Below are 54,107 nucleotides of genomic sequence, written 5' to 3'. Positions count from 1 at the left end.
GTCGCGAGCGCGCTCGGCATCGGGACGTTCGGCGTTCAGGTGCTGATCTTCGCGCAGATCTTCGTCGGCGGCATCCTCATCCTGTTCATGGACGAGATCGTGAGCAAGTGGGGCGTCGGCTCCGGCGTCGGGCTGTTCATCATCGCGTCGGTGAGCCAGCAGATCGTCGGCGGCTTCTTCAGCTTCTCCGCACTCGGCGCCTCCGGCTTCTTCGCGAGCTGGTACGGCGTCATCTTCGGCGACGTACCGGTGTCGATGTCGCCGTTCACGGCGGAGGGGCTCCAGAATCTCCTCTTCGATCCGGGGAACATTCTGGCGCTTTTCACCACGGTGTTCATCTTCGGGATCGTCGTGTACGCGGAGTCGGTCCGCGTCGAGATCCCGCTGTCGCACGCCCGCGTGAAGGGCGCCCGTGGACGCTTCCCGGTGAAGCTCATCTACGCGTCCGTCCTCCCGATGATCCTCGTTCGCGCGCTACAGGCGAACATCCAGTTCCTCGGCCAGATCCTCTCCTCGCAGTGGGCGGGGATGCCGGCGATACTCGGGACCTACAGCGAGCAGGGGCAGCCTATCGGCGGGCTGTTCTACTACCTGAACCCGATTCAGAGCCGGGGGCAGTGGATGTGGTTCCTCGGTGAGATACCGGCGTCCGTCGAGCCGTGGATGATCGCGATCCGGCTCGCGATCGACCTCGCGTTCATGATCGTCGGCGGCGCTATCTTCGCGATCTTCTGGGTCGAGACTACCGGCATGGGGCCGGAGGCGACCGCGAAACAGATCCAGAACTCCGGGATGCAGATCCCCGGGTTCCGCCGGAACCCGCAGGTCGTCGAGAAGGTCATGGAGCGGTACATCCCGCAGGTGACCGTCATCGGCGGCGCCCTCGTCGGGCTGCTCGCCGTGATGGCGAACCTGCTCGGCACCATCGGGCAGGTCTCCGGCACCGGGCTACTGCTTGCGGTCTCTATCACGTACAAGCTGTACGAGGAGATCGCCGAAGAGCAGCTCATGGAGATGCACCCGATGATGCGCCAGATGTTCGGCAACGAGTAGCGAACATCCACTCCTTTCCGTTCTTCTTCGTCCCTGAGCGACTGCGTCGTACTCAGCAGTCTCCTACCGGTGGGAGTCGAAGTGACCGACTCGGACGGCTTCTTCGAGCAACTCGACGAGACCGAGGCGATCGCCGACGATTAACCGGAATCTATCGAAACACCGGTCGAACAGACGGAAGCGGACGCCCCCCGCGCGGATGCGGATACAACGGCCGGCTCAACGTTCACCGAGCCACGACGACGTACTGGTACCTCCGGTACATCGCCAGCTGTCGATTCCGTCGGTGTAAATTCAAACGACACAGTATCGCGCCGAGTCGGTTCCTGACGCTTCGCGTCGACAACGGATCGAGAACTCGGCATTAGGGGAGCGACCGGTCGGGTTCGGCCGCTATCGCCCGCGACTTCCGAGGTGTGACCAGATCGGGTTGTTCCGGCTGGTCGCCTTTCGCTCGGAGACGCACCGCTCGGCTCGATACCACCGAGGCCGCCGACCGCGGTCGCCCCGGCTATACGGCGTCGGACCGATCGCTCGCAGCGGCTTCGTCCGCCGCGTCCTCTTCGTCGTCGCTCATCTCCTCGGCAGCTTCTTCGACCTTTTCTTCGACGGTTTTCTCCACCGTCTCTTCGACCTTCTCGCCGACGGTTTCTTCGACGGTTTTCTCCACCGTCTCTTCGACTTTCTCGCCGACGGTCTCCTCGACGGTCTTCTCTACCGTCTCTTCGACTTTCTCGCCGACGGTCTCCTCGACGGTCTTCTCTACCGTCTCGCCCACGGTCTCTTCGACCTTGCCCGAGACCTCCTCGCTGACCGTGTCGCTGACGTCGTCGGCGACCTCGCCGACCTCCTTGTTGACGGTCTCGCCGACGCTCTTCTCGACCTCCTTGCTCACGGTCTCCTCCACCTTCTCGCCGACCGTCTCCTCGACGGTCTTCTCGACCTCCTTGCTCACCGTTTCGCCGACGGTCTTCTCGACCTCCTTGTTGACCGTCTCACCGACGGTCTTCTCGACCTCCTTGTCGACGGTCTCGCCGACGCTCTCTTCGACCTGTCTCCCGACCTGGTCGGCGACCTCGCGCGTCATCCAGTCCGGATCGAAGCGGGCCATCTTCCACACGACGTGGATCACGTACGACGCGAACACCCCGATCCCGAACGCGATCGCGACGTTGTTCACCTGCGTCGTCGCGATCAACACGATCGACAGGACGATCAGCGCGCCGTACGCGATGTCGGTCGCCGCGTCTACCCGCGCCGGGCTTACCATTCCCGGCCCTCCGTCTCCTCGTCGACCGCGCTCGCCCGCCGCGTGGGATATCCGTTCATACGGCTACCTTGCGAGCCCGCGGCGTAAAAGCCTCCCTCGTTGGGCGTCCGCGCCCCGCGCCCGGAGATCCGGAGCGCACCCCCGGACCCGGAGCGCGACCCTTTTAGGCCGGATGGTCGAATCGAGCGTATGGACATCGAAGAGGGCGGACTCACCGTCTCCGTCCCGGAGGCTCGCGACGGCGCCAGCAAGGGCACCGGCGGCGGCGTCTTCTTCAACCCGACACAGGAGCTGAACCGCGACGTGACGGTCGCGACGCTGCGCGCCTACCGCGACCGCGAACCGCGCGTCGCCTCGTACCTCGACGCGATGGCCGCCTCCGGGGTCAGGGGGGTCCGCGCCGCCGCGGAGGGGTATCGGGTCACCTGCGCCGACGTCGACGCGGACGCGGTCGAGCTCGCCGCCACGAACCTCGACGCCAACGGCCTCGACGGCGAGGCGGTCCACCGCGACGTCAACGCCCTCCTGTACGACGAGGGGCCGTTCGACGTCGTCGATCTGGACCCGTACGGCACACCGATCCCCTTCGCGGACGCCGCGTTCGCGAACGGGCGCAACCTGGTCTGCGTCACCGCCACCGACACCGCGCCGCTGTGCGGCGCCCACCTCAACAGCGGGATCCGGAAGTACGGCGCGGTCCCGCGCAACACCGACTATCACCCCGAGATGGGGCTCCGAACGCTGATATCCGCCTTGGTGCGGACTGCCGCGCGCTACGACAAGGCGGCGACGCCGATCCTCTCGCACGTCTCCCGTCACTACGCGCGGACCTACCTCGAACTGGAGTCGGGCGCCCGCGCGGCCGACGACTGCCTCGACGGCGTGGGGTACGTCGACCACTGCGAGGACTGCCTCTGGCGCTCGGCGACGCCGGGGCACGTCGCCGACCCGGTCGACGCCTGCCCGGAGTGCGGGAGCGACCGCGTCCTCACGGCCGGTCCGATCTGGCTCGGCCCGGTCGCGGACGCCGACTTCGCGCGCGCCGTCCGCCGCGAGGTGACGGACGACATGGGCGAGGCGAAGCGTGCGCGCAAGCTGCTCGGGACGGTCGCTCGCGAACTCGACACCCCCACGCACTACGACCAGCACCGGCTGTACAAGGAGTGGGGTGAGCCCGCGATCGGGATGGACGAGTTCGTCGAGCGCGTCCGCGGGGCCGGCCACGAGGCGAGCCGCGCGCACTACCGTGGCACGGCGGTGAAGAGCACGGCGTCGATCCCCGAGATGCGCGAGGCGGTCCTCGGCGACAACGCGGACTGACGGGGCCGCGGCCGCGTTCGCTCCCGCCGCGAATTCCACCCCACGAGCGCCCGCCCGCGCCGCGCCCGGCACCCTCCCGCTTTTGTCGCGGTCGGTCGAAACGCGTGACGTGTCTCGACACTCGCGCACCGCGTTCGGGACGGTTCGACGCGTCGCCGACCTCGCGGTCGACAGGCAGGTGACGTTCCTCGCGGCCGCCATCGCCTACTACGCGTTCGTCTCGCTCGTCCCCGCGCTCCTGCTGCTGGTCGTCGTCGCCACCGCCGTCTTCGGCGAGACCATCGCCGCCGAGCTGGTGGCGTCCACGGGCGAGTTCCTCACGCCGGCCGGCGAGGAGGCGGTCGTCGGGGCCGTCTCCTCGGCCGGCGGGCGGACCGGCGCGAGCCTGCTCGGGGTCGGGCTGCTGATCTGGTCGACGCTGAAGGTGTTCCGCGGGCTCGACACGGCGTTCGTCTCGCTGTACGGCGGCGAGGAGGCGCCCGGCCTCCTCAAGCAGGTCGCCGACGCCGCCTCGGTCGTCGTCGGCGTCGGCGTCGGCCTCGGCGTGATGGTCGCCGTGGGCGCGTTCGTCGCGGCCGCGGACGCGCTTCCCCTGATCGAGGCGGCGAGCGTCCTCGCCCTGCCCGCTCTCCTCGCGGTCGTGTTCCTCCCGATGTACTACCTCCTGCCGCAGCCGGCGATCGCCGTCCGCGAGGCGCTGCCGGGCGCGGCGTTCGCGGCGGTCTGCTGGACGCTGCTTCAGGCCGGGTTTCAGGTGTACGCCGCGGGCGCTGCGCAGTACGAGGTGTACGGCGTCATCGGCGGCATCCTCCTGCTGGTCACGTGGCTGTACCTCGCCGCCGTCGTCGTCGTCCTCGGTGGCGTGGTCAACGTGGTGCTCGCCGGGCGGGGGACTGGCGGCGACGACTTCGGGGAGGCCGGGGCCGGCGGTCCCGCCGCCGCGTTCGACGGCACCGACGACGCCGCGGACCGGCAGTTACAACAGGACCGCGACCGACCCACGGGTATGAACGGCGAGTCGGATCCCGAGGGGGACGACGGCGAACGGCCGCGCGGCGCGCCGGACGTCGCCGCCCTCGAAGCGGAGGTCCGGGAGCTGCGGTCGCAGCTCGACGAGTTCGAGGACGACGTGGAACGCCGGACGGTCGACAAACCGGAGGTCGAGTCGGAGCTGAAGCGGTACGTCCGCTCGCGGATGCGCCGCGGCCACGCCCGCGGCTGGGGCCCGTACCTCGTGCTGCTGTACGGGACCGTGCTGACGCTCGCCGCGTTGACCTCCCTCGACGGGATCTACGCGGTCGGCGCCATCGTCGTCCTCGGACTCTCGACGCTCGGCCTGTACACGATCTTCGTCGTCGTCGGTATCGGCCTCAACCTGATCGAAACGCCGGGGAAGGCGCTCGACTACGCCCGCCGCCGCGGCGATGACTGACCGGACGACGGACGCGTGACGGGACTCGTCGCCGCCGAGCGTGGGATCGGCGAGTTCGCCGTCGTCGACGCCCTCCCGGAGGCCGTTGTCGTGGTCTTCGCGGCAGTCACCCACCTCGCGGACCCGTGGCTGCTCTTCGCCATGCTCGCCGTCGGCTACTGGTTCGCGAGCGAGGGGGTCGCGGGCTCGCCGCGCCGCGCCGGCGCCACGGCCATCGCGGCCGTCACCTGCGCGTACGCCGCGACGGCGCTCGGCAAGGCGTGGTTCGCGGCTCCCCGCCCGCCCGGCGCGATGCCCCCGGCGGACGTGCCGACGTGGCTCCCCGCGCTCCTGTCGGGCTGGTACGAGGCGCAGGTACTCTCGGACGGGTTCGGCTTCCCGAGCGGGCACGCCACCGGCGGCGCGGCGGCGTACCTCGCGCTCGCGCTGCTGTACGACCGGCTCTGGACCGACCGCGCCCGCTACCTCGCGGCCGGGGCGGTCGCCGTCGCCGTCGCGGCCTCGCGGGTCGTCATCGAAGTCCACTACCTCGTCGACGTGCTCGCCGGCCTGCTCGTCGGCGCGGGGACCGTCGCCGTTGCCCTGCGGCTCGCCGGCGACCCGCGGGTCCGCGGCTCGCCCGGCACGGACGCGGCGGCCGGACCGACCGCCGATCTGAACCCCGCACCGGCGTTCGCCCTCGCGGCGGTCGTCTCCGCGGGCGCGCTGGCCGTCGCCGTCGCCGGCGGGCACACGGGGGAAGTCGTCGAGGCGGGGATCGGGATCGCCACCGGTGCCGGGGGCGCGATCGGCTGGCGGTTCGTCGACGGCGAGGAGCCGTCGGTCCCGCCCCGCGTCGCCGTCCCCGCGCTCGCGGTCACCGGCGGCCTCTGGGTCGGCGCGTACGCCCTCGCGGGGACGCTGCCGGTGACGCTGGTCGCGACGACCGCCGCCGTGGTCGCCGTCGTCGCGCTCCCGGCGCTGTCCGGGCGGATCGAGCGGTCGCTCGCCGAGTGACGCGGCGTCGGAAAAAGTCCCGTCGCGGACCGCGGTCAGGGGCTACTCGACTCGGACCGGGCTCAGAACGTCTCCAGGTAGCGGTCCTCCTCCCACTGCGACACCTGGGTGAGGTACTCGCTGAACTCCTGAGACTTCGCCTCGGCGAACTTCTCGGAGGTGTGCGGGCCGAGCGCCTCCTGGAGCACCTCGTCGGTCTCCAGCTCCTCGACCGCGGCGCCGAGGTTCGGGGGCAGCGTCTCGATGCCGTACTCCTCGCGCTTCGCGTCGTCGAACTCGTAGATGTCCTCGCGGACCGGGTCGCCCGGGTCGGCGCCGGTCTTGATCCCGTCGAGGCCGGCGGCGATGAGCGACGCCATGCCGAGGTAGGGGTTACAGGACGGGTCGGGGCTGCGGACCTCGAAGCGCGCGGAGACGCCCGCGGCGTCCGGGACGCGGACGAGCGCCGAGCGGTTCGTGTCGGACCACGCGACGTAGATCGGGGCCTCGTAGCCGGGCACCAGCCGCTTGTAGGAGTTCACGGTCGGGTTCGTGACCGCCGTGAACCCGGGGGCGTGGTTCAGGATGCCGCCCATGAACTGGTAGGCCGTCTCGCTCAGGTTGAACTCGTCGGAGTCGTCGGCGAAGGCGTTGCCGTCCTCGTCGAACAGCGAGATGTGGCTGTGCATGCCCGAGCCGTTGATGTCGGCGATGGGCTTGGGCATGAACGTCGCGTGGAGGTCGTGCTGCTCGGCGACCGCGCGAACGACGGCGCGGAACGTCGCGATGTTGTCCGCGGTCGTGAGCGCGTCGGCGTACTTGAAGTTGATCTCGTGTTGGCCCTCCGCGACCTCGTGGTGGGAGGCCTCGATCTCGAAGCCCATCTCCTCTAAGGTGAAGATGATCTCCTTGCGCACGTCGGACGCGAGGTCCTTCGGGGCGAGATCGAAGTAGCCGCCGTTGTCGTGCGGGATGGTCGTCGCGTTGCCGTCGTCGTCCTTCTCGAACAGGAAGAACTCCGGCTCCGGCCCGATCGAGACGGAGTAGCCCATCTCCTCGGCCTCGGCGAGGACCGACTTCAGGACCTGCCGCGGCCCGCCGACGAACGGCTCGCCGTCGGTGTCGACGATGTCACAGATGAGCCGCGCCGCGCCCGAGTCGCCGTCGTTGCGCCACGGGAGCACCGCGAACGTGTCGGGGTCGGGGACGAGCCGCATGTCCGACTCCTGGATGCGCACGAACCCCTCGATTGAGGAGCCGTCGAAGTAGATGCCTTCGGTGAACGCCTTCTCCGCCTGGTGGGCGGGGACGGAGACGTTCTTCACGACGCCGAGGATGTCAGTGAACTGAAGCCGCAGGAAATCGACGTTCTGCTCCTCGATCTCGTCGAGTACCGCCTGTTCCTCGGCCGTGAGGCCGCCGTCCGGTTTCGCGTGTTCGTCCGTCATGTTCTGGACGTTTGATTCGTTATCTGCCAGTATAAAGGCCTTATCGCTTGGCGCATGAACCGCCGGACAGGCAAAACTGCTGGACGTTCGTAAAATTCTAAACCCCCGAAAGCGTGGTTAGGTGTGATGACGTACGAAAACCTCGACGCGAAGCTCATCAACTCGCTGCTCAGCAACGGCCGCGCGAGTCTCCGGAGCTTGGGCGACGAACTCGACGTATCGGTGACGACCGTTTCGAACCACCTGCGCGACCTCGAAGAGGAAGGCGTCATTCGGGGGTACACGCCCGTCGTCGACTACGACAAGCTCGGCTACGACGTGACCGCCGTGCTCCAGCTCAAGGTCGAAGGGAGCGCGCTGCCGGACGTGACCGAGAAGCTGCGGCAGGAGAAACAGATGGTGAGCGTCTACGAGGTCACCGGGGATTACGACGTGATCGCCATCGGGAAGTTTACCGACACGGACGGGATGAACGACCAGATCAAGTCGATCCTCACGGACGCGGACATCAGGGAGTCGAACACGAGCGTCGTCCTCAACGCGGTCACGGAGAACGAGCAGTTCGACCTCGACGTCAAGGAGTAGTTCGGCCGCCGCCGGGGCCCTCTCCGCGCCGCCGACACCTCTCTTCGTACCGGCGCGAGCCGTCCCCGCGCTGCCCGCTGCCGGCTCAGTCTCTCCGCCGCTCCGCCGCCGCCTCCAGCGTCTCCACCGCCGGGAGCGGCTCGCCCGTCAGCGCGCGGATGTACGCGCCGCCCGCGATGGAGACGTGCGAGAAGTCCGCCTCGCTCAGCCCGTACATCTCGATGGCCCGCGAGGTGTCGCCCCCGCCGACGACCGAGAAGCAGTCCGTCTCCGCGATGGCGTCGAGGACGCCCACGGTGCCGTCGGCGAACCGCTCGTCCTCGAAGACGCCGAGCGCGCCCTTCACGAAGACCGCGTCGGACTCGCGGATCGCCGGCTCGTAGTCGGCGACCGTCGTCGCCCCCACGTCGAGGTACCCCGTCTCCTTCTCGCCGATGTCGTCGACGGGGACCTCAGCGCGCTCGCCGTCGGGACCCTCGTACGCAAGGTCGCTCGCGAGGCCGATCGCGTCGCCGCGCTCGTCGAGGACCGACTCGATCAGCTCGCGGTTCCGCTCCCACTGCTCGTCGAAGAGGTCCATCTCGCCCACGTCGCGGCCGACGGGGTGACCCGCGGCGCGGAGGAATAGCTCGCCGGCGACGCCGCCGAGGAGGAAGCGGTCGACGCGGTCGTCGAGGGCGTCCATTACGCCGATCACGTCGGTCGCCTTCGTCCCCCCGACGACCATCGTGACCGGGCCGTCGAACTCGCGGGTCGCGATCGCGGTGTTCGCCTCGTACTCCGTCTCCATCACGCGGCCCGCGTACGCGGGGAGGACGAGCGGGAAGCCGACGAGCGAGGCGTGCTTCCGGTGGGCCGCCGAGTAGGCGTCGTTGACGTACGCGTCGAACAGCGGCGCGAGCGTCCGGACGAACTCCGTCTCGGCCTTCTCTTCGGGCGACGCCTCCGGAAGCTCGTCGTCGCACATCCGCGTGTTCTCCAGCAGGAGGATCTCTCCCGCGTCGAGCGCGTCGATCGCCTCCAGCGCCTCGTCGCCGTACGTGTCGGCCACGAACCCAACGTCGCGGCCGACGCGGTCGGCGAGGATCTCGGCGTGGCCGCCGAGGGACGTGAAGTCGTCGCGACCGGGTCGGCCCTGATGAGCCAGCAGGACGACGCGGTGTCCCGCCTCGGCCAGCTCGCGGACGGTCTCCGCGTGGCGCTCGAAGCGGCGGTTGTCCTGCGGTGTTCCGTCCTCGATAGGCGAGTTGAGGTCCAGTCGGACGAGGACGCGCGAGTCTGCCGAGAGGTCGTCGAGGGTGTTGAACGCGGGCATGGGTGAGGAGTCGTCGATGAGCTCGTTAAGCGGTTGCGCTCCGGGGGAACGTTGCCGTCCGAAGGTCCGTCCCGTCGAACGGGCGGTGCGTGTCGAGCGCGTCGGTCGCGACGCGCCAGACGAACCGGCCGTCTACGCCTCGTCGTGGACGTACGCGGCCATGTCGAGCAGCCGGTTCGAGAAGCCGTACTCGTTGTCGTACCAGGTGAGGATCTTCAGCAGCTTCCCGCCGGCGATGACGTTCGTCGACTGGAGGTCGACGTAGCTGGAGAACGGGAGGCCGACGATGTCGGAGGAGACGACCTCGTCGTCGGTGTAGCCGAGAACGCCCGCGAGCGGACCGGAGTCGGCGGCTTCGCGGAAGGCGGCGTTGACCTCCTCCTCGGTGACGGTCTCGTCGAGGCTGACGACGAACTCGGTGAGGGAGCCGGTCGGGACCGGGACGCGCATCGCCATGCCGTCGATCTTCCCCTCCAGCTGCGGGAGGACCTTCTGCGCCGCGCCCGCGGCGCCCGTCGAGGTGGGAACGATGTTCTCGGCAGCCGCACGGCCGCGGCGACGCTTGCTCATCGGGCCGTCGATGAGGCTCTGCGAGCCCGTGTAGGCGTGGACGGTGGTGAGGGTACCGGCGTCGATGCCGAACTCCGCGTCGAGCACCTTCGCGACCGGCGTGATGGAGTTCGTCGTACAGGAGGCGTTCGAGATCACGTCGTCGCCCTCGTACTCGTCGTGGTTGACGCCGTAGACGAGCTGTTTGACCGGCTTGTCGCCCTTCGGAGGCGCCGAGATGATCACGGTGTCGGCGCCGCCGTCGAGGTGCGCGCTCGCGTCGTCGCGGGTGCGGAAGACGCCCGTACACTCTAGGGCGACGTCGACGTCGAGCTCGTCCCACGGGAGGTCGGCGGGGTCCTGAACGTTGAACAGCGGGACGGCCGTGTCGCCGACCGTCAGCTCATCGCCGTCGCGTTCGACGCCGTCGAGACGACCCATGACGGTGTCGTACTTCGCGAGATACCCCATGTCGTCGAAGTCCATCACGTCGTTGATCCCGACGAGTTCGATCCGCGGGCTCTCTAACACCGCGCGGAACACGTTGCGCCCGATGCGACCGAAGCCGTTGAGCCCCACCCGCACGACCTCGTCGTCGCTCACGTCGTCACCGGCCGCCAGATTCGATTTACTCATATTCGAAAAAGCCGAGCCGCAACTACTTAAATCCGGCCCAGTCGCGGCGAGACCGTCATAATCGTTGGAATTTGTTACGGCCGGTGTCGCGTCTCGCGGCCGAGGGCCGGCGACGGCGGTCGCTCGTCGTCCGCCGGATCGCTGCTTTCCCGCGGCGGATAGCGGCCGATACGGCGACCGACAGAAGGCTTATCGGGGTCACCGACCTCACGGAAGGTATGGACAGAGACGACCGCGACGATCCGTTCGGAGACTTCTTCGAGGAGATCGAGCGGATGATGAACGAGATGGCCACCGGCGACGCTCCGTCGGCCGACGACGCCGGGTTCGGCTCCGACACCCACGTCGACGCGTACACCACCGAGGAGTCGGTGCGTCTCGTCGCCGACCTCCCCGCCGTCTCGAAGGAGGACCTCTCGCTCCGCTGCGACGGCGACGCGCTCACCATCTCCGCGGTCTCCGACCGGCGCGAGTACGACGAGACGGTCGACCTCCCCGCGCCCGTCGACGAGCACTCCGCCGACGCGACGTTCAACAACGGCGTCCTCGAGGTCTCGTTCGACCGCGACGAGGACAGCGCGTCGATCGACCTCGTCTGAGCCGGCCCGCCTCCCGGGGCTCGCTCGCTCTCCTCACTCCTCCTCGGCGGTCCGCCGGACGAGCGCCGCGAACCGGTCGTAGAAGCCGTCCTCGTACTTCGTCGCGGCGTCGACCGTCGGCCGCGCGTTCGTCTCGTTGACGACGAGCCGGTCGTCGGTCGCGAGCAGGTCGACGCCGAGGTAGTCGATCCCCAGCGCCGCGGCCGCGCGCTCCGCGAGGTCGCGCGCTCGCGGATCGAGGTCGACGCCGCGAGCGGTCGCACCGCGGTGGACGTTGTGTTTCCACCGGCCGGCCGCGAGCGCGTCGGCGTCGAGTTCGCGTTCCACCGCCCCGGCGTACGCGCCGTCGACGACCATCGCGCGGTAGTCGCGCGCGTCGGGAAGGTACTCCTGAAGCAGGAACGACTTGTCGCCGGTCGCGCGGTAGTCGTGGATCAGGTTCAGGTAGTCGACGACGCCCAGCAGCGAGTCGAGGTCGGTCGCGGTCGCGACGCCCACCCCGCGGGTCGCGGAGTTCGGCTTCACGACGACCGGGTAGGAGAACTCGCTCGCGGCGTCGACGACGACCGACTCGTCGACGGGGTTCGACACGAGCGTCGTCTTCGGCGTCGGGAGGCCGGCGGCGGAGAGCGTCGCCAGCACGCCGGCCTTGTTGCGCGAAGTCACGACCGCGTCGCGGCCGTTCACCCACGGCACGCCCAGCCGCTCGTCGACGACCGCGCCCTCCATGAGCCGGGTGGGGTAGACGAGGCCGACGTCGAAGTCGGCGAACTCGTCGGGGTCGCCCGCGCCGTCTCGCGCCGCCGCGCCGCCCGAGACGCGCAGCGCTCGCTCTTTCGCTCGGACGTGACCGACGTCGATGCCGCGGTCCGCGAGGGGCCCGCGCACGCGCTCGAACGTCTCCGCGTCGGTGGTCATCGCGAGCCGGAGCATAACCGTGTTGGGGGCCGTTCGGACTTAAAAACGGCGCGAGCGGAACGACGGCAGCGACGCGTTCCGACGGCCGGTAGCGCGTGCCTCGCGGCCGGGGACTCGGATGCGTTCACCGTCGATTCGCAGTCTGATACGTACGAATAAGCGGTCGAGGTGTCGGCGAGGTCTCCCGTCGATACGCGCGAAGCGACCTATTGGAGGTGGCCTTCTTCGCGGAGCTGTTCGGCCTCGCTCTTCTCGTAGCGCCACGAGATGTCGGCCTTCTCGTCCTGCCAGTCCCACGGCTCGACGAGGACGATGTCGTCTTCGCGGATCCACACGCGCTTTTGCATCCGGCCGGGGATGCGCGCGGTCCGCTGTTTCCCGTCCGCGCAGCGCACCTTGACGCGGTTCGCGCCGAGCATCTCGACGACCTCCGCGAACACCTCGTCGTCGTCGGGCATCCGGAGGTCGTTCCGACCGCCGCCGTCTCCGTTGCTCATGCGTACGCGGTGATACGCGCTCGCGGAAATAAAAGGGCCGCTCTCCGCCGGGACCGAAACGGCCCTTTTACCTCTGGGGACCGCCGAGGCGACGACATGCGTGACACGCTCGGACTCGAAGGCATCGCCGGCGTCCTCGTCGTCCTCGTCGGTATCGGTATCCTGACCCTCCGCGATCCGGTCGTCGCCGGCGCCCTGATGGTCGTGCTCGCCGGTCTCGCGCTGATCGCGAAGGGGCTCGTCGACACCGCCATGCGATCGTTCGGGCTGAAGTGAACCCTCGGCGGCGGTCCGACCGACTCCGGACGAGCGGCCGTCCGCGCGACGCGGCGTTCACCGTGGTCCCGAAAGAGTCATAATCGCCGACCGTCCCTCACCGGGTATGGTCGAAGTACCTGCCGTCGCGGTCGAACTCGTCGAACTCCTCGCCGCTGCCGTCGGCGCCGGCGCGGCCGCCGCGGTCGGCGTCGTGCTCGAACAGTTCGGGCTCTCCGCCGTCTCCGGCGGCGATCTCGTCCTCGGCGCGTGGGCCGTCGGCATGGGACTGATCGCGCTGTACGTCGGCCTCGTCGGTCTCGGCTACGAGCAGGCGCTCCCGCGGCTGCGCCGCCTCGCGAGCGGCGAGTAACTCACAGGTCCCCGTCCGCGGCGAGTTCGCGCACTCGGTCGGCGCGCTCGCGGATCGCCGCCCACTCCTCGTCGTCCTTCTTGTCGACGTGCGAGTACATCAGCCCCATTCGCCCGGTGCCGCGGAGCGTCTCCTCGTTCTCCTTCAGGAAGTCCCAGTAGAGCGCGTTGAACGGGCAGGCCCCGTCGCCCGTGGTCCGCGAGACGGCGTACGGGCAGTCGGCGCAGTGGTCGCTCATCCGGTTGACGTAGCTCCCCGAGGAGGCGTACGGCTTCGAGGAGAGCACGTCCGTGCCGAACGACCCCATCGCGACGACGTTCGGCGTCGTCACCCAGTGGTAGGCGTCGACGAAGCCGAGGTGGAACCACTCGTTCACGTCGGCGGGGTCGGCGCCGTACACGAGCGCGAAGTTCGACAGCACCATCAGCCGCTCGATGTGGTGGGCGTAGCCGAACTCGCGGACGTGCCCGACCGCCTCCGAGAGACACCGCATGTCCGTCTCGCCGTCCCAGTAGGCGGGGGGAAGCTCCCGGTCCTGTTCCAACTGATTCGCCTCCGCGAGCTCCGGCATCGCCTCGCGGTAGACGTGGCGTATGAACTCCCGCCAGCCGATCACCTGCCTCACGAACCCTTCTACGGCGTTGAGCGGGACGGGGGCGGGCTCGTTGCCCCCGGCCGCTCTGCCCCCGGTCGCTCCGTCCTCGCCGTCCGCCGCGTCCCCGCCGAACTCGCTGAGCGAGGTCGCCGTCCCGCCCGCGTCGCCGTGGTCGTCTGGGTCGTACGCGCCGGGCTCGACCCCCCGCTCCTCGTAGGCGCGCTCGACCGCCCGCACCGGCTCGCGCGGGTCGAGCAGCCCGAGGTTGATCGCCGGCGACAGCAGCGAGTGCGAGAGGAACGGCTCGCCGCCGACCATCGCGTCCTCGTACCGTCCGAACGCGGGCAGCCCGTCGCGGACGAACCGGTCGAGCGCCTCGCGGGCCTCTGCCCGCGTGACCGGCCACGCGAACCCGTCGAGCGCGTTGTTCCCCCACGTGTCGAACCGGTCGCACACCCACGCGTGGGTCTCGCGGGTCAGCTCGTCCGGCTCGAACGTCGGCCGCCCCGGCGGTTCCCAGTCCTTCGGCGGCGTCTCCTGATTCAGGTCGTCGTAGTTCCACTCCCCGCCGACCGGCTCGCCGTCGTCCATCAGCACGCCCGTCTCGCGACGGACGTGCCGGTACCAGTGCTCCTGCCGGTAGGTGCGCTCCGCGGCCCCGTCGGCGCCGATCTCGGTCCCCTCGTCGCCGGCCCACTCGCGCCAGTCCGCCGGCGTCGTCCAGAACAGCTCGTTGTCGACGAGTTCGAGGGTGCCGCCGCGCTCGGCGACCAGCCCGCGGAGCCGCTCGCCGGCGCCGTGGCTCGCGGGGCGCATGAGCCGCAGGCGCGGCCCGTCGTCGTCCTCGCCGTCGTTCGCCTCGGCCGCCCGACCAGCGAAGAACTCGTCGAGCCCCTCGCCGAACGACTCCGCCTGAACGTACGTCACGTCGTGGCCGCGATCGCGGAGGTCGTCGCGGAAGTGCCGCATCGCCGAGAACACGAGCGTCAGCTTGTGGGCGTGGTACGGCTTCCGGTCGGCGAACCCGTGCGCTTCGATCAGGAGGACCTCGTCGGCCGCGTCGAGGGCGTCGAGGTCGGGGTTGAGCTGGTCACCGAGCAGCCAGCAGGTCGTCCGGTCGCTCACGGGACGAATAACGCTCCCGAGTCTCATAGCTCCGGCGGCGTCGCTCGACCGCGACCTCCCGGAACGACGCGTCACCCGCGGACTTTTGTCGGCCCCCCGTGTCGGGCGAGCCATGGACGAGATCCTCACGAACTGGCTGCTCGGCCTCATCGCCGCCCTCCTCGCCGTGCTGGTGCTCGACTCGACCGGACAGTCCTTCCTCGCGCCGCTCTCGCCGGTCGCGAACGTGCTCGCGCTCGTGACGTTCCTCGCGTTCGTCATCCTCACCGGGGCGTTCCTCGTGTACACGGCGTCGTTCCGGGACCTCTGATCCCCGCTTCGGGCCGAGCCCGTCGCTGCCGCCGCGCGTAGCTTTTTGTTCCGCCTCGAACTGGTGCGCGTATGGAGTACACCACGCTCGGCTCCACCGGCACCACCGTCTCGAAGATCTGTCTCGGCTGTATGAGCTTCGGCGACCCGGACTGGCGCGAGTGGGTGCTCGACGAGGAGGCGGGCCGCGAGCTCGTCGACCGCGCCGTCGAACTCGGCGTGAACTTCTTCGACACCGCCAACATGTACTCGAACGGCGCGAGCGAGCGCGTCCTCGGTGACGCCCTCGGCGAATACGACCGCGAGGAGTTCGTCGTGGCCACGAAGGGGTACTTCCAGATGGACGAGTCGAACCCGAACTCGGGCGGCCTCTCCCGGAAGGCCATCGAGCAGGAGCTGTCGAACTCCCTTGACCGGCTCGGCATGGAGACGGTCGACCTCTATCAGATCCACCGCTGGGACGACGACACGCCGATCGAGGAGACGCTCGCCGCGCTCGACGACGCGGTGCGACGGGGCGACGTGCGACACGTCGGCGCCTCCTCGATGTGGGCCCACCAGTTCGCCGAGGCGCTCCACGCGAGCGACCGCGAGGGGTACGAGCGGTTCGCCACGATGCAGAACCACTACAACCTCGCCTACCGCGAGGAGGAGCGCGAGATGCTCCCGCTGTGCGAGAAGGAGGGAATCGGCGTGATGCCGTGGAGCCCCCTCGCGCGCGGCTACCTGACGCGCCCGCACGAGGAGGTCGACGCCACCCTCCGCGGCGAGACCGAGGAGCACCTCTACGCGCACCCCTACCGCGAGGGCGGCGGGCGGGCGGTCAACGAGCGAGTCGAGGAGCTCGCCGCGGAGGAGGGCGTGAAGATGGCGCAGATCGCGCTCGCGTGGCTGTTCCACAAGGAGTGGGTCGACACGCCCATCGTCGGCACGACGAGCGTCGAACACCTCGAAGACGCGGTCGAGGCGCTCGACGTCAACCTCTCCGATTCCGACGTGGAGTGGCTCGAAGAGCCGTACGAGCCGGTCCGCGTCTCCGGTCACGAGTGACGGCGGAGCGCGACTCCGGCTGCGCGCTCGGCGACCTAAATCGTGTTTTAGGAATATGTCGATAAGCCATTTGTATGCTAGTGAATGTCACACTCATATGGCCGACGACACCGACAGAACCCCGACCCGGTCGAGGACGGAGTACGCTCGCACCCGGATCCGGTGTCCGAACTGCGGCGACCGCGTGCCTGCGGCCGGCCGGGACACGGACTCGGCGGAGTGCCCGAACTGCCACCGGCTGATTCGGACCTGACGCCGGCTCGGGGCCGCCGGCGGAGCGCCGGTCCGACACCGCCGCCCGCCGGCTATTTATAAACACACCGTCGCGGGCGCCACGACAACCCTTTTCGGCGGCGCCGCCGAACCGTGGCGCATGGCAGACGACGACGCCACCGACCCCGAGAACGGCGAGGGCGGCGAACAGAGCGACGGCGACGACGGCGAGGAGAAGTCGTTCCGCGAGCGCGTCGAGGAGATCCGGGAGCGACGCGAGCAGGAGCGCGAGGAGGGCGACCGGCCCGACCCGGAGGAGATGATGGGTGGCGGCGGCGGCCCGCCGGGGATGGGCGGTGGCGGCGGCGGCAACCCCTTCGCGCAGATGATGTCCGGCATGATGGGCGGCGGCGGCCCCGGCGGCGCGGGCGGCCCGCCCGGCATGGGCGGCGGTCCCGGCGCGGGCGCAGAGCAGGGCGCCCGCGGCGACGACGGCGGCAACGAGGAGCTCGTCCGCGAGGTGCGCCAGCTCCGCGACGAGGTCCGCGACGCCACCCGCCAGCTCCAGCGCATCGCGCAGGCGCTCGAAGACGACTGAGCCGACGGTAATCTCTTTTCGGTCCCGACCGCTCCACCTGACCCGAACAGCGTCACGCTCGTCTATCGACCGGTAGTGAACGCGCGCGGAAGCGTCAACGACCCGCAGAAAACCGCGCCGTCGACCGCGCGCTACCGACGTTCGCGCCGCCCGGCTAACACTCCGACCAGCCGCACGACTCGCACGTCTTACAGCCCTCGGAGTAGTAGAGGTTCATCCCGCCGCACTCGGGACACTCGGGCGACTCGCCCGCCGCGATGAGCTGCTGGGTCGAGTCGTCGGCGCCGGCCGCGTCGTCCTCGCCCGTCGGAGCGGTCCCGCTCGGGGCGCCGGTCGCCGCGCCGGCGTCGACCGCGCCGCCGTCGGTCTGGCTCGGCGGACTCGCGCTCGACGCGGCCTCCCCGACGTCGTCGAGGCTCTGCTGTTGAGGGATCCCCTTGTCGACGTCGTCGTCGAGGTAGCGCCGCAGCGCGGTGCCGATGGCGTCCGGGATCGACTGGATCTGCTCGCCCTTGTCCCAGGCGACCTTCGGGCTCCGGGTGCCCTGGAGCTCGTCGACGATCTCCTCGGGGTCGACGCCGGAGCGCAGCGCCGTCGAGATGACCTTCGCGAGCGCCTCGGTGAAGGAGTTGGTGTAGCCGCCGGAGTGGCCGATGTTCGCGAACAGCTCGAACGGTCGACCGTTCTCGTCCTCGTTGATGGTGACGTACAGCTTGCCGTAGCCCGTCTCGACCCGCTGGGTGACGCCCGACAGCGAGTCGGGGCGCGGGCTGCGCTCGCTGTAGTCGATCCGGGGCTGCTCGGTCGCTTCGAGCAGGTCTGCGACCTCCGCGTCGATCGCCGCGCGGACGTCCTCGTTGTCGAGGAACGCCTCGACGCCGCCGAAGACCTCGTTGATCTGCTCGACGATGGTCTCCGCGGCCTCGCTCTCGTCGGCGAACTCCGTGTTCTGCGCCCGCGTCGTGAGCACCTGCTTCGAGCGGGTGCCGTCGCGGTAGTAGGTGACGCCCTTCCCGCCGTTCTCGTAGATGTACTCGAAGACCTCCTTGGCGTCGCCCAGCGTCGAGTCGTTGGGCGCGTTCACGGTCTTCGAGATGGCGGAGTCGACGCCCTTCTGACAGGCGACCTGGACGCCGGCGTGGTCCTTCGCCGAGAGGTCGCCGGTGACGACGAACAGCTCGCCGATGGCGTCCGGGACGGTGTCGAGCCCCTCGACGCCGTCGAACGCGTTTTCGGCCATCTGCGCCTGCGCCTCGCGCTTGACGGCCTCGACGTCGACGTCGTTGGCCTCCAGCGTGCGCAGGAAGTAGTCGTCGAACTCGACGAGCATCTCGTCGCCCTGGACGTCGTCGGAGACGTTCTTGTAGTAGGCGACGTTGTAGATCGGCTCGCAGCCGCCGGTCGTGTTGCCGATCATCGACGTCGTGCCCGTGGGGGCGATCGTCGTCGTGTTGTGGTTCCGGATCGGGAAGCCGTCCGCCCACTCGTCGGCGTCGAGCCCGGTGAAGTGCTCGAACCAGTCGCGGTGCTCGGTCGGGTTCGCGTACTTCGAGTCCGCCCAGTCGTTGAACGTCCCGCGTTCCTCGGCGAGATCGTGGGAGGCAAGCTTCGACTCGTGGTTGATGTGGGTCATCAGCTGCCGGGCGATCTCGTTGCCCGACTCGGAGCCGTAGCGGACGCCGAGCTGGACGTACAGCTGCGCGAGCCCCATGATTCCGAGCCCGATCTTCCGCATGTCGCGGACCTTCTCCTCGATCTCGTCGACCGGGAAGTCGGACATCGTGACGACGTTCTCGAGGAAGCGGGTGCCGTACGCGATCCGCTCTTCGAACTCCTCGAAGTCGATCGCCTCTTCGAGGAACGCCTCGACTGCGGCCGCCTCGGAGTCGTACTCGTCGGCGTGCTCGTCCGACCAGACGCGCCAGTCGGGCGCGTCGAGGTCCGCGAGCGTCGAGAGGTTGATGTGGCCGAGGTTACAGGCCTCGTACTCCTCTAACGGCTGCTCGCCGCAGGGGTTCGTCGCGAGAATCTGGTGCTCCGGGTGCTCCTCCACGTCGAAGGAGTGCTCCTTGTTGATCCGTTCGAGGTAGACGACGCCCGGCTCCCCGTTCTCGTGTGCGCCCTGGATCATGTGATCCCAGATCTCCGCCGCCGGGACGGAGAGCTCCTCGCCGACCTCGACGTGCTCGCCGAGCCCGAACATGTCGTAGAGCTCCTTCGTCTCCGGGGTGGCGACGTGGGGCTCCTCGGTGCGGGGGTTGGTGAAGGTGAACTCCTCGTCGTTCGCCAGCGCCTCCATGAAGTCGTCGGTGACGCCGACGCTGATGTTGAAGTTCGAGAGGTGTCCCTCGACCGCGTTCCGGAGGTGCTCGGGCACCTTGCCGTCCTCGTCGATGAGCTCGCGGGCCTCCTCCAGCGCGTCCGCGAAGGAGTTGTGCGTGAAGTCGTCGGGGTCGTTGAGCCGCAGCGAGTGGGCCAGCGAGACGTCCTTGTTCTTCGCGTGGATGAACTGGATCACGTCCGGGTGCGAGATGCGCATGACGCCCATCTGGGCGCCGCGACGCGCGCCGCCCTGCGCGATCGTCTCGCACATCTGGTCGAACGTCCGCATGAACGTGATCGGCCCGGAGGCGATGCCGCCGGTGGAGCCGACGGAGTCGCCGTACGGCCGGAGCTTCCAGAACGCGTACCCCATGCCGCCGCCGGACTGGAACACCTCGGCCGCCTCCTTGGCGGTCTGGTGGATGTCGGTGATGTCGTCGCCCGGCGAGTCGACGAAGCAGGCGGAGAGCTGCTGGAGCTCGTCGCCGGCGTTCATCAGCGTCGGGGAGTTCGGCATGAAGGAAAGCGACTCCATCCCCTGTCGGAACGTCTCGGCGGTCGCCTCGACGTGGTCGCGCACCCCGTCGGGGAGCTCGGGAACGACCGTCTCGTACGCGAACTTGTTGACGTTGTGGGCCGTGAGCGTCGCCTCCGCGTCGTCGTCGGCCGTCGTGCCCGCGCCGAACACGTCCTCGGCGAGCTCGTCGCGCCGCGGGTGGTCGGGCTTCAGCTGGTCGGGCGTGACGGTGACCTCGACGCCCTGGTTTTCAGCCTCGAAGACGGCCTCCGCGAGCGCGACGTTTCGCGCGACGCGGTCAAAGAGTTCCTCCTGGTCTTCGATCGGTTCGCCGTCCGCGTTCTTCCGGAGGTAGCGCGCGGGCAGGATGTTCTGGTAGGCGTTGCCCGTGAGGCGCTCCTCCATCGTCTCGCCCGTGGTTCGTTTGATCGGCAGTTCGACTCCGTCGGCGGAGACGCCGTCGCTGCTCATTCGGCGGCCACCCCGCTGGCTTTGCGTGGAATATGGATCATCTGTAGTGTTGGTGTACTGGCGAGGCGGGCCCTTGTACGTTCGGATGTTCGGCCCCGCCCGGCTTCTACATGTCCGATTCGGTATGTAACGTCTCTCCGGTGCGCCTGACGCTGAATCCGGTACGTCGGTAAGGAATGGGCTCTGGACACATAAGCATAGGTAGACCGGAGTGAAACTGGTCGTCGATCGAAAAAACCACACGATGTGAGCGGTCTCCCACGGGAACAGAAGGGGGGTCGATCGAGGCGGCAACCGCCGGCCCAGCCGGCGCCCGATACCGCCGTGTCGGCCGATGTCGGGCGGATCCACGCTCGGCCCCATCACCGGAATGCCTGAAGACCTATCAGAACTAGCAAACGACTTCCAGCTCCTCCCACAAGCTTATGCCCGGCGTCGCCGTGGTCCGGGACATGACCGCAACGTCGCTCGCGCTCGCGGGGCTCGCCGCGCCGGCACAGGCCGCGCTGCTCGGCAGTCAGGTCGGGCAGCTCCTGGTCGCCCTCGTCGCCGTCGCGCTCGTCATCGTCGTCGGCAAGTTCGTATTGAAGCTCGCGTGGCGGCTCGTCACGATCGGCATCGTCGTCGTCGCGGCGTTCTACCTGCTGTCGACGCTGGGACTTGTCTAAAAACCGCCGCGGGCCGGCCGCCGGTTCGGGTCGAAGCGCCCGGCTTACTGGAACGCCGCGCCCGGTTCGGCCTCGGTGCGGTCGACCTCCGACCGCTTGAACTGCTTTTCTATCTCCTCGTAGCGCTCGCGCGTCTCGGGGGTGACGCTCGGGTTCACCTCGCTCAGCGCGTCCTCGAAGTGCTCCATCGTCACGCGGACGTTGCCGACGGACTCGCCGACCTCCTCGCGCGTGACGCTGCCGATGAACTCCCGAGAGGCGTTCATCGACGCCTCGCGGGCGACCGCCTCGATGTCGGCCCCCACGTACCCCTCGGTCTTGCGGGCGAGGGCGTCGAGGTCGACGTCGTCCGCCAGCGGCTTATCCCGCGTGTGGACCTCGAAGATCCGGCGGCGCGCCGCCTCGTCGGGGACTGGCACGTGGACGTGCCGGTCTAAGCGACCGGGGCGGAGCAGCGCCGAGTCGATGAGGTCGGGGCGGTTCGTCGTCGCGACGACGACGACGTCCTCCAGCGACTCGAGGCCGTCGAGCTCCGTCAGCAGCTGGGAGACGACGCGCTCGCCCACGCCGGAGTCGCCGGAGTTCTTCCCGCGCTCGGTGGCGATCGAGTCGATCTCGTCGAAGAACACGATCGTCGGCGCGTTCTCGCGGGCCTTGCTGAACACCTCGCGGACGCCCTTCTCGGACTCGCCCACGTACTTGTTCAGCAGCTCGGGCCCCTTGATCGAGATGAAGTTGGACTCGCTCTCGTTGGCGACGGCCTTCGCGAGCAGGGTCTTCCCCGTGCCCGGCGGGCCGTACATCAGGACGCCCTTCGCGGCCTGCATGTCGAGCTCGTCGAACACCTCGGGGTACTCGAGCGGCCACTGGATCGTCTCGCGGAGCCGCTCTTTCGTGTCGCCGAGGCCGCCGACGTCGTCCCAGGTGGTGTCGGGGACCTCCACGAACACCTCCCGCAGCGCGGAGGGTTCGATCCCCTTGATCGCCTCCTTGAAGTCCGACTCGGTCACCTGGATGCTGTTCAGCACGTCGGCGTCGATCTCGTCCGATTCGAGGTCGATCTCCGGGCGGATGCGCCGCAGCGCGTGCATCGCGGACTCCTTCGCCAGCGATTCGAGGTCGGCCCCGACGAAGCCGTGCGTGTTCTCGGCGTACTCGTCGAGGTCGATCCCGTCGGTCAGCGGCATGTTCCGCGTGTGGACCTGAAGGATCTCCTTGCGACCGTCCCGGTCGGGGACGCCCACCTCGATCTCGCGGTCGAAGCGGCCGCCCCGTCGGAGCGCCTGATCGATGGCGTCGACGCGGTTCGTCGCCCCGATGACGACGACCTCGCCGCGCTCTTCGAGCCCGTCCATCAGCGAGAGCAGCTGCGCCACGACGCGGCGCTCCACGTCGCCGCCCGCCTCCTCGCGCTTGGGCGCGATGGAGTCGAGCTCGTCCATGAAGATGATCGACGGCGACTCCTCGGACGCCTCCTCGAACACTTCGCGGAGCTGCTCCTCGCTCTCGCCGTAGTACTTCGACATGATCTCCGGGCCGGAGATCGTGTGGAAGTTCGCGTCGATCTCGTTGGCGACCGCCTTCGCGATCAGCGTCTTCCCAGTGCCCGGCGGGCCGTGGAGCAGGACGCCCTTCGGCGGGTCGATGCCGAGGCGCTTGAACAGCTCCGGGTGCCGCATCGGGAGCTCGATCATCTCGCGGACCTGTTCGAGCTCGTCGTCGAGCCCGCCGATGTCCTCGTAGGTCACGTCCGGCCCCTCGCCGGTGCCGCCCGCGGCCTCGCCGCGGTCGGCGATCTCCTCGGCGGAGATCTCGGAGATGCTGATCTCCGTCTCGTCGGTGATGACGACCGTGCCGCCGGGGCTCGTCTCGGCGATCTTCATCGGGACCGCCTGCGACTGGCCGCCCATCAGCCCGAAGCCGAGCGAGGTCCGGATCGTCTGCCCCTCGGTCACCGGCTGACCGGAGAGCTTGTCCCGGATGAACGGGGCGATCTGCCCCCGCACCCGCAGCTGGCTGGGGAAGGCGATCGTCACCGCGTCCGCCCGCGAGACGTCGACGTCCTCGACGGTGACGCGGTCGTCGATCCCCACGTCGGCCTCCTGGCGGAGGCGCCCGTCGATGCGGATCACGCCCGTCCCGTCGTCCTCGGGGTAGCCGGGCCAGACGCGGGCGATCGCCGCCCCGTCGGCGCTCTCGACGCGGACGATGTCCCCGCCGGAGAGCCCGAGCTCGTCGGCCGCGACGCGGTCGATTGCCGCCAGGCGACGGCCGGCGTCCTTCTGTTTCAGCGGCTTGACAGTGAGCTTCATCGGTCGCCCTCCACGGTGAGCACGCCGTTGTTCACCGCCACGTCGGCGGCCGTCCCGGGCAGCTCGAACTCCGATTCGACCGGCCCGTCCGGTCCCTCTACGACGACGATCGCCGTCTCGCCGACGGTGTCGACGGTGACGGCCTCGTCGTCGACGTCGAGGTCGGCGGCGACGGTCCAGCCGTCATCGTACTCGTACCGGCGCAGCAGCGCGCCGTCGCCGGTCGATCGGGTCTGTGTGTGATTCATCCTAACTACGAGTTAGTCGCGTAAGTATTTAAACTTTACGCTCAAAATCGCATGACGTGAGTGCCTCTTTGTACTAACGGTAGTGTAGCGGTTCGAGCGATTCCACCGCCGACCGTCCGCCGTCGTGCGGTCGGACCCGCGGCGCCAATCGAGTCGCCGAGCGCGCGTCGGCTCCCTCGGGCGCTTATACCGCTCGGCGCCGAACCGCCCGGACATGGAACGGGTCACCCACGACGGTCGCGCGACGGCGTACCGCCGCTTCGACCGCGGCGGCGACGGGCCGACGGTCTGCTTCGTTCACGGCAGCGGCGGCACGAAAGACATCTGGAAGTCGCAGGCTAGGCTGGCCGACCGGGTTTCGAGCGTCGCCGTCGACCTCTCCGGGCACGGCGACAGCGACGACGTCGCGACGCCCGCCGGCCCCGAGACGCTCAACGCGTACGCGGACGACGTGGTCGCGGTCGCGGAGGAGACGGGGGCGACAGTCCTCTGCGGCAACTCCCTCGGCGGCGCGGTCGCGCTGCGGGTCGCCTTAGAGCGCGACCTCGCGCTCGACGGCCTCGTCCTCGCGGGCACGGGCGCGAAGCTCGCGGTGGCCGAGCCCCTCCGCGGCGCGCTCGCCGACGATTTCGAGCGGGCCGTCTCGCTGCTCCACGAGCCGGACCGCCTCTTCCACGACGCGCCGCCCGAGTACGTCGAGCTCTCCGAGGCGGCCATGCGCGAGTGCGGGCGAGCGGTCACCGAACGCGACTTCCTCACCTGCCACCGGTTCGACGTCCGGGAGCGACTCGACGAGATCGGCGTCCCGGCGCTCGCGCTCGTCGGCGCGCACGACGAGCTCACGCCGCCCGCGTACCATGAGTACCTCGCGGACGGGATCCCGGCCGGAGAGCTCGCGGAGGTCCCCGACGCCGCGCACCTCGCGATGCTCGAAGCGCCGACCGCGTTCAACGACGCGCTCTCCGCGTTTCTCGGTCGGCTGTAGGCCGCCCGTCCCGCCGGTCGTCGGCTCGCGACCGCGTGGACCAGCCGACCGCCGCGAGATTTAGGTCGGTCGCGCGTCCCGTGGGCACATGGTCGACAGCGACGACGGCGATACCGGTCCTGCCGACGGGTCCGGAGCGCCGGCGGGCGCCGAACAGCCTCCGGCCGAACCGCCCCCGGGCGACCCCGACATCGACGACCTGCTCGCGAAGCTCGACGCCCTGCGCGACACGGTCGACGAGGGCCACGAGCGCGAGGAGGTTCGACAGACGATCTCGCTCGTCGAGCGGATGCCCGGGAGCGGCGCGCTCGCGGAGCGGATCACGAAGTACACCTCCAGAGACCTCGCCGAGTCGTTCGTCGGGGCGGTGCTGTTCGCGCTCCCGCTGCTCGTCGAGGGCGGCGTCTTCGAGATCGCGGCCTGGTTCGCGGCGACGACCGTCGCGGGCGTCCCGGTCCTCCTGATCGGCCACGTCGGCTTCGTCTTCGTCGCGACCGCCGGGCTCCTCTACTACGCCGACTTCCGGCAGATCGCGATCCACCACCCGATCCTCGGCGTCATCCCGCGCCGCTACGCCGGGGTCCTCCTCGTCTCGCTCGCCACGTCGGCGGCCATGCTGCTGTTCTGGGGGCGCCTCCACGAGGGCGACCCCACCGCGCTCGAACGGGTCAGCCGGGTCGCGGTCGTCTGGGCCGCGGCGGCGTTCGGCGCGGGCCTCGGCGACATCCTCCCCGGCGAGTCGCAGGGGGACGACCTCGGGAAGTTCGACCTCGACATCGGCGACCGCGACTGAGCCGCCTCCCCGGGAGCCCCACTCGCTCCGCGCCACCCGTGGCACTCGCTCCGCGTCACCCGTGGCACTCGCTCCGCGTCACCCGTGGCACTCGCTCCGCGTCACCCGCGGTGGATCTCCCGCCCCGATCCGCCTTTTCCACAGGTTTTTCGCCGCGGCGATCCTACCGACCCCTATGTCAGCGCTACGCGACGCGCTCCGGGACCTCCCGGACGCGGTGTTTGCGGACCTACTCGAGTCCGACGACGGGTACGTCCTCGTCGTCGACCTCCCGGGCGCGACCGCAGCGACGACCGAGGTGCTCGTCGAGGACGGTCGTATCGACATCGAGGGTCGCCGCGAGAAGGCCGTCCCCGACGGGTTCGAGTACGTCCGGGAGGACCGCCCGCTGTTCCTCGACGCGGAACTCCCCCTCCCGAACGACGCCGACGGCGCGGGCGCCGACGCCGAGATCGACCGCGGCGTCCTCGAAATCTCCCTCCCCAAGCGAGAGCGCGACGTCTCCCGGACCATCCCCGTCGACGACGCGGACGACGAGGGCGACGCCTGACGGGTGGTCACGCTGGTCAACCTTCGCGCCTACTGGCGGTTCGTCGTCGTTCTGCGGCAGTTCTCGCCGCTCATCGTCGCCTACTGGCGTGACCGCCGCCGGTACTTCCTGTTCGGCGGGAGCCGAGAGGTCGACGCCGAGACCCAGCGCGAGCGCGCCGCGGTGCTGCTCGACATCCTGCTCACGCTCGGGCCGACGTTCATCAAACTCGGACAGATCCTCTCGACGCGTCCCGACATCCTTCCCCCGGCGTACATCGAGGTCTTGGAGGGACTCCAAGACGACGTTCCCCCCGCGCCGTGGGAGGAGTCGCGGGTCGTCCTCGAAGACGAGTTCGGGCCGGTCGACGAGACGTTCGACGACTTCGACCGCGACCCGATAAGCGGCGCGAGCCTCGGACAGGTGTACACCGCCACCTACGAGGGCGACGAGGTCGCGGTGAAGGTGCGTCGGCCCGGCATCGAGTCGCTCGTCGAGGCCGACCTCCGCACGATCCGCTGGTCGATCCCGCTGGTCAAGCGGTTCACCGGCGCCGGCCGGTCGTTCTCCCTGGAGAACCTCGCCGACGAGTTCGCCAAGACGATCCGCGAGGAGATGGACTACGCCCGCGAGCGGACGATGCTCGAGGAGATCCGCGGCAACTTCGCGGACAACGATCGGATCCGGATCCCGGAGACGTACGAGTCGGTGTCGGGGCCGCGGGTGCTCACCATGGAGTACGTCCCGGGCACGAAGATCAGCGACATCGACGCGCTCGACGAGGCTGGTCACGACCGGACGGCGATCGCGGAGATCCTCCAGGAAGTGTACCTCCAGATGATCATCGACGACGGCGTGTTCCACGCCGACCCCCACCCGGGGAACCTCGCGGTCGCGGACGACGGGTCCGTGATCTTCTACGACTTCGGCATGGCGGGGCGGGTGGACCCGTTCGTCCAGGAGAAGATCGTCGAGTTCTACGTCGCGGTCGCGCGGCAGGATATCGACGCCATCCTCGACACGCTCATCTCGATGGGGACCCTCTCGCCGGAGGCCGACCGCGAGGTGATGGGGAACGTGATGGAGCTCGCCATCGCCGACGTCCGGGGCGAGGACGTCGAGCAGTACCAGGTGAACCAGATCATCGAGCAGGTGGAGTCGTCCATCTACGAGTTCCCGCTCCGGCTCCCGCCGAACCTCGCCTTGGTCCTCCGGGTCGCCACTGTCGTCGAGGGGGTCTGTGTCACCTTAGACCCCGAATTCGACTTCATCTCGACGGCGACCGACTACCTCCGCGAAGAGGGGTACTACGAGCAGACCGCCCGTGACCTCGCCGAAGACGCCGGCCGACAGGTACAACAGACCACCGAGGCGCTGTTCACGGTCCCGCCGAAGGCCGACGAGTTCCTCGACCGCGCCAACCGCGACGACCTGACGGTCAACGTCGTCTTAGAGGACGACACGAAGGTCTTAGAGAAGCTGGCGATGCGGATCGCCTACTCGGTGCTACTCGCCGTCGGCGTCCTCTCGGCGACGATCCTCTACTCGTTCGCGAACAACTGGCGGCTCGCGCTCGTCGTCCTCGCGCTGGCCTCGCCGCTCGCGATCGCCTTGTACCGGTCGTTCCGGAAGAAGCGGGGACTCCGCACCACGCCGCAGTTCACCCGCCAGGGGATGAAACAGCGGCGCGACGACTGACTCGGCGACGGGGCGCCACTCAACGGCACAGCGACCGGACCGGCGGCGCGGCGACCGACTCAGCGGCCTTTTATCGACTCTCCTGTCGCCCGACAGATCCACACGTCTTCCGCTTCCTCGACCGCGTACTCCCGCGCCGTTAGCCACTCGCGGAGGGCGGCGGAGTCCGGGCTCATCGTCCCCTCGTCCGCCGCAACTCCCTCCGCTGACCCCGACTCGTGGACCTCCACGACGAGCAGCGGACGGTACGTCGCGAGCGTCTCCGCCGCGCCCCGGAGGACCGCCCCCTCGCGGCCCTCGACGTCGACCTTCACGGCGTCCGGCGGCGGGACTGTCCCGCCCCCGTCGGCTCTCTCGTCGCCGACGCCCTCGACGAGTTCGTCGAGCTGTCGGACCGGGACCGACTCCGTCCCGGCGACGCTCGCGCCCCACCTCGTCGCCAGATCGCGGTCGAACGCCGAGCACTTCGAGAACGTCGACCGATAGAAGGTAAGCGTCGCGTTCGCGTCGCCCGCGCCCGCCCGCCTGAGGTCGAGCCGATCGCCGAGCCCGTTCCGCTCGGCGTTCCGCGCCAGCCGGTCCGCGCTCTCGCCGTTCGGCTCGAACGCCACTACGCGACGGTCGGTCCCGCGGGTCAGCGGGATCGCGTGTTCGCCGACGTGCGCGCCCACGTCGAGGATCACCGCGTCCTCCGGGAGACGGTCGAGCGCGGCCAGTCCGGGGTCGTCGCCGTGGGGGTTCGTCGGCTCGTAGCTCCAGTACGTGCCGGCGACGGTCCGCTTCGGCGTCGCGACGCCGAGCGCGTACGTCAGGTCGGCGAGCCGGTACAGGGTTCGAAAGCCGAGCCGCTCGACGCGCGACCGAACCAGCGACGGCAGCCGTGCTATCGAGGGCATCGCGGTGTCACGCGCCGATGACCTGAATCGGGACGAGGAGGAAACAGAGCGCGCCGACGGCGAACGTGACGGCCCCGACCGCGATCCGCGGCAGCCCCAGTCCGTCCTCGTCGGCCGGATTCGCGGGTCCGTTGAACGCGATGACCGTCGCGAACACGCCCCAGAACGCCCACAGCCCCACCGACTCGTTCAGGCCGAGCCCCCGCCAGAAGTAGAGGTAGGCGGCGATGGCGAACAGCGCGCCGGGGACGAGCGCCGCCACCGTCTCCTGTCGCGGCCCGAGCATCGCCCGGACCATGTGGCCGCCGTCGAGTTGGCCGACCGGGAGGAGGTTCAGGACGGTGAAGAACATCCCGACCCACCCGCCGATCACCACGGGGTGGGCGGTGAGCCGCGGGTCGCCGTAGCTCGTCGGCTGGCCGAGGGCGCCGGCGATGAAGTCCAAGAGCGGCGGGTTGTTGAACCGGATCACCGCGCCCGACGAGTTCGCGAGCTCCGCCGGCACCTGGATCGGGTCGAGCGAGAGACCGATCGCGGTCACGACGACGGTCGCGAACAGCCCCGCGATCGGTCCCGCCGCGCCGATATCGAAGAGGACCTTCCGCGACGGCATCCGGCCGCGGATGCGGATCACCGCGCCGAGCGTGCCGAACGGGAAGATGAAGGGGATAACGTACGGCAACGAGACGGGGACGCCGTGGTAGCGACCGGCGGCGTAGTGGCCGAGTTCGTGGGTCATCAACACCCCGAGAACGGCGGCCGTGAACGGCCACGCCCGGAGCAGCGTCAGGGGGTTCGACTGGATCTCCGCGAGCGGCACGTAGTACCAGCCGTACGCGCCGACGAACAGCGTCGACAGCAGCGTGGCCGCGAACATGGCGACGTTCACCCACGGGATCCCGTCCCGACCGCGGTCGAACGGCGTCGCGACGACGACGTGGCCGCCATCGACGACCTCCACGTCGACCTCGTACCCCGCCTCTCGAAAGTGGGGGGTCAGCTTGCGCAACAGCGTCCGCTCCGGGACGTACGACTCGCCGCGGTATCGCACGCGACCGTCCTCGCGGCGGACCTCGTCGATCCGAAAGAACGTCCGGAGCGGCTCCGGACGCGGCGCGCCGTCGCCGGCCGTCGCCGCGTCCTCGTGTTCTGGCATCGTGGGGTCGTAGCTGGTCGGCGAGTATAAACCCCGCGTCGGCGGGCACGGGTACCGCAAACACGGCGCGGCGCGTGGGCTGGCGGAACTCGACGCGGACGCGCTCGCGGTCAGAAAAGCGCGGGACGGGGACCGGTTCGTGAACCGAGTGCGCCTCGGAGCGGTACTGCGTTCGTCGGTCGGCGGAGCGCGTCCCTCAGGCGGGTTCGACGCGCCAGGTCGTCGCGCCCGTGTACGACCACTTCTCGACGGTGAGCTCCGTCGCCGAGTCGCGGAGCTTCACCATCAGGGCGCCGATCTCCTTCGGCGAGAGGTCGACGTCGTCGGAGATGAACTTCCCCTTGAAGTACATCTCGCCGTCTTGTGCGCGGTCGAGCAGGTACTGCTTCAGCCGCTCTTCCTTGCTGCGGTCGTCGTTCGCGCTCGCGTTCGTGGAGGGGTTCGCAGTCGCGCTCATAGTACACCTCACCCTTGCTCCCGGAGGGTGTTATAAAGGCGTCACCGTTGGGCGACGTTCAGGGGGTTTCAGGGCGTTTCACCGAACTCGCCGGGGTAAAACGTGTCTGACGGACTCTTTACAACGCTTCTAGAACGCGCTAGAAATTTTATAGCCCGTTTTGAACACGTTTTCTCCGTCGCTGACTCGGTACGCGAGTAACTCGCCGCCGTCCGGTCCGACGGCCGGAAAGAAACAAAAAGCGCCGCGTATTCTCGGTCTCGGCGCGCTCGCGCGGCATCCCCGCGACCGCCGAGACGACCTCTTAGGACCGATCGCGGCCGCGACGAAACCGGAAGCGGCGACGCCGCGCGCCGGTCAGTCCCGGCGGTGGACCCAGAACGTCTCCGACTCCGTCGCCTCTTTCTTGAAGATCGGCACCTCGTCTTTCAGCCGGTCGATCCCGTCTTCGACCGTCCGGAACGCCTCCCCGCGGTGCCCGGCCAGCACGACCACGAAGACGATGTCCTCACCCGCCTCGATCACGCCGGTGCGGTGGTGCATCCGCACGTCGAAGACCCCATCGCGGGCCGCTAGCTCCTCCGCGATGGCGGCCATCCGATCCTCGGCGACCCCGTCGTACTTCTCGAACGCGAGGTGCGTCGTCCGGTCGTCGTCCGGGCCGTCGCGGGCGCGCACGCGGCCGGTGAACGTCGCTATCGCCCCCGCCCGGTCCGCGTCCGGCGACGCCTCGGCGCGGCGCACCAGCGTCTCACGGGTGATCCACGGCTCCGCGCTGTCGAGGTCGGCGACGACGTCGCCGAGGTCGACCCCGTCGGGGGCGGTCGCGCTCGCGACGACCGTCCCCGGCACGCGCTCCGGGTCCGGGTCGGACCCGAGGAGGACCGCGGGCACGCGCAACCGCGGCTCGCCGACCGCCAGCAGGTAGTCGTGGTCGGGGGCGAGCCCGTCGAGCAGGTCGTCGAACCCCTCGACGCTCCCCCGACCGCGCCAGTTCCCGTCTGCGTCGAACGCGACGGCGGTGTCCGCGCCCGAGCGCTGCGCCGGACCGACGACTCCCCCGTCCGCGGCCGGGTCGCTCCGTGTCGAGTCGCTCTCGGGGGCGCCGTTCGGGTCGTCGTCGCGCTCCACGACGGCGACTCGCCCGTCGAGTCGGTCCGCGAGCCGCCGGGCCAGCGTCGCCGCCCCGTCGCCGACGATCGATATCGGTCGCATACCCGAGAGCGGGCCGCGACCGATTTAGGCGTTTCCCGCCCGACGCGTCGGGCCGGATCGGGCTCGGGGCCGCTTCCACCGCGTCCGGGCTTGACAATCCTTAAGACTGCGACAGGGGTACTCCTCGGCAATGAGAATCGTCGTTTCTGTCGGCGGGAGCGTGCTCGCGCCCGACCTCGACCCCGAGCGCGTGGCCGCGTACGCCGAGGCGATCGAACGGCTGGTCACCGACGGCTGCGAGGTCGGGGTCGTCGTCGGCGGCGGCGGCGTCGCCCGCGAGTACATCGAGACGGCCCGCGAGATCGGAGCCAACGAGGTCGAGCTCGACCGGCTTGGGATCGGGACGACCCGGCTCAACGCCCGGCTGCTGATCGCCGCCCTCGGCGAGCGCGCGAGCCTCGCGCCCGCGGTCGACACCGAGGAGGCGGCGGCGGCCCTCCGCCGCGACGAGGTGTCGGTGATGGGCGGCGTCACGCCGGGGCAGACGACCGACGCGGTCGCCGCCGCGTTCGCCGAGTCCGTCGACGCCGACCTGCTCGTGTACGCGACGAGCGCCGACGGGGTGTACGACGCCGACCCCAACGCCGACCCCGACGCGGCGCAGTTCGCGGAGCTGTCGCCGGCCGAGCTCGTCGAGGTCGTCCTCCCGATGAGCCGCGACGCCGGCGCGTCCGCCCCCGTCGACCTCCTCGCGGCGAAGCTGATCGACCGGGCCGAACTCCGGTCGATCGTGCTCGACGGGACCGACCCGAGCGCCGTCGTCGACGCCGTGCTGCGCGGCGATCACACCGGAACGGATGTGGTCCCCCCGGGCGCCGGCGAACCGAGCCGCTGGACGGAGGCACGATGAGCGCGGACGACGCCTCCGACGACGCGTCCGCCGCCCCCGACGACTCCCCGCACATCCTCTCCGGGGGGTCCGCCCTCGACGACGGCGAGGACGCCGCCGAGGAGTCGACCGAGACCTTCCACGCCTTCTGGGCCGACGTCGTCGCCGACGAGGTCGAGGCCCGCGACCCCGACGAGCCGATCGTGATCAAGGGCGGTGTCTCGCCGTCCGGCGTCGCGCACCTCGGGAACTTCAACGAGATCATGCGCGGCTACTTCGTCGCCGAGGTGCTCCGCGACCGCGGCCACGAGGTCCGGCAGGTGTTCACCTCCGACGACAAGGACCCGCTGCGGAAGGTCCCGCGCAAACTGGCGAACGCGGACGGCGAGATCGTCGGGCTCGGCGAGGTCGACGCGGGCGCGCTCGGCCGCAACCTCGGGAAGCCGTACACCGAGATCCCGGACCCGTTCGGCGAGGCCGAGTCGTACGCGGCCCACTTCGCGGGCCTGCTCAAGGCCGACGCCGACCGCCTGAACGTCCCGGTCGAGATGCTCTCGAACACCGATCTGTACGCCGACGGCGACTTCGACGAGGCGATTCGGACGGTACTCGCCGATGTTGAGCGCGTCCGCGAGGTGCTCTCCCCGTATCAGGACAAAGTTGACGACGAGTACGTCCCGTTCAACCCGGTCTGTGCGGAGTGCGGCAAGGTCACGGAGACGGTGACGGCGATCGACGCAGAGGCCGAGACCGTCGACTACGTCTGTACCGACATGGACGCCGGCGGCAACACGATCGAGGGGTGCGGCCACGAGGGCACCGCGACGTTCCGCGAGGGAAAGCTCCCGTGGCGGTTGGAGTGGCCCGCGCAGTGGGGCGTCCTCGGCGTCGACTTCGAGCCGTTCGGTAAGGACCACGCGGAGGGGTCGTGGCCCTCCGGCGTCGACGTCGCGCGGAACGTCTTCGGCGAGGAGCCGCCCGTGCCGATGGTATATGAGTGGTTCACGCTCAACGGCGACGCGTTCTCCTCCTCCGAGGGCAACGTCGTCACGGTCCAAGAGCTCCTGGAGCTGATCGAGCCCGAGGTGTTGCGCTACTTCTTCGCGCTCCACCCGAAGAAGGCCCGCGACCTCGACATTGAGCGGCTCGACCAACTGGTCGACCGCTTCGACCGGTTCGAGCGCGCCTACTTCGGCGAGGTCGACGACCCGGATCTGGTCGCCTTCGCCGAGCGCGCCTACCCGTTCGTCGTCGGCCGGCCCGACGACCCGCCGACGGAGAAGCCGATCCGGCTCCCGTACACGTTCGCGGCGGTGCTCGGCATGGTCGACGACCCCGACTTCCGCGAGCGCCTCGCCCGCGACGAGGGCCATATCCCGGACGACGCCGACGCCGACATCGTCGACGCCGCGCTCGCCCGCGTCGAGCAGGCGCGGAACTGGGCCGAGCGGACGGGGAACGAGTACGACTACCGGCTCCAGACCGACCTCCCCGCGGTCGAGTTCGACGGAGACGTCGCGGCCGCGCTCGACGACCTCGCCGACTTCGTCGCGGCCGGCCACGACGGGGAGGAGATCCAAGGGGCGATGTACGAGACTGCGCGCGACCACGACATCGAGGTGAGCGAGTTCTTCGCGGCGGGCTACCGCCTCTTCTTCGACGACACGCAAGGGCCGCGGCTCGGGGAGTTCCTCGGCGAGCTGGAGCGCGACTACGTCGTCGACCGGCTCCGACGGGAGGCGTAGATGACCGAGGACCGCTCGCTCGACGACTTCGCCGCGGACGACGACGGCGACGAGTCCGCGGAGAGCGCTCCGGACGACGCGGAAGGTGACGGCGTCGACCCCGACGAGGCGACCGACGCCGCTCCCGCGACCGACGCCGCTCCCGCGACCGCCACCTCGACGTGGCACGCCGACGGCGCCGAGTGCGACCGGTGCGGCGAGCGTGTCGACCGCCGCTGGCGCGACGACGACGCCTTCGTCTGTCCTGACTGCGCCTCGTGGTGACCGCGCCGCCGCGGTCGCCTCCCCGACTGGCGGTCAAAACTTAAGCCGTCGGCCGTCAAGGTGTTCCGTGAACGGAAAATTCGTTTGGAGTTAAATTAGATATAAATGAAATATATTCCGGACCTACTCCACGGGCGGTCGGCGACCGCCCTCACGGCGGCGTACCTGTGTATCGCGGCGGCGTCCGCGGTCGCGGTCGACCTCGCCGTCGCGTCGACGATTGGGGTCGCGGGCGGGTGGACGCCGACGCGTCTCGTCGGGACTGGCTGCTCGTCGCTGGGTCCGGCGGGCTCCTCTACGGAGCGGTCACGCACCACCGCCAACGGGCGGAGACCGCGCGCCGAAACCTCGAAACCTCTAACCAGCAGATACAGGTTCTGAGTCGTGTGTTTCGGCACAACGTCCGCAACGATCTCAACGTGATCCGGGGGTACACCGACCTGCTGGCCGACCGGATCGACGACGAGCGGAGTCGAGAGTGCTTGGAGACGGTCCGGGAGACGACCGACGACATCGTCGAGATAAGCGAGAAGCTCCGCGTCATCGAGGACGCGTCGCCCGAACGACCGGACGGCCGCGTCGACCTCGTCGCCGCGGTCCACGAGGCGCTCGACGTCGTCGACGCCGACGGCGCCGCGCTCACCGTCGAGACCCCCTCTGAGGCGTGGATCCGCGCGGACGACACCGTCGAGTTCCCGATCCGCGAGGTGTTCGAGAACGCGGTCACCCACAACGACGGCGCGACGCGCCGCGTGACGGCGACGATCCGCAAGAACGGGACGACCACCTGTCTGGAGGTCATCGACAACGGCCCAGGGATTCCCCCCGACGAGCGTGAGGTCTTACAGGCGGAAGAGGAGACGCCGCTCTCGCACGCGAGCAGCATCGGGCTGTGGCTCGTCAAGTGGATGTGCGAGACGCAGGGGGGAACCGTCCGGTTCGACGCGACCGACGACGGTACGACAGTCCGGCTCCGATTCGAGTCCGCGTCGCCGCCCGCTACTCCAACTCGGTGATCGTCACGGCGTACACCGCGCCGCAGTTCCCGCATTCGACGTGGACTCCCCGGCTCGTCTCGCCGCGGGTGAACTCGGAGATCTCCTCCGAACACGAGCACTCGAACTGGACTTTCATTACCTCTCCTTCATCCTGCTGATATTTAAAAGAAACCGACGCGGAATCAGCGGTGAAAACCGGTGATCGCGGTGCCGTCTCTCACCCGCCGTCGCGCACGGCGTCAGTCGTCGTCGACGATCACTTCGACCGGTCCGTCGCCGTCGTCGGCGGCGTCCTCGTCGGAACCGCCGGACAGGTCGGCGCCGCCGGACTGCTGCTGCTGGTAGTAGAGCCCGCCGGCGACCGCGAGGACGATCCACGACCGCCAGTTGGCGAGGTTCAGCGTGTAGCCGATGCCGAACGGCTTCTCGACGAGCATCCCCTTGCCGGGCTGCCAGTACGACGAGAGCAGCCGACCGAGGCTCGGTCGCTCGAAGTTGTACGGGATCCCGAGAACCTCTCCCGAAGACGGTTTGTCTGCCATACGAGTCTATCTGTCGGCCGACACCATAAATCGTGGCGACCCGGCGCGCCGATCGGAACGGCGCTGCGGCCGTCGCCGGTCAGGGCTCTGACCCCGGCCGAGCCGGCGGTTCGTCACCGGTAGCGGCCGCGGTCCGCCACGTCTCGGAGTCGGTCGAGGACCGCTTCGTCGCCGACGGCCTCGTACCCGCTCTCGAACGCCGCTAGCAACGGGCCGGGTTCCGTCGCGGTCGCCCGGACCGACCCCTCGAACACGTGGAGGTCCATCGCGTGGTCCTCGACGTGGCCCGTGTGGTAGCCGAGCCCGAAGTCGATGAGGTACGTCTCGGGCGGCGGGCTCGACCGCCCGTCGCGTTCCGTGCGCTCGCCGCGCTTCGACACCCGAACGTTCCGCGTCGTCGGGTCGCCGTGGACCATCTCGGCGCCGTGGAGCCGCGCGAGGTGGTGACCGACGGCCTCCGCCGTCCCCTCGTCGAGGGCGGCCGCGAGGTCGCGCTCCCCGACGTGCTGGAGCGTCAACGTCGCCTCCGCGAGGTCGACGTCGTACACGAGCGGCGTCGACACGCCGGCGCGCCGCGCCTCGCTCGTCAGCCGGGCCTCCGCGACGGTCCGGTCGCGCCTGATCGTCCGGTCGAGTTCGGGGTGTCGGTACGACTTCGGCACCCGTCGCTTGACCACGCGCCGGTCGCCGTCCGTCCCCTCGACCGTCACGGTCGCCTCCGCGCCGCGGCGGTCCGCCTCCGCGTCGCGCGCCGCGCTTCGCGACTCGGCCCCCCCGCGTCCGCGCGCGACCGACTCCCCGTCTCGCCACGTCACCGGCACCTGATCCGGCCGGAAGCTCGGGTCGACCGCGGACTCCGCGATCGGGACGGTGTCCCCGGCGGCGGCCATCTTCGCGCCCAACACGGCGATCATCCCGGCGTTGTCCCTGAGGAACCGCGGTTCCGGCGCGTGGAAGTCGGCGCCGCGGGCCTCGCACATCGTCGCCAACATCTCCCGCAGCCGGTCGTTCTGTGCGACGCCGCCGCCCAACACGAGCTCGTCCGCGCCGGTCAGCGACAGCGCGCGCTCCGAGACCTCCGTCAGCATCGCGAACACGTGCTCCTGGAGCGAAAAGCAGATCTCCTCGACGGGGACGCCGCTGTCCGCGGCGTCGTTGGCGGCCGAGCTGATCCCCGAAAACGAGAAGTCCATCCCCTTGACCACGTAGGGGAGATCGAGGAGGTCGGTCTCGGCGGCCGACCCCTCCTCGCCTCCGGCCCCTTCCCCTTCGCTGCCGACCTCGCCCGCGCCCGTCGCGAACTCGGCGGCCGCCGACTCCACCTTCGGTCCGCCGGGGTGGCTCCACCCGACGTGGCGCGTGAACTTGTCTATCGCGTTGCCCACTCCGGCGTCCATCGTCTCGCCGAGGACCCGGTACCGCCCGTCGTGGTAACCGAGCAGGTGCGCGTTCGCGCCGGAGGCGTTCAGACAGACCGGGTTGTCGAAGCCGGAGCGGTGGCGACCGATCTCGAGGTGCGCCACCATGTGGTTGACGCCGACGAGCGGGACGCCGAGCGTCCCGGCGAGCGACCGCGCCGCGGTCCCGACGATCCGGAGGCAGGGACCGAGCCCGGGGCCGCGAGAGAAGGCGACCGCGTCGACCGCGTCCGGACCGTGTCGCTCCTCGGCGGCGGTCAGGACGCTATCGACCACCTCCGGGATCGCCTCCGACATGTGTTCGGCGGCCTCGCGCGGGTGAATGCCGCCGCTATCCGGCTCGTATGGGTCTGATTCGATGAGAACTGAGTCGGCCTCGGCGTCGTACAGCGCGGCGCTCGCGCACCACGCGGTACCCTCGATGCCGAGAACGCGCATCCGGCGGAGTTACGCTTCCTCGGCGTCCGCCTCGTCGCCGCCGATCTTGTTGCGCTCGAGCATATGGTCCTGCTCAACGTCCAGCGCGTCGGCCGCGGAGTCGTACACCTTCGCGTAGCCGACCGTCTTGCGCATGCCGAACTTCGTGTCGAGCTCGTGGACGACGACCTCCTCGGAGTCCTTGTCGAGCTTCGCCGCCAGCGAGTCGCGGACCGACAGTCGGGAAGGCGTGGCCTCCTCGTGGGTCGTCTCGAAACGGATGTCCGTGCGGTGCAGCATCGGGTTCTCCTCCTCGGAGATGATATCGACGTCCATGGTTCAGTTGGGCGTATATCCCCTCGAAAGCTGTAAAAGGATTTCGAAGCGGGGGTGTCGCCGCCGAACTCCGGACCGACCGCCGACGAGACACACTGTTCGGCGTCAGGGTTTCCCCCCTCCGGTGCGTGCGTACCGTTACCACGCGGATGTCAGACGACACCCGATTCGACCCTACCGACCGGTCGCAGTACGAACTCACTCGGGCGGCGAACGTCGTCGTCCCGCTGTCCCCCGTCCGAAAGGCCCGGATCTGCGGGACGCTGGCTCTCTTCGGGGCACTGACGGGCCCGCTCGTCGCGACCCTCCCCCCGGCCGTCCGCGAGGCGAACTTCTCCGGGCCGCCGCTCGCCGCCCACCTCGGCGTCGTGGCAGTCGTGTTGGCGGGGACGGTCGCCGCCGGCGGAGCCGGCCTCGGGCTCGTCGCGCTCCAGCGCCGGCTCGCGCGCGGTCCCGAACCGAGCGACGACCAGGTCTGGACGTTCCTCGCCCTCGAGGACGCGCTGACCGGGATCGGCTTCGTCACCGGCGGACTCGGCGTCGGCGTCGGCTTGGTCCTGCTGGCGAGCGGGCACTGGGGCGTCGAGGCCCTCGAAGCGCTCCGCCGCAACGGCGTCGAGCCGTACCTCTCTATGGGAGCGATTCCGACGACGCCCCTGCTAGCGACGGCGGCCGGACTGATCGCCGGTCTCGGGGTCCTCACGGCGACCGTCGTCGCGGTCGACGGCGAGTGACGCCGGTCGAGGCCGCGTCGCTCGGGCGGCCGTCACGCCGGATCCGTCGGATCTCTCCCGTCCGGGCCACCATCGTCGCTCTCACTCAGCTCGACGCCGAGGACGTCGTAGCCGGCCGCAGTGTCGCCGGCGAGCCCCTCGAACAGTTCCCGAGCCCGTCGCCGGGCTTCGGGCGTGACCGCGACGCGGACCATCCCCTCGCCGGGCTGCCCGTAGACGACGGTGGACCCGAGCGGGGCCGCGAGCATCGCCGGCAGCGCCGCCAGGTCCTCCTCGCCGGTCACTTCGATCGTCACCGGCTCGTCCGCCGCGAGCGCCTCGGCGAGCGCGTCGAGCAGCGCCGCTGACAGCGCCGCGGCCGGGTTTTCGACCGCGATCCGCCGCTCCTCCGTCGCCGCGAGCGCGGTCTCGATCTCCTCGCGGACCGCCTCGCGCTCCGTCTTCCCGTCGACCAACGCCACGTCCGGGACGCGGCCGGCCTCTCGGAGGTGGTAGGTGACCACGTCGCCGACCGCGATCAGCTGCGGCGGTCCCCCCGCGGACGAGCCGCGTCGCTCGCGGGCCTCGTCGACGGCCTCCAAGAGCGCGCCGGCGTCCGTCGTCACCGGTCCCAGCGGCTCCTTGAAAGCGTCGCGGAGCGATTCGGGGAGGGTGAGAAGTGGGTCGCTCATCGGCTTCGTCCGGCGGCGCGGCGTTGGGTCACCGCACCTTGAGCGCGTACGCGCCCGCCTCGGAGACGTTCATCTCCTCGGCGATATCGCTGTCCTCGGGCTTGGTGATGATGACGTAGCCCGCCCAGTCCTCCGTCAGCGACGACGACCCGCAGAGCGCGCAGGTCTGAGCGTCCGGGTCGTTGACGTGGTGACACTCCCGGCACGCCAGGCGGTCCTCGGCCATCAGTCGGCCTCCTCACCGGTCTGTTCGCGGTGCTTCCGCTGCCCTTCGAGCCAGTCGTGCTTCCCGAGGCCGGGCTGTTTCGCCGTGAGCCCGATCTTCGAGTCCCGGGGGTTGCGCTCGTCGATGCTCTTGGTGACGACGCGGACGCGCACCGCGTCGTCGACCCCGAGCGTCTTGTCGGAGTCCGACGAGGCGAGCTGCTGGTTCGCGCCGTCGAACGTGAGGTACTCGTCGGTGATCTGCGAGACGTGGAGCAGCCCGTCCACCGGTCCGATCCCGACGAAGGCGCCGAACTCGACCGTCTCGACGACGGTTCCGTCGGCGACCTCCTGCATGTCGGGGTCGTAGGTGAGCGCGTCGAACTCCGCCTCGTAGTAGACGCCGGGCCGGTTGTGTAACACCGCCCCCTCGCCGATGTCGTGAACCTCGATGACGCTCACGACGCTGCCGACGTCCTCGTCCATCCGTCCTTCCAGCTTGTCCTGAAGCAGGGCTTTCACCCGCTCGTCGGTGACGTCCGCCAAGTGCTTCGGCGGGACCTCGACCGTGTCCTTGAGTCGAACTCGTTTGTACATGTTGTTGGTTGTCCGCGGCCGCTAGGGTTCCGTTATCGCCAGTGTGTTCCGACCCCTTAAACCGATTACTGGTGCGTCCGCCGCCAGCACCCGTTTCGCGAGGGGGCCGTCGTTGGTGACGACGGCGTCGACCCGGCCGGCCGCGGCCAAGGCGACGAGCGCGTCGTCGGCGTACGATTCGTCCGTCTCCACCGCCTCCGCCCGCTCCGCGAGGTCCGCGCCCACGCTCGCCGCGGTCGCCTCCGCGCCGTTCCCGGCCTGAAGCCCGTCGAGCTCCGCCAGGACCGCCGCCGGCACCACGGTCTCGTAGCCGCCGAGGAGCCGATCCAACTCCTCGAACAGCCGCAGGTCGGCCTCGACCGGCGCCATCAGCGCGCTCGCGTCGAGCGCGACGACGGGAACGCCGCTTCCCCCGAGCCCCTCTGCGCGGTCGTCGTCCGCGGGCGTCGCGTCGGGACCGTCTGCGGGGGCGTCGTCGGCCACGCTACGTGAGCGTTCCGACGCCGATGAGCCGCCAGCGCGCGCCGACGCGCCGGTTGATCGCGATCTGCGCGCCCTCCTCGGCGCAGACGGGCCGCTTGAGGCTCACCTCGCACTCACCGTCGCGCGCGCTCGTCACCGCGCCGACCGTCGTCGCGGTACCGACCGTGAGCATCAGGGGCTCGCCGGTGCTGATCTCCTCGATGTCGCTCTCGCCGCTCTCGTCGTCCTCCTTGCCGACGACGCGCTCGAGCAGGTCGACCGTCATCTCGAACTCCTCGCGGGTCGGGGGGAGCGTCCCCGGCTCGCCGGCGACCTGGCCGGCGAGGGCGTCGCCCTTCGTCAGGCTCGGGTCGAGCCCGGTGCCGACGCCGAGGAGGCCGCCCGGGTGGGCGGTGTCGACGTCGCGGTTGCCGGCTTGGAGCGACCGGACGGTCGTCTCCAGCGGCCGCCACTCCGTCTGGCCTTCCTCGTCCACCTCGCGCCCCGGTCGGATCTCCAGCCCGTCGCCGACCGACAGCTCGCCGCTGACGAGCGATCCGCCGACGACGCCGCCCTTCAGGTCCTCGGCGGTCGCACCGGGGCGGTTGATGTCGAACGAGCGGGCGGCGTACATCCGGGCGCTCTCGCCCGGGTCGCGGTCCGGCGTCGGGATCTCGGACTCGACCGCGTCGATGAGCAGGTCGAGGTTGACCTCCTGCTGGGCCGAGACGGGGACGATCGGCGCGTCCTCCGCGACGGTTCCCTCGACGAACTCCTGGATCTGCTCGTAGTTGTCGACGGCGCGGTCGCGGCTCACCAGGTCGACCTTGTTCTGCGCGATGACGATGTTCTCGATCCCGATGAGATCGAGCGCCATCAGGTGCTCTTCCGTCTGGGCCTGCGGGACGTCCTCGGTCGCGCTCACGACTAGGACCGCCCCGTCCATGATCGACGCGCCCGAGAGCATCGTCGCCATCAGCGTCTCGTGGCCCGGCGCGTCGACGAACGACACCGTTCGGATCGGTTCGCTCTCGGAGCCGTCCTCGCACTCCTCGTCGACGGTGTAACACTCGGGCTCGTCGACGCCGGGGCAGCGCCGGAACGTCGCGTCCGCGTACCCCAGCCGAATCGAGATGCCGCGTTTCATCTCCTCGCTGTGCTGGTCGGTCCACGAGCCGGACAACGCCTGTACGAGCGTCGTCTTCCCGTGGTCGACGTGACCGACGAGACCGATGTTCACCTCCGGTTGTGTGTTGGCTTCAGTCACTGTTGGACCTCCTAACGGAGTAGTCTTATGCGAATTTCGCCCCGTGCGAGTGATAAAGTTGCTGTTATAGTGGCGTCAGCGCGCGCGACGACCCGGGGCGAGGTCGCGAGCGGTCGCCGTTCGGCGCGGGGCGCTCCACCTTCGACGCGGCTTTACGGCTCACCCGCGAATCTTCGACCGACATGGGATACGCGTGCCCCGTCTGCGACACCCCGCAGCGCGACGGCGAACACCTCGCGCATCACCTCGCGTTCACGGCGATGCTCCACGGCGGCGACCACGAGGCGTGGCTCGACGAACGCGTCGACGACTGGAGCGACCGCGAACCGGCGGAACTCGCGGCCGAGGTGACGCCGCACGCCGACGACGCCGAGTACGACGAGGTGTTCGAGGACACGGTCCCCCGAGGCCGCCCGGACGTCGGAATGGGGTCGGGCGGGGACGCGGCTCCCTCAGACCACGCTCACGACCACGGCCACGCCGACCCCGCTTCCGGGGCCGGCGTCCCGGATCCCGACGCCGTCGACGACCCAGCGGTCGCCGAAGCGCTCCGCGAGGCGCGCGAGATGACCAGAAACGCGGCCGCAGACGACGCCGATGAGGAGTCCGATTCCGCCGACCCCGACCCCGACGCGTAGCGGAACGCCCTTGCCCGCCCCCGGTCAATCGTGTCCATGGAGACCAGAGGCACGTTCGCCCCCCAGACGCGCGCCGAGGCGCTCGAACGGTACGAGGAGGTCGGTCCGGTCGCGCAGGTGGTCGTCCGCGAGGCGACGAAGGCGATGTCGTTCGGCGCCGACGAGTACGACGAGCGCGTCACCCCTGAGGTGATCCGAACCGCCCGCGACGCGACGTTCGCCGAGCTGCTCGCGGTCCACGTCGGCGAGGGCGACGAGTTCGACGCGTGGCTCGTCGACAGCGAGTTCGACGAGGACGCGGTCGTACGGATCGGCTCCGACAGCGTCGACAAAGTCGTCTGGCACCCGATTCCCTTCGCGGACACCGTCGTCGCGGCGACGTACCAAGAGGAGCCGGACGCGGCGGCCAGCACCCTCCGGCGCAACGCCTTCGGGCGCGTGTACCGCGAGGAGTTCTACGAGTCGGGGCGGTAATCGGCCGACCGACACGAACGCCGGAGCGGCGGCTCTCCGAGCGGAACGGAAACCGCAAAACCCGGACCGCGGGTGCCGTCCGAACGGCGGCCCCGGCCTTACAGGCGACCGACGTTCTCGACGTTGACGGACTCGACGTCCTCGACCTGCGAGAACGCCTCCTCGACGGCCTCGGTGCCGCCGGCGCCGTCGGGGACGATGACGGTCGGCAGGAGCGCGACCAGCCCGAACGCGACGTCGTCGCGCTCGAAGCCGCGGATCTTCGCGCCCTCGGGGAGGACCTCCTCCAACCGGTCCTGTAGCTCGTCGAGGTCGACCTCGGGGCTGTTCGGCATGACCTTGATCTTGGCGGCAACGTCGCCCATCTCAGGGCCCCCGGAAGCCGCAGTCGTGGCACTCGTAGAGGTTGCTCTGCTTCCGGCACTTCGCGCACCGGTAGATGGTGGCGCCGCAGTCCGGGCAGGAGAACTGCGCGGCGTTCATCCCGGACACCTGAATCCCACAGGAGACGCACTGCGGGGTGGCTTGAGAGTCGCTCTGGCTCATACACGTACCTACCGGCCGCGACTTTTAACCGTTGTTCTTTGCCTCGGAACCCTCCGTGCGTGACGGTACCGTGCCGCTGCTCGGGCGATCCGCCGCGTCCCGCCGCGGTCTCCGCGACGTCTCACCCGGCGATCAGCGGTCCGATCAACACGCCCATCAGGTGGACGCGCCGCGCGCCGACCCGGGGCGGGGCGAGCCCCAGCGCGCCGGCGACGATCAGGACGCCGACGCCGAACGCCCCGGCGAACGCGTACGAAATGAGCGCGAGCAGCCCCAACACGCCGACAGAGAGCCGGGTGTAGTCGGCGTTCCCGACGATCCGGAGGTACGGGTCGCCGACGAGCACGACCAGCGCGAACCCGAAACACGCCGCGGTCGCGGCCGCGACGAGCAGCAACGGGAGCGCGAACGGCACGCCAGCGCGGTCGATCGCCACGGTCACGCCCGTGCGGGGCGTCCCGAGCGCGACCAGCGCGAACAGCGCAAAGATAGTGTTCGCGGTGTTCGCGCCGCTCGTCGCCACCACGAACCCTCGGTCGACCGACTCGGAGGGCACCGCCGGCATCGCGGCCACGGCGGCGATGGCTGCCGACACGCCCGGCACGTAGCCGACCACCGCGCCGGCGAGCGAGCCGGCACCGGCGCTCGTTCCGAGGTCGCGCGCGTCCATCGCGATCTGCGGGTCGGCCTGCGGCGGGACGCCGTCGCCGCCGAGCGCGTCGACGAGGACCGGAACGCCGAACAGCCCGGCGAAGAGCGGCGCGAGGACGCCGCCGGTCGACAGCGGGGCGCGGGGTCGGCGTCGAGCGTCGCGAGGCCGAGCGCGGCGCTCGCGAGGAAGGCGACGAGTCCGCCGACCGCCGCCCGCCGCGACGACTCCGTCAGGACGAGCGCGACGACGACGGCGCCGAGCAGCAGCGGGAGGTGCGCCCGCAGCGTCGGGTACCACCGGATCATGAGCCACGTGATCGGGACCGCCAGCGGCACCGCGAGCGCGACCGCCAGCCCGGAGCCGACGGCGGAGAGGCGGACCGCCTCTCTCCCCCGCCCCGCGATCACCAACCGATGACCGGGAAGCGCGGCGACTGCGGTCGCGGCGTCGGGGACGCCCAGCGCGAGCGCGGGGACGATGTCGAGGAACGAGTGGACGACGCCGGCGCCGAGCATCGCGACCCCGACGAACAGCGGATCGGCGGGTACCGACGGCGCGAACCCGGCCAAGAGCAGCGCGAAGTTGTTGGCGTGGAGCCCCGGGACCAGCCCGCTCGCGGTCCCGAGCGCGACCCCGGCGAGGAGGAAGGCGAGCGCCCCGGCCGCGAACGCCGGGTCGACCGTCGGCCGCACGAGCGCGTCCATCGAGGCGGCGTGGCCGCGGCTCCGGACTTAAGCGGTCGGACGGTCGGACCCGTCGGCAGAACCGGACGATTCGAACCGAGCGGTTACGCGTTCTGCGCCGCCTGCGACTTCTTCTGGGTGACGTAGCCGGCGATCCGGTTACGGACGCCCTTCGACTCGACGGTCGTCAGCGCCGTGACGCTCTCCTTGTTCGTCTCGAAGTCCGCGTTGAACGAGTCGGGATACTGCTCCAGCAGGAGGTTCCCGAGCTGTTTGATGTACTTGGGTTTGATGGCCATACCGAGCGGTACCGGCGGCCCGAACTAAAAGGGTTCGTTCCGCCGCGAGCGGCCGCGAGGCGCGCTCCCGGCGGCCGAAGCGAGCCTCGGTCGCTCCCGCCCCGTCACTCGCCGTCGCGCTCGCGCCACCCGGTCGCCTCGTCGATGCGATCGAACGCCTCGCGCTCGGCCGGCCCGCCGCAGCGCTCCACCACGTCGGCGAAGTAGCGGAGCCGGTCGAGCAGCTCGGCCGTGTCGAACGACGGCACGTCCAGCCGCGAGGCGGCCACCGTCGCGTCGACGACCGCGCCGAACCCCCGGTTGACGGTGGGAACGCGCTCGGCGACGACCGCCGACTCGACCGGCGACAGCTCCCACGTCCGGATCGTGGTCTCGCCCTCGGCCTCGGCCGCGACCTCCTCCGCGCGCACCTCGACCCACGCGTCGGCGCTCGGGAGGACGGGGTCGTCCGTCTCCCGGACCGTCAGCGCCGCGTCGACGAACGTCCGCGGGTCGACGGTGAACTGGACCACGCCGCCCCCGCGCTCGGCGAAGTTCCGCCACGTCCGGGTGCGGCCGTAGGTGCGCGCGGTGACCGGCTCGTCCGGCTCGTCCGGGGCGTGAACTCCGAGCGCAGCGACGTTCCACCGGTCGTTCGGCCCGCGCGTCGTCACCACCGACTCCGTGACGCCCCGGAGCGGCACCGGCCACCCGTCCGGGGCTACGCCGACGGGCCCCCCGTCCGGCGCTCCATCGCTCACGGCGCCACCTCCGCGCCGCGCCGGAGCGCGACGAACAGCGCCGCGCAGGTGAGGTCGGCGGTCGTGCCGGGGTTGATCCCCTCGGCGACGAACGCCGCCGCCAGCGACTCCGCGGCGTCGAGGTCGGCGCCGTGAACGGCCTCGGCGTCGACCGCGGAGACGTCTCCGACGGGGTCGCTCGGGTCGCTGCCGTCCGGATACAGGATCTCTCTCGCCCGCGCGCTCGCCTCGCGGGCCGTCTCCGCCCCCCGAGTCGACGCGACGAGGGTGTCCGGCTCCGCGGCGAGCAGCCCGAGGAACGCCCGCGCCGCCCGGTCGGCCAGCGGCCCCTCGTCCGTCAGGATCCACTCGGCCGCGCGGAACGTCCGCGGGAACCCCTCGACCCACTCCGCCGCGTTGCGGTCCGGGACGCGGTCAGAGGCGGCCGAGCCGCCCGCCGCCCCAGCGTCGACCGGGTCCGCTGACAGCGCGAGCACGTCCCGAAGCGTCGTCTCGCGCTCGCGGAGCGCGGGCTCGGCGGCGCCCCCGCGGCGCACGTCGAGGTCGGCCGCGCCCTCCGGCGGGTCGTCGACCGCGACGTCGACGACCTCGAACACCCGGTAGAACGCGACCGCGTCGTCGACGGTCGTCGACCGACAGACCGCGTCCACGCCGGCGGGGGAGAGCTCGCGGTCGGGGTCCGCAGCCGCCCGCACCAGCGGGACGAGCAGCAGGAGACAGCCGAACTGGGTGTTCGTGCCGGCGCGTGCGGCCATCCCCTCCACGGCCCGCTCGAAGGCCGCGCCGACCGCGGGCCGCTCGGCGACGCCGCCGTCGGTCTCGGCAGCCAGTTCGAGCCCCGGCCGGGCGCCGACCGCGCCGCCGAGGAACGCCTCGAACCGGAGGTCGTCGAGGTCGCGGCGGCGGTCCACGTTCCCGGGCTTCGGCGTGCCGGCCACCTCCACCAGGAGCGCGAGCGTCGCGTCGTCGACGGGGTCCGTCGCCCCGCTCGGCGTCACGTCTTCCGCCGGTTTCGTCGCATCTCCTGTCGGGCGCTCGTCACCGCTCACGGCCGCACCTCCGGCCCGGGATCCGCTTCGCCGGCGCGCTCCCGCAGCGATCCCGCCCGCCACTCATCGACAGCGTCCGCGACGCGCGCGAGGACCGGCGGGTCCTCCGTCGGGCGCCCCGCGCTCACCGCGTCGGCCCCGTGCGCGGCGTATTCGGCGACCGTCTCGCGGCCTCGGACGCCGTTGTTGGCGACGACTGTCAGGTCGGCGAGGCGGTCTCCGCCCCCGGATGCCGCGTCGACCGCCGCTGCGAGGTCCGCGATCACCGCCTCCGAGTCCATCGCGTCGACGTGGAGCCAGTCCGCGCCCGCGCTCGCGACGCGCTCCGCGACGGCGACGAGGTCGACGCCGGGCACCTCGGCGCGGACCTTCACGCTCGTCGTCGCGCCCGTCCCGCTCGCGGCGGCGACGTACCGCGTCAACCGGGCCGGATCGCGGAGCAGCGACTCGCCGCAGCCGACCGCGCGGAGTTCGGGCTGCCGACAGTGGGCGTTGACCTCGCAGACCGCGCCGCGGTCGGCGCAGATCCGCGCGGCCTCCCGGACCGGCTCCGGCGCCGCGCTCCGGACGTTGACCCCCGGCCGGACCGGAACCTCGGCGAGCGCGTCGATCTGGTCGGCGACGAACCCGAGCGGGTCGGTCGGGAGGAACTCCGATCGCCCGCGCGCGACGAGATCGCGGGCGGCCGCCCGACTGGCGGGATCGAGCGCGACCCCGCCGAGTAGCGCGGCGTCGACGTGCTCGGCCGCAGCGCGGGCCCACTCGCTGTCGGCCGCGCCGCTGAGGCTCGCGGCGACGAGGAACGGATCGTCGCCCGCGGACGCTCCGGCCGCGTCGGCGCGCCGGGTCACTCCGCCCCCTCCCGCGGCGCCCCCGCGTCCGCCGCGCCGCCGGCGACCGCCGTCAGCGCTCGTTCGCAGGCCCGGGCGACGCGCTCGGCGTCGTCGACGCCGTCGATCTCCGTGTCGGTGCGCTCGACGTGCCGATCGAGGTCGGTCGGGTCGTCGTCGTCGAGGACGAACGCGTCCGCGAAGGGGTACGCTTCGGCCACCCCCGCTGTCGAGGGCTCGCGGCCGACGCCCGCCATCAGCTCCGCGGCCGGGCCGGAGAACACCTCGTCGCCGACGAACGGCGAGACGGCGACCACGGGCGTCTCGCGGAGCGCGCGCTCGAACCCGGGGAGCGCCAGCATCGGGCCGAGGCTCGTCACCGGGTTCGAGGGGCCGATCACGACCGGGTCGGCGAGCGCCGCCAGCGCGGCGTCGGTCGGTTCCGCGTCGGCCGCCCCCCGGAACTCCACGTCGGCGACCGCGGGCTCGGCGCGGCGCGCGACCCAGTACTCCTGGAAGTGGATGGTCTCGCCGCCCTCGGTGTGGACCAGCGTCGCCACCGCGTCGTCGGACATCGGGAGGAGGTCGACGTCGAGGTCGAACGCCGCGGCGAGGACGCGGACCGCCTCGGTGAGCGACTTCCCCTCGTCGAGCAGGCCCGTGCGCGTGAGGTGGACCGCGCGGTCGCGGTCGCCGATCTCCATGAACTCGCCGACCGCGGAGAACCGCCGCCAGCGGGCGATCTCGCGGCCAGCGGTCTGCGTCGCGTCGTCGAGGTAGCGCGGGGTCCCCGGCTCGCCGTCGAGCGCGTCGCCCGCGGCGCTCGCGAGGCGGGAGAGCTCCTCGTGGGTCGCGGTCGTGTCGCCGTCGATACCCCACCACGTCTCGCGGTCGAGGACGCCGCCGCCCGCGAACAGCACGGTGTCGACGTCGGGGCAGACGAGGTGACCGCCGATCTCGACGTCGTCGCCGGTGTTGGCGACGACCGCGGTCTCGGACGGATCGAACACCCGGGCCGCGCCGTCGAGGAGCTTCGGCGTGCCCGTCCCCCCGGCGAGGAAGGTTACCATACCGGCGCAAGGCGACGGTCGGGCTTGTATCCTCGCCTCCGCGGGCGACGAGGTACGACCGGTGCTACCAGTGGCGGTCCCCTCGAGTCACCGTCGCGGGGGCAGTCGACGGAGGCGCTGAAAGCCGCCAATAGGTGTCGAAAGCTACATATCAGACGAACCGAAAGAACCGTCTCGACACCGTCCTGTCCCCTCATGAATTTCACGACCGAAGCACACCTCGATGAATATATCATCGACGGAGAAAACACGGTCTCGTTTTCTGCGTCCGACGGGGAACTTACCTACCGTCGGCCGTCCGCGGACGAACCCGTCTCGATCCCGGTCCGCGATATCACAAGCGTCGAGTTCGAGCGGGACACGAGCCTCCACCGGCACACGTTCCTCGGACTGTTCTTCCTCGTCCTCTCGCTCGTCCTCACCGTCGGCGCTATCGGGCTGGTGTACACCGGACGCGTCGAGACCCGCCCCGAGATCGCGTTCGCGGCGTTCCTCGGGCTGTTCGCGGTCGGCGGCTGGAACACGACCCGCGACTTCCTCTCTCACTCGGACCGCGACGTGATCGACGTCTACGTCAACACCGAGGCGGAAACCCACGTCCTCTGCGGCGAGGTCGGTCACGCCGGGTTCGTCGACGCCTGCGGACAGCTCATCGACTCCGACGTTCCCACGACGAACCGCAACCGAAAGCTCGCGACCGCCCTCGAATAGCGCGGGTCCGTCGCCCGGCCGGGACGCCGCCTCGCCGCGCCGGACTCGCCGGCGGCTATTCGTGTGCGACGCTCGTCTGCATCCCCTCGGTGTTGAACGCGCTCCCCGCCGCGTCTGCGCCCGCCGCGGTCGGGTCGAGGACGATGACGCCCGCCCCCGACCCGGTCAGCCCCTCGAACTCCGCGATCGCCCGGTCCGCCGCCTCCTGCGCCCCGAGGCCGTCATCGAGGTGGCCGACCGCTCGTCGCGAGAGCGTCACCCGCGCGATGTCTTCGCCGGCGCCCGTCGCGCTCGCCCCGCCGGCCTCGGTACAAAAGAAGCCGGAGCCGACCTGCGGCACGTCGCCGACGCGCCCCGCGAGCGCGAACGACCGCCCGCCGGTCGAGGTGACCGCCGCGACGCGCTCCCCGTCGGTCGCGACCGCGCCGACGGTGTCGTGATCGGAGGCGCGGCCCGACGCCTCGACCCCCGTCCCGTCGCCGTCGTCCGGCCGCTCGCCGGCCCGATCGTCGCCCGACCCGAACCGCGACGCGAGCCAGTCGAGGTGCTCCCGCGGGCCGCCCCGCGGCGGGTCCTCCGCCTCGTATCGCTCCCGCGTCTCGTCGGTGAGCAGGGCGGCGCCCGTCTCGACGCCGAACTCCGCCGCGAGTTCGACGGCGTGTTCACCCGAGACGAAGACGTGCGGCGTCTCGTCACGGACGATCCGGGCGACGCTCGCCGCGTGTTCGACGCCCGGCATCGAGCAGGCCGCGCCGATCTCGCGGTCCGAGGTCATCACGCCCGCGTCGGTGCGGACGACGCCGTCGGACTGGACCGCGCCGCCGACGCCCGCGTTGAACCGGGGGTCCGATTCGAGGACGGCAACCGCCGACTCCACCGCGTCGAGCGGCGTCGCGGCGTCGGCGCCGCGCGCGGCCGCCTCGTCGAGGACCGCCTGCCTGGGCTCCGGGTCGTCCGGGGCGCCGCCGGCGCCGCCGTGAACGATGACTCGCATACCGGAGGCTCCCGCGGCGGCCACATAAGCGTCCGGAAGCCGGCGGCGACCGCTGGGGTCGACCGGCCTCCCGCTCCGCCGCCGCAAGACCTATTCCCGCCGCTGGGCGAGTCGGAGCCATCGTGACGACGGCCGATTCCGCCGGCGGCGCCGCCCCACGCCGCGCCGCGTCCCGGCTCCGCGCCGCGCTCCGCCGGCGACTCGGGATTGACCCCCGCGCGCTCGCCGCGTTCCGGATCGCGCTCGGCGCCGTCCTCCTCGTCGACCTCGCGCTCCGGTCGCGGAACCTCGTCGCCTTCTACACGGACGCCGGCGTCCTCCCGCGGGCGACGCTCACCGACGCGTATCCACTCGGCGCCCGCTTCTCGCTCCACGCCGTCTCCGGCGAGGCGTGGGCCGTCGCGCTGCTGTTCCTCGCCGCCGCGCTCGCCGCCGTCGCGCTCGCGGTCGGCCACCGGACCCGCGTCGCGGTCGTCGCCTCCCTGCTCCTGCTCGCGTCGCTTCAGGCGCGGAACCCCTTCGTCCTCAACGCCGGGGACACCCTCCTCCTCCAGCTGCTCGGCGCCGGACTCCTGTGCCCGCTCAGCGCTCGCTGGTCGGTCGACGCGGTCCGCCGCCGCGCCCCCGATGCCGCGGCCCCGCCCAGCGGCGACGGCCGCGACCGCGTCGCGGGCCCCGCATCGGCGCTCCTCCTGACGCTCGCGGTCGTCGTGTACGTCGCCAACGCGGTCGAGAAGTTCCGAGGGTCGATGTGGCCCGGCGGCGAGGCGGTCGCGCGCGTGTTCCGGCTCACCTACCTCCACGGCCCGCTCGGCGGGCTCGTCCCTGAGTGGCCGGCGCTGCTCTCGGCGGCCACCTACGGCTGGCTCGCGCTGCTCGTCGCCTCCCCGCTGCTGGTCGCGGCCGCCGGCCGGGTCCGGGCCGCGCTCGCGGGGACGTTCGTCGCCGCGCACCTCTCGATGGCCGCCGCGCTACAGATCGGCGTGTTCCCCGCGATCTCCGCGACCTCGCTGCTGCCCTTCTTCCCGCCGTTCGTCTGGGACCGCGTCGAGCGCGCGGTCGCCCCCGCCGCCGACCGGCTCCACTGCCTCGCGGAGCGTCGGACCGTCTCCGCGGGACGACCGGCCGGTCCGCGGTCGCTCCGGGTCCTCCGCGAGGGAGTCGCGGCCGCGATCCCGGTCCTCGCCGCGGTCCTCCTCGTCGCGGTCGTCGCGTGGAACGGGATGGCGCTCGGGGCCGTCGAGACGCCCGACGCGGTCACGTCGGTGTCCGACCCGACGGAGGGCGGCTGGACCATGTTCGCGCCGAACCCGCCCTCGACCGACGCGCGCGTGTCGGCGACCGCCGCGACCGCCGACGGCGACCGGATCGACGCGCTGTATGGCGACCGCGTCGCGCGCGACCGACCGCCCTCCGACGCCCGCGCGTACCCGACCGCGCGCTGGCGGAAGCTCCTCACGGCGCTCGCGAACAACCCTGACTCGGCCCGCGTCGACCCGCTGCTCGCGCACCTCTGCGACCGGGCGGGGGGCTTCGCCGAGGGTGGAGACGGCGCGATCCGGTCGGTCACGGTGTCGGCCGTCGACGTCGACGTGAGGGACGGGGAGACGGGGGTCGACGAACTGGGGACGCGCTCGTGCTCGGCGCCGTGAACGGGGCGCGAGACTCGATCGCGGACGTTTACTTTCGGACCGCCCGATACCCCTGTCGTGACAGCTCCGGAACCGACCGCGTCGCCGGGAAACTCGACGCCGGTGTCCGTCCTGCTCCCGACCGTCCGCTGGACCGACGCCTGCGACGAGGTGGCGGCCCAGCTCCGCGGGTCCGAGGCGCTCGGCGGTGAGGCGAGCGGCGCGGCCGACGACGACGCGGACGCCGACGAACTCCTCGTGATCTGCGACTCCCCGGACGACCCGGTCGCCGACCGGCGGGGGGACCTGCCGCCCCGCGTCCGGATCGTCATCGCCGGCGAACCGGAGGGGTGTTCCGGCAAGGCCAACGCGATCGCCGCCGGGATGGCGGCGGCCGCGAACGACCGGATCGCCTGGACGGACGACGACTTCCGCCATCCGCCCGACTGGCTGGCGACGCTCGACGCCGACTACGACCGGCAGGGGCCCACCACGGAGGTCCCGGTGTTCGTCGGGCTCGACCCGCTGGCTCGCCTGTTCGAACCCGCGTACGTGATCGGCGGGACGCTCGCGGTGTTCGCGGCCGGCGTCGCGTGGGGCGGCGCGGTAATATTCGAGCGCGAGGACCTCCGCGCCGGGGAGGCGGCGTTCCGCCGGGACCTCCTGCGGACGGTCAGCGACGACGGGACGCTCACCGACCATCTCGACGTGGCGTCGGTCGACCGGACGCGGTACGTCCGGGCGGGCGGGTCGGCCCGGGACTCGCTGGAGCGGTTCGTCCGCTTCCTGACGATCACCCGGTACCACGCCCCCGGGGCGACCGCGTTCAACGCCGCCTTCGGCGTCTCGATGGCGGCGCTCTGCCTGTTCGCGCCGGTCGCCGGGGTGACGCTCGTCACGGCCCTCGCCGGGGCGGCGTACGCCCGGTTCGGGATCCGGCGCGCGACGTTCCTGCTCGCCGCGCCGGGCGTGCTGATCGCGCCCCCGCTGATGGCGTACGCGTTCGCCCGCCGGACGTTCGTCTGGGGCGGGCGCCGCTACCGCTGGCGGTCGCTGTTCGACGTCGAGGTCGAGCCGATCTGACCGCGGGACACCGCGGGGAGGCGTCGGGGCCGCCCGCGGTGAGAACGGGAGAGACTGCGAGAGCGCCCGCGGCGAGAACCGGCAAAGGCTGCGAGCGCGACGCTCACGCCGAAAACGGCAACCACTTTAGGGGGCCACGGAAATCGTCGAACGTTCATGAGTTACGATAAAGTCGATGTCCCTGACGACGGCGAAGCGATCACGCTCGCCGACGAGGAGACCGGCGAGCTGAACGTGCCGTCGAACCCCATCATCCCGATCATCCACGGCGACGGAATCGGCACCGACGTCGGGCCGGCCGCACAGCAGGTGCTCGACGCCGCCGCGGAAGCGACCGGCCGATCCATCTCGTGGATGCGCGTCTACGCCGGTGCCAGCGCCCGCGAGAAGTACGACGAGAACCTCCCCGAGGACACCGTCTCGGCCATCCGCGACCACCGCGTCGCGATCAAGGGCCCGCTGACGACCCCCGTCGGCGCCGGCTTCCGCTCGCTGAACGTCGCCCTCCGCAAGACGCTCGACCTGTTCGCGAACGTCCGTCCCACCTACCACCTCGAGGGCGTCCCGTCCCCCGTCAAGAGCCCCGGGGAGATGGACATGGTCACGTTCCGCGAGAACACCGAGGACGTCTACGCCGGCGTCGAGTGGGAGGCCGGCACCGAGGGCGCGGAGCAGGTACGCGACTTCCTCGAGGACGACATGGGCATCGCGGACGTCATCCACGACGGTCCGGTCGGCATCGGCGTCAAGCCCATCTCCGAGTTCGGCTCGAAGCGCCTCATCCGCGAGGCCGTCGACTACGCGCTCGCGAACGGCCGCGACTCGGTCACCCTCGTCCACA

58 protein-coding genes and 2 pseudogenes (2 of these 60 only partly in view) are annotated in these 54,107 nt (G+C 70.6%); 28 read left to right on the top strand and 32 right to left on the bottom strand.

From position 1 onward, the window contains the following. On the top strand, positions 1-1,053 hold the 3' portion of the coding sequence (secY, locus tag EO776_RS13235; RefSeq protein WP_049930205.1) for a preprotein translocase subunit SecY. Its footprint begins 429 nt before the window's first position; only the last 1,053 of its 1,482 coding nucleotides appear in the window; its start codon lies off the left edge, out of view; it ends in the stop codon at positions 1,051-1,053. Positions 1,054-1,564: 511 nt separating this feature from the next. Here the strand turns inward: secY and EO776_RS13230 are convergent. Continuing rightward, entirely contained in the window at positions 1,565-2,323 is a 759-nt protein-coding gene (locus EO776_RS13230) for a hypothetical protein (RefSeq protein ID WP_129452445.1), read from the bottom strand. Between the two features lie 189 nt (positions 2,324-2,512). On the opposite strand from EO776_RS13230, the gene EO776_RS13225 reads away from it, so the two are divergent. The 3 genes from EO776_RS13225 to EO776_RS13215 all read left to right on the top strand — a co-directional run bounded on the left by EO776_RS13225 (position 2,513) and on the right by EO776_RS13215 (position 6,071). Next, positions 2,513-3,643 carry a tRNA (guanine(26)-N(2))-dimethyltransferase gene (locus EO776_RS13225; protein WP_049930208.1) on the top strand — a complete coding sequence of 377 codons (1,131 nt, stop codon included), beginning with the start codon at positions 2,513-2,515 and terminating at the stop codon, positions 3,641-3,643. A 109-nt stretch (positions 3,644-3,752) separates the two neighbouring features. Continuing rightward, the gene (locus EO776_RS13220; protein ID WP_099289108.1) at positions 3,753-5,075 is read left to right on the top strand and encodes a YihY/virulence factor BrkB family protein; all 1,323 of its coding nucleotides are present in this window, start codon (positions 3,753-3,755) and stop codon (positions 5,073-5,075) included. A 15-nt stretch (positions 5,076-5,090) separates the two neighbouring features. Next, positions 5,091-6,071, top strand: a complete 981-nt coding sequence (locus EO776_RS13215) for a phosphatase PAP2 family protein (RefSeq protein WP_049930211.1) — start codon at positions 5,091-5,093, stop codon at positions 6,069-6,071. 62 nt (positions 6,072-6,133) lie between these two features. Here EO776_RS13215 and glnA read toward each other — a convergent pair whose 3' ends face one another. Beyond that, a complete protein-coding gene (gene glnA, locus EO776_RS13210) occupies positions 6,134-7,498 on the bottom strand; it encodes a type I glutamate--ammonia ligase (protein WP_099289109.1) in 1,365 nt (454 codons plus the stop codon). Between the two features lie 126 nt (positions 7,499-7,624). On the opposite strand from glnA, the gene lrp reads away from it, so the two are divergent. Then, positions 7,625-8,083 carry an HTH-type transcriptional regulator Lrp gene (gene lrp, locus EO776_RS13205; protein WP_008441157.1) on the top strand — a complete coding sequence of 153 codons (459 nt, stop codon included), beginning with the start codon at positions 7,625-7,627 and terminating at the stop codon, positions 8,081-8,083. An 85-nt stretch (positions 8,084-8,168) separates the two neighbouring features. Here the strand turns inward: lrp and EO776_RS13200 are convergent, their stop codons facing one another. Next, the gene (locus tag EO776_RS13200; protein ID WP_129452444.1) at positions 8,169-9,398 is read right to left on the bottom strand and encodes a phosphoglycerate kinase; all 1,230 of its coding nucleotides are present in this window, start codon (positions 9,396-9,398) and stop codon (positions 8,169-8,171) included. 132 nt (positions 9,399-9,530) lie between these two features. Then, positions 9,531-10,583 (bottom strand): type I glyceraldehyde-3-phosphate dehydrogenase, encoded by a 1,053-nt coding sequence (gene gap, locus EO776_RS13195; protein ID WP_049930217.1) that lies wholly within the window; start codon positions 10,581-10,583, stop codon positions 9,531-9,533. 218 nt (positions 10,584-10,801) lie between these two features. On the opposite strand from gap, the gene EO776_RS13190 reads away from it, so the two are divergent. Further along, a complete protein-coding gene (locus EO776_RS13190) occupies positions 10,802-11,182 on the top strand; it encodes an Hsp20/alpha crystallin family protein (RefSeq protein ID WP_049930219.1) in 381 nt (126 codons plus the stop codon). A 33-nt stretch (positions 11,183-11,215) separates the two neighbouring features. On the opposite strand, the gene EO776_RS13185 is transcribed toward EO776_RS13190, so the two are convergent. Both EO776_RS13185 and eif1A read right to left on the bottom strand, forming a co-directional pair. Beyond that, positions 11,216-12,115, bottom strand: a complete 900-nt coding sequence (locus EO776_RS13185) for an ATP-grasp domain-containing protein (protein ID WP_086216096.1) — start codon at positions 12,113-12,115, stop codon at positions 11,216-11,218. Positions 12,116-12,306: 191 nt separating this feature from the next. Continuing rightward, a complete protein-coding gene (gene eif1A / locus EO776_RS13180; protein WP_004597376.1) occupies positions 12,307-12,597 on the bottom strand; it encodes a translation initiation factor eIF-1A in 291 nt (96 codons plus the stop codon). 96 nt (positions 12,598-12,693) lie between these two features. Here eif1A and EO776_RS13175 point away from each other — a divergent pair, with 96 nt between their 5' ends. Both EO776_RS13175 and EO776_RS13170 read left to right on the top strand, forming a co-directional pair. Continuing rightward, complete coding sequence (locus EO776_RS13175; protein ID WP_049930222.1) at positions 12,694-12,873, top strand: DUF7470 family protein; 180 nt, start codon at positions 12,694-12,696, stop codon at positions 12,871-12,873. A 106-nt stretch (positions 12,874-12,979) separates the two neighbouring features. Beyond that, positions 12,980-13,225: a hypothetical protein gene (locus tag EO776_RS13170; protein ID WP_089308354.1), complete on the top strand. Its 246-nt coding sequence runs from the start codon at positions 12,980-12,982 to the stop codon at positions 13,223-13,225. Position 13,226: 1 nt separating this feature from the next. On the opposite strand, the gene EO776_RS13165 is transcribed toward EO776_RS13170, so the two are convergent. Then, entirely contained in the window at positions 13,227-14,945 is a 1,719-nt protein-coding gene (locus EO776_RS13165) for a cryptochrome/photolyase family protein (RefSeq protein WP_129452443.1), read from the bottom strand. A gap of 112 nt (positions 14,946-15,057) precedes the next feature. On the opposite strand from EO776_RS13165, the gene EO776_RS13160 reads away from it, so the two are divergent. From EO776_RS13160 to EO776_RS13150, 4 genes are all read left to right on the top strand, one after another. After that, positions 15,058-15,255, top strand: a complete 198-nt coding sequence (locus EO776_RS13160) for a hypothetical protein (RefSeq protein WP_049930226.1) — start codon at positions 15,058-15,060, stop codon at positions 15,253-15,255. A 71-nt stretch (positions 15,256-15,326) separates the two neighbouring features. Further along, complete coding sequence (locus EO776_RS13155; protein ID WP_089308352.1) at positions 15,327-16,304, top strand: aldo/keto reductase; 978 nt, start codon at positions 15,327-15,329, stop codon at positions 16,302-16,304. Positions 16,305-16,401: 97 nt separating this feature from the next. Further along, positions 16,402-16,557, top strand: a complete 156-nt coding sequence (locus EO776_RS19050; protein WP_176450687.1) for a hypothetical protein — start codon at positions 16,402-16,404, stop codon at positions 16,555-16,557. Positions 16,558-16,677: 120 nt separating this feature from the next. Next, on the top strand, positions 16,678-17,115 hold the full coding sequence (locus EO776_RS13150; RefSeq protein WP_094494609.1) for a hypothetical protein: 438 nt from the start codon (positions 16,678-16,680) through the stop codon (positions 17,113-17,115). A 154-nt stretch (positions 17,116-17,269) separates the two neighbouring features. On the opposite strand, the gene EO776_RS13145 is transcribed toward EO776_RS13150, so the two are convergent. After that, positions 17,270-20,425, bottom strand: a complete 3,156-nt coding sequence (locus tag EO776_RS13145; protein WP_049930231.1) for an adenosylcobalamin-dependent ribonucleoside-diphosphate reductase — start codon at positions 20,423-20,425, stop codon at positions 17,270-17,272. Between the two features lie 425 nt (positions 20,426-20,850). On the opposite strand from EO776_RS13145, the gene EO776_RS13140 reads away from it, so the two are divergent. After that, positions 20,851-21,093, top strand: coding sequence for a hypothetical protein (locus EO776_RS13140; protein WP_049930233.1), 243 nt, complete (start codon positions 20,851-20,853; stop codon positions 21,091-21,093). A gap of 44 nt (positions 21,094-21,137) precedes the next feature. Here EO776_RS13140 and EO776_RS13135 read toward each other — a convergent pair whose 3' ends face one another. Further along, entirely contained in the window at positions 21,138-23,405 is a 2,268-nt protein-coding gene (locus EO776_RS13135; protein ID WP_049930234.1) for a CDC48 family AAA ATPase, read from the bottom strand. Continuing rightward, on the bottom strand, positions 23,402-23,653 hold the full coding sequence (locus EO776_RS13130) for a DUF7127 family protein (protein WP_129452442.1): 252 nt from the start codon (positions 23,651-23,653) through the stop codon (positions 23,402-23,404). The genes EO776_RS13135 and EO776_RS13130 overlap by 4 nt, the downstream gene beginning before the upstream one ends. A 214-nt stretch (positions 23,654-23,867) precedes the next feature. On the opposite strand from EO776_RS13130, the gene EO776_RS13125 reads away from it, so the two are divergent. The 4 genes from EO776_RS13125 to EO776_RS13110 all read left to right on the top strand — a co-directional run bounded on the left by EO776_RS13125 (position 23,868) and on the right by EO776_RS13110 (position 27,658). Further along, positions 23,868-24,638, top strand: a complete 771-nt coding sequence (locus EO776_RS13125) for an alpha/beta fold hydrolase (protein ID WP_129452441.1) — start codon at positions 23,868-23,870, stop codon at positions 24,636-24,638. 88 nt (positions 24,639-24,726) lie between these two features. Beyond that, positions 24,727-25,431: a DUF2391 domain-containing protein gene (locus EO776_RS13120; RefSeq protein WP_129452440.1), complete on the top strand. Its 705-nt coding sequence runs from the start codon at positions 24,727-24,729 to the stop codon at positions 25,429-25,431. A 175-nt stretch (positions 25,432-25,606) separates the two neighbouring features. Beyond that, a complete protein-coding gene (locus EO776_RS13115) occupies positions 25,607-25,981 on the top strand; it encodes an Hsp20/alpha crystallin family protein (protein ID WP_049930239.1) in 375 nt (124 codons plus the stop codon). 3 nt (positions 25,982-25,984) lie between these two features. Beyond that, complete coding sequence (locus EO776_RS13110; protein WP_049930241.1) at positions 25,985-27,658, top strand: ABC1 kinase family protein; 1,674 nt, start codon at positions 25,985-25,987, stop codon at positions 27,656-27,658. 59 nt (positions 27,659-27,717) lie between these two features. On the opposite strand, the gene EO776_RS13105 is transcribed toward EO776_RS13110, so the two are convergent. The 4 genes from EO776_RS13105 to EO776_RS13090 form a co-directional block, all read right to left on the bottom strand. Continuing rightward, entirely contained in the window at positions 27,718-28,554 is an 837-nt protein-coding gene (locus tag EO776_RS13105; RefSeq protein WP_129452439.1) for an FkbM family methyltransferase, read from the bottom strand. A 7-nt stretch (positions 28,555-28,561) separates the two neighbouring features. After that, entirely contained in the window at positions 28,562-29,710 is a 1,149-nt protein-coding gene (locus tag EO776_RS13100; RefSeq protein WP_049930244.1) for a site-2 protease family protein, read from the bottom strand. A 196-nt stretch (positions 29,711-29,906) separates the two neighbouring features. Continuing rightward, positions 29,907-30,167 carry a DUF7123 family protein gene (locus tag EO776_RS13095; RefSeq protein WP_049930246.1) on the bottom strand — a complete coding sequence of 87 codons (261 nt, stop codon included), beginning with the start codon at positions 30,165-30,167 and terminating at the stop codon, positions 29,907-29,909. 357 nt (positions 30,168-30,524) lie between these two features. After that, complete coding sequence (locus EO776_RS13090) at positions 30,525-31,382, bottom strand: molybdopterin synthase (protein ID WP_086219243.1); 858 nt, start codon at positions 31,380-31,382, stop codon at positions 30,525-30,527. A 130-nt stretch (positions 31,383-31,512) separates the two neighbouring features. On the opposite strand from EO776_RS13090, the gene pyrH reads away from it, so the two are divergent. The 4 genes and pseudogenes from pyrH (at position 31,513) to EO776_RS13070 (ending at position 35,236) form a co-directional block, all read left to right on the top strand. Continuing rightward, positions 31,513-32,232 (top strand): UMP kinase, encoded by a 720-nt coding sequence (gene pyrH, locus EO776_RS13085; protein ID WP_049930250.1) that lies wholly within the window; start codon positions 31,513-31,515, stop codon positions 32,230-32,232. After that, the gene (lysS, locus tag EO776_RS13080; protein ID WP_086216084.1) at positions 32,229-33,956 is read left to right on the top strand and encodes a lysine--tRNA ligase; all 1,728 of its coding nucleotides are present in this window, start codon (positions 32,229-32,231) and stop codon (positions 33,954-33,956) included. The genes pyrH and lysS overlap by 4 nt, the downstream gene beginning before the upstream one ends. Further along, positions 33,957-34,220 carry a DUF7573 domain-containing protein gene (locus EO776_RS13075; protein WP_049930252.1) on the top strand — a complete coding sequence of 88 codons (264 nt, stop codon included), beginning with the start codon at positions 33,957-33,959 and terminating at the stop codon, positions 34,218-34,220. It begins immediately after the preceding gene. 105 nt (positions 34,221-34,325) lie between these two features. After that, positions 34,326-35,236, top strand: a pseudogene (locus EO776_RS13070) (sensor histidine kinase). Here EO776_RS13070 and EO776_RS19645 read toward each other — a convergent pair. From EO776_RS19645 to EO776_RS13055, 4 genes are all read right to left on the bottom strand, one after another. Next, positions 35,220-35,354, bottom strand: coding sequence for a hypothetical protein (locus tag EO776_RS19645; RefSeq protein WP_004597316.1), 135 nt, complete (start codon positions 35,352-35,354; stop codon positions 35,220-35,222). The pseudogene EO776_RS13070 and the gene EO776_RS19645 sit on opposite strands and share 17 nt — an antisense overlap. A gap of 103 nt (positions 35,355-35,457) precedes the next feature. Then, positions 35,458-35,760 (bottom strand): DUF5808 domain-containing protein, encoded by a 303-nt coding sequence (locus tag EO776_RS13065; RefSeq protein ID WP_049930257.1) that lies wholly within the window; start codon positions 35,758-35,760, stop codon positions 35,458-35,460. 113 nt (positions 35,761-35,873) lie between these two features. After that, positions 35,874-37,616, bottom strand: a complete 1,743-nt coding sequence (locus tag EO776_RS13060; protein WP_129452438.1) for a bifunctional N(6)-L-threonylcarbamoyladenine synthase/serine/threonine protein kinase — start codon at positions 37,614-37,616, stop codon at positions 35,874-35,876. Between the two features lie 9 nt (positions 37,617-37,625). Continuing rightward, the gene (locus EO776_RS13055; RefSeq protein WP_049930261.1) at positions 37,626-37,931 is read right to left on the bottom strand and encodes a 30S ribosomal protein S24e; all 306 of its coding nucleotides are present in this window, start codon (positions 37,929-37,931) and stop codon (positions 37,626-37,628) included. Positions 37,932-38,080: 149 nt separating this feature from the next. On the opposite strand from EO776_RS13055, the gene EO776_RS13050 reads away from it, so the two are divergent. Beyond that, positions 38,081-38,665 carry a hypothetical protein gene (locus EO776_RS13050; protein WP_049930263.1) on the top strand — a complete coding sequence of 195 codons (585 nt, stop codon included), beginning with the start codon at positions 38,081-38,083 and terminating at the stop codon, positions 38,663-38,665. Between the two features lie 32 nt (positions 38,666-38,697). Here the strand turns inward: EO776_RS13050 and EO776_RS13045 are convergent, their stop codons facing one another. From EO776_RS13045 to EO776_RS13025, 5 genes are read right to left on the bottom strand one after another with little or no spacing between them, the layout of a single operon-like run. Next, the gene (locus EO776_RS13045) at positions 38,698-39,336 is read right to left on the bottom strand and encodes a GTP-dependent dephospho-CoA kinase family protein (RefSeq protein WP_094521437.1); all 639 of its coding nucleotides are present in this window, start codon (positions 39,334-39,336) and stop codon (positions 38,698-38,700) included. A gap of 28 nt (positions 39,337-39,364) precedes the next feature. Then, a complete protein-coding gene (gene spt4 / locus EO776_RS13040; protein WP_006114409.1) occupies positions 39,365-39,562 on the bottom strand; it encodes a transcription elongation factor subunit Spt4 in 198 nt (65 codons plus the stop codon). Continuing rightward, entirely contained in the window at positions 39,562-40,137 is a 576-nt protein-coding gene (locus EO776_RS13035; protein ID WP_006114408.1) for a DNA-directed RNA polymerase, read from the bottom strand. Before EO776_RS13035 ends, spt4 begins: the two co-directional genes overlap by 1 nt. Positions 40,138-40,158: 21 nt before the next feature. After that, positions 40,159-40,620, bottom strand: a complete 462-nt coding sequence (locus tag EO776_RS13030; protein WP_049930267.1) for a DUF188 domain-containing protein — start codon at positions 40,618-40,620, stop codon at positions 40,159-40,161. Position 40,621: 1 nt separating this feature from the next. Then, the gene (locus tag EO776_RS13025; RefSeq protein ID WP_049930268.1) at positions 40,622-41,866 is read right to left on the bottom strand and encodes a translation initiation factor IF-2 subunit gamma; all 1,245 of its coding nucleotides are present in this window, start codon (positions 41,864-41,866) and stop codon (positions 40,622-40,624) included. A 182-nt stretch (positions 41,867-42,048) separates the two neighbouring features. Between EO776_RS13025 and EO776_RS13020 the strand changes: the two genes are divergently transcribed. Both EO776_RS13020 and EO776_RS13015 read left to right on the top strand, forming a co-directional pair. After that, positions 42,049-42,504, top strand: coding sequence for a DUF5810 domain-containing protein (locus EO776_RS13020; protein ID WP_049930271.1), 456 nt, complete (start codon positions 42,049-42,051; stop codon positions 42,502-42,504). A 36-nt stretch (positions 42,505-42,540) separates the two neighbouring features. Further along, positions 42,541-42,978, top strand: coding sequence for a DUF5809 family protein (locus EO776_RS13015; RefSeq protein WP_129452437.1), 438 nt, complete (start codon positions 42,541-42,543; stop codon positions 42,976-42,978). Between the two features lie 98 nt (positions 42,979-43,076). On the opposite strand, the gene EO776_RS13010 is transcribed toward EO776_RS13015, so the two are convergent. The 8 genes and pseudogenes from EO776_RS13010 to cofD form a co-directional block, all read right to left on the bottom strand. Continuing rightward, complete coding sequence (locus EO776_RS13010; RefSeq protein ID WP_049930274.1) at positions 43,077-43,343, bottom strand: elongation factor 1-beta; 267 nt, start codon at positions 43,341-43,343, stop codon at positions 43,077-43,079. A 1-nt stretch (position 43,344) separates the two neighbouring features. Next, a complete protein-coding gene (locus EO776_RS13005; RefSeq protein WP_049930276.1) occupies positions 43,345-43,524 on the bottom strand; it encodes an HVO_2753 family zinc finger protein in 180 nt (59 codons plus the stop codon). Between the two features lie 121 nt (positions 43,525-43,645). Continuing rightward, positions 43,646-44,880 (bottom strand): annotated as a pseudogene (locus EO776_RS13000) (tripartite tricarboxylate transporter permease). Positions 44,881-44,963: 83 nt separating this feature from the next. Beyond that, the gene (locus tag EO776_RS12995; protein WP_049930279.1) at positions 44,964-45,158 is read right to left on the bottom strand and encodes a 30S ribosomal protein S17e; all 195 of its coding nucleotides are present in this window, start codon (positions 45,156-45,158) and stop codon (positions 44,964-44,966) included. 104 nt (positions 45,159-45,262) lie between these two features. After that, a complete protein-coding gene (locus EO776_RS12990) occupies positions 45,263-45,898 on the bottom strand; it encodes a DUF447 domain-containing protein (protein ID WP_089308343.1) in 636 nt (211 codons plus the stop codon). After that, positions 45,895-46,896 (bottom strand): triphosphoribosyl-dephospho-CoA synthase, encoded by a 1,002-nt coding sequence (locus EO776_RS12985; RefSeq protein ID WP_086219256.1) that lies wholly within the window; start codon positions 46,894-46,896, stop codon positions 45,895-45,897. The genes EO776_RS12990 and EO776_RS12985 overlap by 4 nt, the downstream gene beginning before the upstream one ends. Positions 46,897-46,943: 47 nt before the next feature. Next, positions 46,944-47,798, bottom strand: a complete 855-nt coding sequence (locus EO776_RS12980; protein ID WP_086219230.1) for a tRNA-dihydrouridine synthase — start codon at positions 47,796-47,798, stop codon at positions 46,944-46,946. Beyond that, positions 47,795-48,847: a 2-phospho-L-lactate transferase gene (cofD, locus tag EO776_RS12975; protein ID WP_049930284.1), complete on the bottom strand. Its 1,053-nt coding sequence runs from the start codon at positions 48,845-48,847 to the stop codon at positions 47,795-47,797. The genes EO776_RS12980 and cofD overlap by 4 nt, the downstream gene beginning before the upstream one ends. A gap of 195 nt (positions 48,848-49,042) precedes the next feature. Between cofD and EO776_RS12970 the strand changes: the two genes are divergently transcribed. Further along, positions 49,043-49,558: a hypothetical protein gene (locus tag EO776_RS12970; RefSeq protein ID WP_086219228.1), complete on the top strand. Its 516-nt coding sequence runs from the start codon at positions 49,043-49,045 to the stop codon at positions 49,556-49,558. A gap of 55 nt (positions 49,559-49,613) precedes the next feature. Here EO776_RS12970 and EO776_RS12965 read toward each other — a convergent pair whose 3' ends face one another. Continuing rightward, complete coding sequence (locus EO776_RS12965) at positions 49,614-50,552, bottom strand: isoaspartyl peptidase/L-asparaginase (protein WP_094521436.1); 939 nt, start codon at positions 50,550-50,552, stop codon at positions 49,614-49,616. A 122-nt stretch (positions 50,553-50,674) separates the two neighbouring features. Here EO776_RS12965 and EO776_RS12960 point away from each other — a divergent pair, with 122 nt between their 5' ends. The 3 genes from EO776_RS12960 to icd form a co-directional block, all read left to right on the top strand. Beyond that, entirely contained in the window at positions 50,675-52,204 is a 1,530-nt protein-coding gene (locus EO776_RS12960; RefSeq protein ID WP_094521435.1) for an HTTM domain-containing protein, read from the top strand. 57 nt (positions 52,205-52,261) lie between these two features. Then, positions 52,262-53,266 (top strand): glycosyltransferase, encoded by a 1,005-nt coding sequence (locus EO776_RS12955; protein WP_049930293.1) that lies wholly within the window; start codon positions 52,262-52,264, stop codon positions 53,264-53,266. A 156-nt stretch (positions 53,267-53,422) separates the two neighbouring features. Beyond that, positions 53,423-54,107, top strand: partial view of an isocitrate dehydrogenase (NADP(+)) gene (gene icd / locus EO776_RS12950; protein WP_094521434.1) — the 5' portion only. It continues 578 nt past the right edge of the window; only the first 685 of its 1,263 coding nucleotides appear in the window; the start codon lies at positions 53,423-53,425; its stop codon lies off the right edge, out of view.

Origin of the sequence: Halorubrum ezzemoulense, assembly GCF_004126515.1 — an archaeon.
Classification (GTDB): domain Archaea; phylum Halobacteriota; class Halobacteria; order Halobacteriales; family Haloferacaceae; genus Halorubrum; species Halorubrum ezzemoulense.
Note: the sequence above shows the minus strand (reverse complement) of the source record. Positions and strands in the feature narration are given on the sequence as shown.

Excerpts from the sequence above, each read along its gene's own strand:
- EO776_RS13090 (WP_086219243.1), bottom strand. The coding sequence starts at position 31,382 with ATGCGACCGATATCGATCGTCGGCGACGGGGCGGCGACGCTGGCCCGG.
- EO776_RS13095 (WP_049930246.1), bottom strand. The coding sequence starts at position 30,167 with ATGAGCGCGACTGCGAACCCCTCCACGAACGCGAGCGCGAACGACGAC.
- EO776_RS13200 (WP_129452444.1), bottom strand. The coding sequence starts at position 9,398 with ATGCCCGCGTTCAACACCCTCGACGACCTCTCGGCAGACTCGCGCGTC.
- lysS (WP_086216084.1), top strand. The coding sequence starts at position 32,229 with ATGAGCGCGGACGACGCCTCCGACGACGCGTCCGCCGCCCCCGACGAC.
- EO776_RS13005 (WP_049930276.1), bottom strand. The coding sequence starts at position 43,524 with ATGAGCCAGAGCGACTCTCAAGCCACCCCGCAGTGCGTCTCCTGTGGG.
- spt4 (WP_006114409.1), bottom strand. The coding sequence starts at position 39,562 with ATGGCCGAGGACCGCCTGGCGTGCCGGGAGTGTCACCACGTCAACGAC.
- eif1A (WP_004597376.1), bottom strand. The coding sequence starts at position 12,597 with ATGAGCAACGGAGACGGCGGCGGTCGGAACGACCTCCGGATGCCCGAC.
- EO776_RS19645 (WP_004597316.1), bottom strand. The coding sequence starts at position 35,354 with ATGAAAGTCCAGTTCGAGTGCTCGTGTTCGGAGGAGATCTCCGAGTTC.
- EO776_RS13010 (WP_049930274.1), bottom strand. The coding sequence starts at position 43,343 with ATGGGCGACGTTGCCGCCAAGATCAAGGTCATGCCGAACAGCCCCGAG.
- EO776_RS13160 (WP_049930226.1), top strand. The coding sequence starts at position 15,058 with ATGGACGAGATCCTCACGAACTGGCTGCTCGGCCTCATCGCCGCCCTC.
- cofD (WP_049930284.1), bottom strand. The coding sequence starts at position 48,847 with ATGGTAACCTTCCTCGCCGGGGGGACGGGCACGCCGAAGCTCCTCGAC.
- EO776_RS13045 (WP_094521437.1), bottom strand. The coding sequence starts at position 39,336 with ATGAGCGACCCACTTCTCACCCTCCCCGAATCGCTCCGCGACGCTTTC.
- gap (WP_049930217.1), bottom strand. The coding sequence starts at position 10,583 with ATGAGTAAATCGAATCTGGCGGCCGGTGACGACGTGAGCGACGACGAG.
- lrp (WP_008441157.1), top strand. The coding sequence starts at position 7,625 with ATGACGTACGAAAACCTCGACGCGAAGCTCATCAACTCGCTGCTCAGC.
- EO776_RS13115 (WP_049930239.1), top strand. The coding sequence starts at position 25,607 with ATGTCAGCGCTACGCGACGCGCTCCGGGACCTCCCGGACGCGGTGTTT.
- EO776_RS13170 (WP_089308354.1), top strand. The coding sequence starts at position 12,980 with ATGGTCGAAGTACCTGCCGTCGCGGTCGAACTCGTCGAACTCCTCGCC.
- EO776_RS13105 (WP_129452439.1), bottom strand. The coding sequence starts at position 28,554 with ATGCCCTCGATAGCACGGCTGCCGTCGCTGGTTCGGTCGCGCGTCGAG.
- EO776_RS13125 (WP_129452441.1), top strand. The coding sequence starts at position 23,868 with ATGGAACGGGTCACCCACGACGGTCGCGCGACGGCGTACCGCCGCTTC.
- EO776_RS13185 (WP_086216096.1), bottom strand. The coding sequence starts at position 12,115 with ATGCTCCGGCTCGCGATGACCACCGACGCGGAGACGTTCGAGCGCGTG.
- EO776_RS13065 (WP_049930257.1), bottom strand. The coding sequence starts at position 35,760 with ATGGCAGACAAACCGTCTTCGGGAGAGGTTCTCGGGATCCCGTACAAC.
- EO776_RS13150 (WP_094494609.1), top strand. The coding sequence starts at position 16,678 with ATGGCAGACGACGACGCCACCGACCCCGAGAACGGCGAGGGCGGCGAA.
- EO776_RS13060 (WP_129452438.1), bottom strand. The coding sequence starts at position 37,616 with ATGCGCGTTCTCGGCATCGAGGGTACCGCGTGGTGCGCGAGCGCCGCG.
- EO776_RS13145 (WP_049930231.1), bottom strand. The coding sequence starts at position 20,425 with ATGAGCAGCGACGGCGTCTCCGCCGACGGAGTCGAACTGCCGATCAAA.
- EO776_RS13230 (WP_129452445.1), bottom strand. The coding sequence starts at position 2,323 with ATGGTAAGCCCGGCGCGGGTAGACGCGGCGACCGACATCGCGTACGGC.
- EO776_RS13120 (WP_129452440.1), top strand. The coding sequence starts at position 24,727 with ATGGTCGACAGCGACGACGGCGATACCGGTCCTGCCGACGGGTCCGGA.
- EO776_RS13155 (WP_089308352.1), top strand. The coding sequence starts at position 15,327 with ATGGAGTACACCACGCTCGGCTCCACCGGCACCACCGTCTCGAAGATC.
- EO776_RS12970 (WP_086219228.1), top strand. The coding sequence starts at position 49,043 with ATGAATTTCACGACCGAAGCACACCTCGATGAATATATCATCGACGGA.
- EO776_RS13190 (WP_049930219.1), top strand. The coding sequence starts at position 10,802 with ATGGACAGAGACGACCGCGACGATCCGTTCGGAGACTTCTTCGAGGAG.
- EO776_RS13135 (WP_049930234.1), bottom strand. The coding sequence starts at position 23,405 with ATGAAGCTCACTGTCAAGCCGCTGAAACAGAAGGACGCCGGCCGTCGC.
- EO776_RS13100 (WP_049930244.1), bottom strand. The coding sequence starts at position 29,710 with ATGCCAGAACACGAGGACGCGGCGACGGCCGGCGACGGCGCGCCGCGT.
- EO776_RS13140 (WP_049930233.1), top strand. The coding sequence starts at position 20,851 with ATGCCCGGCGTCGCCGTGGTCCGGGACATGACCGCAACGTCGCTCGCG.
- EO776_RS19050 (WP_176450687.1), top strand. The coding sequence starts at position 16,402 with ATGGCCGACGACACCGACAGAACCCCGACCCGGTCGAGGACGGAGTAC.
- EO776_RS13050 (WP_049930263.1), top strand. The coding sequence starts at position 38,081 with ATGTCAGACGACACCCGATTCGACCCTACCGACCGGTCGCAGTACGAA.
- EO776_RS12965 (WP_094521436.1), bottom strand. The coding sequence starts at position 50,552 with ATGCGAGTCATCGTTCACGGCGGCGCCGGCGGCGCCCCGGACGACCCG.
- EO776_RS13055 (WP_049930261.1), bottom strand. The coding sequence starts at position 37,931 with ATGGACGTCGATATCATCTCCGAGGAGGAGAACCCGATGCTGCACCGC.
- EO776_RS13015 (WP_129452437.1), top strand. The coding sequence starts at position 42,541 with ATGGAGACCAGAGGCACGTTCGCCCCCCAGACGCGCGCCGAGGCGCTC.
- EO776_RS13020 (WP_049930271.1), top strand. The coding sequence starts at position 42,049 with ATGGGATACGCGTGCCCCGTCTGCGACACCCCGCAGCGCGACGGCGAA.
- glnA (WP_099289109.1), bottom strand. The coding sequence starts at position 7,498 with ATGACGGACGAACACGCGAAACCGGACGGCGGCCTCACGGCCGAGGAA.
- EO776_RS13035 (WP_006114408.1), bottom strand. The coding sequence starts at position 40,137 with ATGTACAAACGAGTTCGACTCAAGGACACGGTCGAGGTCCCGCCGAAG.
- EO776_RS13075 (WP_049930252.1), top strand. The coding sequence starts at position 33,957 with ATGACCGAGGACCGCTCGCTCGACGACTTCGCCGCGGACGACGACGGC.
- pyrH (WP_049930250.1), top strand. The coding sequence starts at position 31,513 with ATGAGAATCGTCGTTTCTGTCGGCGGGAGCGTGCTCGCGCCCGACCTC.
- EO776_RS13175 (WP_049930222.1), top strand. The coding sequence starts at position 12,694 with ATGCGTGACACGCTCGGACTCGAAGGCATCGCCGGCGTCCTCGTCGTC.
- EO776_RS13130 (WP_129452442.1), bottom strand. The coding sequence starts at position 23,653 with ATGAATCACACACAGACCCGATCGACCGGCGACGGCGCGCTGCTGCGC.
- EO776_RS12995 (WP_049930279.1), bottom strand. The coding sequence starts at position 45,158 with ATGGCCATCAAACCCAAGTACATCAAACAGCTCGGGAACCTCCTGCTG.
- EO776_RS13225 (WP_049930208.1), top strand. The coding sequence starts at position 2,513 with ATGGACATCGAAGAGGGCGGACTCACCGTCTCCGTCCCGGAGGCTCGC.